Below are 47,243 nucleotides of genomic sequence, written 5' to 3'. Positions count from 1 at the left end.
AGCCAGAGCTCGCGCTGGAAGAAGATGACGAATTAGATGGTGACGATCTCCTTGATGATGCTCCTGGCAATGAGCAAGTGGCTGATGAAGAGGGTGACGTTGAACCGGAGCCCGAACTCGCGCTGGAAGAGGATGACGAATTAGACGGCGACGATCTCCTTGATGATGCTCCTGGCGATGAGCAGACACATGATGAAGAGGATGGCGTTGAGCCGGAGCCAGAACTCGCACTGGAAGAAGATGACGACTTAGACGGCAACGATCTCCTTGATGATGCTCCTGGCGACGAGCAAGCGGCAGATGAAGAGGGAGACGCTGAGCCGGAGCTAGAGCTTGCGCTGGAAGAAGATGATGACCTCGATGGTGATGACTTACTTGCTGATGCACCAGAGCTAGAAATAGAAGAGCAAGCGCAACCGGATGAGAGTGATGAAAATTTAATTGACGCAAGTGCTGACCAAGAGCTACTTGAAGCAGATTTTGCTGATTTTGATGAGCCTGATCTCGAACTTGACTTAGGCGACGATCCGCTACTTGAAGACGAAGATGCATCGGACGTTGAGCCTGTTAGCTCTCAAGAGCCCCAAATGGGGGATGTTGAACATCCTAGCCAGCAGCTAGATGACTATCCCGAGCTTGAACTCGACGAGCCATTTAGTAGCGAAGCTGAGCAGCAACTCAGCGAAGCGATGGCTCAAGAGGGAGATGAAGAGCTCGATCTCTCCAGTGATTTGGATGGTGACCTTGACGATGAGTTAAGCGCACTGATGGATGACTCTCTAGATGACGATATCGATGGTGACGAACAACTCGACGACAGTCAGCTCGATGAGGATTTCCTTGCTGATTTAACGCAGACCGATTTTGATGCTTTGCTCAACGAACTTGCTGAGCCAGATGAAGATGTGATCGGTGAACCGCAAGATAACGACCTTGATCTGCAGAGTTTGCTCGCCGATAGTGACTTTGACGCGGATGATGACGCGGTCGCAGACGCGAACGAAGACGACAGTGGTGCAGCAGAGCCGGACTATCTTGATATTGATGACCTGCTCGAGCAGAGTGATGACTCAGAGCCTGATAACGAACCCTATGATGAAGTCGATATGGATGTGGGCTTGGGTGAGTTTGATGACATGCTCGACGACTCGCAAAAGACCGATGTTGATAGTGAAGACGGCGGTTTTAGCGCTAAATTGGATTTAGCGAGGGCTTATATCGAAATTGATGATGTTGATTCAGCCCTCGAGGCGCTACAAGACGTGCTTGATAATGGCCCGCAGTCGCTCCATAAAGAGGCGCAAGCCTTGCAGGAGCGTCTGAAACGCTAGCGTGCTAAGCTCAGCCGCGAGATGATAAATGCGCAGGCAAAGTGTCTGCGCATTTTTTGTATTAACTGCTTGTCTATGGGCAAGCTTACGTCCTTCGGGAGCCTCATTACCCTCAGCATTAGCTATTTGCCCGCAGAGCGTTTAAAATGCCGAAAATTTTATTGAGCTAAGAGTATCAATGCGCGTCGCTTTAGGAATCGAATACAATGGTGCCCGCTACAGTGGCTGGCAGCGTCAATCTCATGTCAGCAGTATCCAAGCGGAAATTGAAACTGCGTTGTCTCGTATTTGTAATCACCCCGTGGATATTACTTGTGCAGGGCGTACCGACGCCGGCGTTCATGCCACCGGTCAGGTTGTGCACTTTGATACCCATGCTGAGCGTGATATGGGCGCTTTTACCTTAGGTATGAACTCGCAGTTGCCTGATGACATCGCCGTGCGCTATGCAATGCCAACCGCTGATGATTTTCATGCCCGTTTTAGTGCCACCGCACGACGTTATCGTTATGTGATTTATAATCACCCCTATCGGCCAGGGATTTTGCGCTCTGGGGTGACTCATTATCATCACCCGCTGGATGAAACACGCATGCAAGCGGCCTGTGCGTATATGCTCGGTGAGCAAGATTTCACCTCGTTTCGGGCGGTGCATTGCCAGTCCAACACGCCATTTCGTAATATCCACCATTTATTTGTCGAGCGCGTCGGCGATTACATTGTTGTTGATATTAAGGCCAATGCCTTTTTGCACCATATGGTGCGCAACATTACCGGATGCTTGATGGACATTGGGGTTGGTGAGCAAGAGCCGCAATGGATGCAGCATTTATTGGCTATTAAAGACCGCACCCAAGCCAGTGCAACCGCTAAGCCTAATGGTTTATATTTGGTGGACGTAGACTATCCGGAGCAGTGGCAAATTCCCAGCACGCCACTGGGACCGCTTTTTTTACCCGATAACGAGCCTCCAAAGAGCTAATAAAAAGGGGTGAATGGTAGGTGTAAATGGACTACACCGACCAGTTTTTTATATCTAAGCAACTAATTTCATGTTTTAATTGTGCTAATTTATCGGCTAATTTTGGGGTGCTCAATCCGCCCCGGTCCTGACAAGCATTAAGAGAGTTGCCAATGAGCTGGTTAGAAAAAATCTTACCAAAAACCACAAAATCTTCTGGCAAGAAAGAAATTCCAGAAGGGGTGTGGGCTAAGTGTACGTCGTGCGATTCGATTCTGTACAAAGCAGAATTAGAAAAAGCCATGAACGTATGCCCGAAATGTGATCACCACATGCGTATCAGCGCCCGTAAACGTTTAGAGCTATTTCTCGATGACGCTGGGCGCGCCGAGCTCGGTGAGCAGCATGAGCCAAAAGATGTACTGAAGTTTAAAGACTCAAAAAAATATTCAGACCGCATCAGCGCTGCGAACAAAAGTAGTGGCGAGAAAGACGCCTTAGTTGCTATGAAAGGGCAGCTTAAAGGCATTCCTGTTGCGGCGGTATCGTTTGAGTTTGCCTATATGGGTGGCTCAATGGGCTCTGTTGTTGGCGCCCGCTTCGTTGAAGCTGTCAATGTGTGCTTAGAGCATAATATGCCGTTGGTGTGCTTTTCTGCATCAGGCGGTGCTCGCATGCAAGAAGCATTGATGTCGTTGATGCAAATGGCTAAAACCAGTGCTGCATTAGCAAAAATGAGTGAAAAAGGGCTGCCTTTTATTTCCGTACTGACTGACCCAACAATGGGGGGTGTATCGGCTTCTTTAGCTATGCTAGGTGATGTGAATATTGCTGAGCCCAAAGCGCTTATTGGATTTGCCGGCCCACGAGTTATTGAGCAAACAGTACGTGAAACTCTCCCAGAGGGCTTTCAGCGCAGTGAGTTCTTATTAGAGCATGGTGCTATCGACATGATCGTTGATCGCCGCGAAATGCGTGACACTGTGGCGCGTTTACTGGCTAAGCTAATGAACTTGCCTTCTACCGAACAAGAGCATAGAGTAGCGTAAATTTCTCGGTAACCTAGAAACTTACAACCTATGTCAGATTCCATACCGAGCCAATCGTCAAGCCTTGATGATTGGCTTTGTTATTTAGAGCAAATCCATCCTGCTAACATCGAAATGGGCCTTGAGCGCGTGCAGAACGTTGCCGATAAGATGGGCCTTGTTCATACCCCTAGCAAAGTAATTTTAATTGCCGGCACCAATGGTAAAGGCACCACCGCACAATGCTTGGAAAAGCTATTACTGAGCCAAGGATATTCCGTGGGCACCTATGCCTCTCCTCATCTTATTCGCTATAACGAGCGGGTCCGCATCAATGGCGCCGAGCTTGACGATCAATACCATGTTGATGCCTTTAACAGTCTCGAGCAAGGACGAGGCGATGTGCCACTTACCTATTTTGAATATGGCACCTTGGCAGCGCTGGCAATTTTTAAACGCGAAGCGGTGGATTATGTGCTCTTGGAAGTAGGGCTTGGGGGACGTTACGACGCCACCAATATAGTTAATCCAGTCGCGAGCGTGATCACTACCGTCGATCTCGATCATAAAGAGTACCTCGGTGATACCCGTGAACTGGTCGGTTATGATAAGGCGGGGGTTTTTCGTAGCAACGTACCCGCAGTGGTGGGTGACTTAGATATCCCCCACACCGTGGTGGATTATGGCGAGCAAATTAATGCCGATTTGTGCCTGTCTAAGCGCGACTTTATTTTTACTGAAGATGAAGCCACCTTCAACTGGCAGATGGGCAAGCTGTCGCTGACCTTTGCTAAACCCGCTATTCCGGCGCAAAATGCCGCTACCGCATTGAGTGTGTTAGCAAAACTGGATTTATTGCCGGCGGTAACAGACATAGCTGATTGTTTGAAACAACTTCAGGTGAAAGGGCGCTTTCAACAACTGAGTAAGGAGCCCTTGGTCTATACTGATGTGGCCCATAACCGAGAATCAGCTCGTTATTTAGCCACACGTTTACAGAGCCTTCAGGCACAGGGTAAGACAATACATGCCATTATCGGCATGCTGGGTGATAAAGAGCATGCCGACGTGATTACCGCGATGGCACCGGTGGTTACTCATTGGCACGTAGCTGGATTAGATAATCCGCGCGGGTTGAGTGCACAGCAATTAACAGCCAAAATGACACAGTCTGTCAAGGTTGAAGGAACATATGAGCAGGTCAGTGACGCAATGCGCGCTGTTTTACCACAACTTTGTGCGCAAAGCCTTTTGATTATATTCGGATCGTTTTACACTGTAGCACAAGCAATCACCTTTTTTGATAACGAGAGGGCGTAACAGTGAACTCAGGGTTTATAAACCGCTTAGTGGGAACCATTATTGTCGTCGTCGCTGCGGTCGTTTTTATTCCCAATATCCTTGATGGCGATAAAGTGCGCTACAAAGAAGGGTTTAAAGCCATCCCAGAGCGCCCTGAGTTTAAATCTATTGACCTGCAAGAAGCGTTATCGGAAAAAGCCGATAGCGCACCACTGCCTGCTGATGCCAAAAGCGAAGAGCTGGCGGCCGATGACGATAAGTTGCAACAACGTGGTGAAACTCAAAGCGGGGGTGATGAACAAAGTGCGCAGCAGGTTACCGAGAGCAATGATACGGTCACGGTTAACACCCTGGTCAAAGATGAGCCATTGACGCGCCCGCAACAGAGTGCGTTAAAAGAAATGGCTTATGTGGTGCAGTTGGGGGCCTTCTCTCGCCAAGGAAGCGTGGATGCCTTGAGCAAAAAGCTTAAAGACGCCGGTTTTAATGTATTTACCCGCCCGGTGAAGACCCCAAATGGCGAGTTGACGAAAGTGTTAGTGGGGCCTGAATTGGATAAGGCAACCTTGGAAAAGCAACTCCCCCAGTTGCAAAAGCTCACTAACTTAAAAGGGCGTATCACTCAATTCCAAGTGACAAAATGATCTGGTATTTAGTGCCTCGCTCCGTTAGAATGCGCCCCAAATAAACGACTAGTGGTTATTATGATCTGGGTTGATTACGCCATTGCCGGCATTATTGCACTGTCCACCATAATTGGTTTAGTGCGTGGCTTTGTTAAAGAGTCAATGTCGTTAGCCGTATGGGCCGCCGCGTTTTTTGTCTCCAGTTTATTTTACCCCTATTTAGCCTCCTACCTTACCAACATTTCAGAACCCCTTTTAAGAAATGCAGCAGCGATAGCCATATTATTTTTCTCTACGTTGCTTTTAGGCGGATTGCTAAACTATATTTTAGGCGAACTAGTGCAGCGCACTGGGTTGTCGGGCACCGATCGCGTATTTGGAATCGTGTTTGGTGCTTTACGTGGCGTGTTAGTCGTGAGCGCCATACTCTTCTTCCTGGATGCCTTTACCGGAGCCCCAAACACCGACTGGTGGAGCGCATCTCGACTAATCCCTGAATTTGGCTTTGTGATTGAGTGGTTTTTTGACTATCTCGAACACAACTCAAGCTTTTTAAATTCAGCTAACCGTTAATCGGCGAGGAAATTTTAATGTGTGGTATCGTTGGTATAGTCGGAACATCGCCCGTCAATCAGGCGCTGTATGACGGCTTGACTGTTTTGCAACACCGAGGCCAAGACGCGGCCGGTATTATTACCATAGACAATAATACCTTTAGTCTGCGTAAAGCCAATGGTCTAGTTAAGGATGTGTTCCATACTAGACACATGAAGCGTCTGCAGGGAAATATTGGCATTGGCCATGTACGTTACCCTACCGCAGGCACGTCAAGCTCTGCAGAGGCACAGCCCTTTTATGTTAACTCGCCTTTTGGCATCGCCATGGCGCATAACGGCAACCTGACTAATGCCGAGCAGCTAAAAGAACAGTTATTTACCGAAGCGCGTCGTCACGTTAACACGACCTCTGATTCAGAAATTCTCTTGAATATTCTTGCGCATGAATTCAGCAAGTCTGACAAGCTGCACTTGGCACCAGAAGATATTTTCGCTGCGGTTTCTGAGGTTAATTCAAAAGTAGTGGGCGGGTATGCCACCATGGCGATGATTATCGGTCATGGCATCGTCGCTTTTCGTGACCCCCATGGCATTCGTCCGCTGATTTTTGGAAAACGTGAAACCGAAAAAGGCACCGAGTACATGTTCTCTTCAGAGAGCGTGGCACTGGATACTGACGGCTTTGAGGTGATTCGTGATGTGGCACCAGGTGAGGCCATTTACGTAACCGAGGATGGACAACTGTATTCGCAACTGTGTGCAGATAAGTCGGTACAAAACCCTTGTTTGTTTGAGTTCGTTTATTTTGCGCGACCGGATTCCACCATCGACAATATGTCGGTGTACGCTACTCGCGTTAATATGGGCACCAAACTAGGCGAAAAAATTAATCGTGAATGGGCAGACAAAGACATTGATGTGGTGATCCCCATCCCTGAAACATCGTGTGATATCGCCCTAGAAATTGCTTCGGTATTGGATTTACCTTATCGCCAAGGCTTTGTTAAAAACCGCTATATCGGCCGGACCTTCATCATGCCTGGGCAAGAGCTGCGTAAGAAGTCAGTACGCCGCAAACTTAACGCGATAGATCGTGAGTTCAAAGGTAAAAATGTATTGCTGGTTGATGACTCTATTGTCCGTGGCACCACTTCTGCGCAAATCGTAGAGATGGCCCGAGAAGCCGGCGCTAAGAACGTTTATTTTGCTTCAGCAGCACCCGAGGTGCGTTTCCCTAACGTCTATGGTATTGATATGCCCTCAGCGGCAGAGCTAATTGCCCATGGACGTGAAGTAGAAGACATCAATGCGAGCATCGGCGCAGATGGCTTGATTTATCAATCGCTGGACGACTTAGTGGCTGCAGTGGCTCAGGAAAATCCAGAAATTAGTCGTTTTGAGACCTCTGTTTTTGATGGCAATTATGTCACTGGCGACATCAATCAAGACTACCTAAATCGTATTGATGAGTTGCGTAACGATGCCGCCAAATCAGTGCGAGAGCAAGCCATGTCATCAAGCTTGGAATTACACAACCAAGATAGCGACTCGCAAGATGACTAACTGTGGTTAAAAAGCAATAAAAAAGGAGCCAGAGGCTCCTTTTTTATTGCTCTCACACTGCTAACTGAAGACTGGTGAGACAATCCCGTTAGTCCACAAAATTGCGGTAGCGGCAAGTATAATAACAAGTAACACCAGACCACATGTCACTACAGAGCTGGCGTAGATAAAGCCCCGTTCATGGGGAATATGCATCAAGATAGGAACACCTGTGTAGAGTAAATACACCGAGTAGCCAACCGCGACAATGCCCACAGACACGATAAACCATAAAGTAGGGTAGAAGGCTGCAAATGCGGCCATAAACACGGGAGTAGAGGTATACGCCGCAAGCTCTAAGGTCTGCGTAAAGGTTGGCTCGGCGCCAAAGGTTTTTGCCATCCAGTGGGCCAGGTATGCAAGTGCAAAAACCCCGACAATCAGAGCAACATACATAGCTACAGCTATCAGCATGGCGCTATTGTGAGTAAGAAATACGGCATCGCCCGTGCCAACGTGCCAGCCTAAGTGTACGCCGGAGTAGTAGCCCATTGCACTGGGAATACAGGCGATGAGGAGAATATGCGATAAGCAGTAAAGTAAACTTTCGTGGCGATTATCAATCGTTTGCCACTCTTCCACTGGGTGGGCGTATAAGCCCCAAAGATGGTTCAAAATCATAGGTGTGCCCCTTAAATAAACTGGTTGTTATGGCTGTATTATTTTTCACCAGCCTTAATTAAGGTATCGTTCAGAGCAAAGAATTTGTCAAGAAAGCCCCATGGTAAAATCAGTATGGTAAAATGGTGGGCATTAGCGGTTAGTATTACAATTCTATGTTAGCGAAGTACCAACAACTCTTAGAACCGATTAACGCATTTTTACAATGTCAGACACCGGATGCATGGCTACAGCAAGCAAAAAAGCCAGAGAACCTAGCGGTAATTTTGACCGATCACCTTATTTGTGAGTTGAAAGCGGCACAAAGCGCCATGTACTTAATTCGTCGTTATGCGGTGGATGAGCAAAGTGCAGAAGCGCTGTTGGCTTGGCTCAAACCATACGAAGATTTTACCTACCGCCAGGTGGGGGATTGGCGAGAGCTAGCTGACTATAACCGCTTAAACAAATCGATGATGCCCAAGTCAGACACCCCTTATGGCCAAGAGCTGATCGATAAAATGGTGTTACTCATCAAAGAAGAATTGCACCACTTTTATCAAGTGTTAGAGATTATGCAAGCTTGTGGTATTGAATACGATAAAATTACCTCCAGCCGCTACGCTAAAGGCCTGTTGCGACATGTACGCACCTACGAACCGCAGGCGCTGATCGATAAGTTGATTTGTGGCGCGTATATCGAAGCACGTTCATGTGAACGCTTTGCTATGTTGGCCCCTCATGTTGATAAGCAATTGGGAGAATTCTACATCTCCTTATTGCGCTCAGAAGCGCGCCATTATCAAGATTACTTGAGCCTTGGCGAGCAAATAGCAGGTGAAGATATCAGTGCCCGCATCGCTTTTTTTGGTGAAGTAGAGGCGGAACTTATTTCATCTCCAGACCCCGACTTTAAATTTCACTCTGGTGCGCCAGTATCAAGATAGTGCTGTTTAAGTAAACTTAGTACTGCTTGTTGCTGCGGTGGCGGCAAAGGATGCTGTGCCAATATATCCGCCACCCGACCTTGCTTGAGCAGACTTTGCATGCCGCTGCGAAACGCCTTTAGATGGTAATGGCTAAGGGGATGCTGACGGGCGAAGGCTAAATGTAAGGTGTTTTCGCTCAAGGCCGGTGAATCAAACATCAAATGCTCAGAGAGTGCTAATTCACGAATAATATGTTCACCCACTTCTTGCGGACCGAGCACCCAGCTAATTCGTCGGCGTTCGAGTAATTGCAAGGCTTTGCTCAGATTGGGCAACTCAACGTAGTCGATGCCGCCATAGTTTATGAGCAGTTGCTCTTCACCATAGTCGCGACCAACGGCAATCGGGTCTTGTGCGACTAACGCTAAGTCGCCAGTAAAGTCACGATTGCTCTTTGCATGGCGGAAAAATCCACTATGGGCTTTTGCCAGTGCGGCGCTAAAAACAAAGTCTTGCTGCCGTGCCGTGGTTTTATATGCCCCTAACACGGCCGAATATTTCCCTTTCTTTGTCCCTCGCAAAGCCCGAGACCACTGCGTAAAGTGAATACGCACAACTATATTTTGGCTTCTAAAAGCTTCACTGACTAAATGGGCCATCCAGCCATGTTGATACAAAGTGTTGGAAAAATAAGGTGGGAAAGGTTCGGTGGCGAGCTCTAATCGCTCCAATGCATGTGTGTGCTGACTGAGTATAAACACGAGTGCGCTTAAAAGTGCACGCAAGACCATACTTTGCTCCTATCGCAACCTTGGGCAATCGTTCATTAGAGCAAGTATAGTTTGAAACTCAGCGAGCGCGAGTTAGTCAGCGTGTTGCCACTGTGTAAGCGTGTCAGCATGGTCGCCATAATGCAGTCGCATATGCTGTTTATCAACCACTAGAAAAGAGCTTTGCTCGTACCAATCACCGAGGACGATACGAGTTTGCTCTTGATCATATTGATGCACTGCTGGGCGGTGAGTGTGGCCGTGGATCATGATCCTTACTTGATGTTTCGAAAAGGTATCAAGTACTGCTGAGCGCTCCACATCAAGAATTTCGGTGGCCTTTTGTTGTTGGCTTTGTTTGCTTTTTGCACGGGCCTTTTTCGCCACACGACGGCGATACCAAAGTGGCATCGCGAGCATCAATCGCGGCCACCACCAACCTCGGCTTTTGCGCCGAAAGCGCTGATATTCAAGATCTTGTGTGCACATTTCATCGCCATGCAATAGCAACACCTGTGTTCCGTAAAGGTTTATCACCGTTTGCTCTGCAAGCAGTGTCATGCCTGCTTTTTGCGCATAACGTTGACCAAGTAGAAAGTCGCGATTGCCATGGGTAAAGTAAATGGCAATACCTTGGTCTGCGAGTTGTTTAAGCCGAGCGGCAATATCATCACTGAATGCGTCACTGGCATCGTCGCCCACCCAAACCTCGAAGAAATCCCCTAATATGTATAAGGCATCTACTTGCTGATCTATTTCTTTATCAAGGAAGTCGAAAAAAGCATCTGTGATCTCTGGTTGGTTGCTACTGAGGTGGAGGTCGGCAATAAACAAGGTGCGTGACATAGGCGTCCAGATAGTAAAGTGGCGCGCATGGCGCGCCTATAAGTTATTCAACAATGACTTTGTTGATGATTACATCTTCCAGGGGGACGTCTTGGTGGAAGCCGGCGCTGCCAGTTGCAACGTCTTTAATTTTTTCCACTACATCCATGCCTTCAACGACTTCGGCAAACACGCAATAACCCCAGCCTTGTGGAGTTTCACTGCTGAAGTTAAGGAAGTCATTGTCATTCACATTAATGAAGAATTGTGCCGTCGCTGAGTGGGGATCTGGGGTGCGAGCCATGGCCAGCGTGCCTTTTTTGTTGCTCAGGCCATTGTTGGCTTCGTTTTTGATCGGTGACTGCACTTTTTTCTGTTCCATGCCCGGAGCAAAACCGCCGCCTTGAACCATAAAACCGTCGATGACACGGTGGAAAATAGTGCCGTCATAAAATCCAGATTTGGCGTAGTTCAAAAAGTTTTCAACCGTTACAGGGGCTTTGTCAGCAAACAGCGCGATTTTAATCGTGCCAAAGTTGGTATCTAGTACAACCATGATGAGTCTCTGATTTAATAATTAGGGGCTATTTTATAGTAGGGTAGCGGATCAGACAATGCACCAAGCTATGACACTGCCCTAAAGGCTTTATTTTTGTTATTTTCAGAGGTCTTGCGTGTGGCGAGATAGCCGGGGCAGTGGTAAGATAGCGCCATTAATATAACGATAGGATCATATTGCAATGTTGCAGATATACAACACACTTTCACGTCAAAAAGAACGCTTTACTCCACTGAACGAGAATAAAGTAGACATGTATGTGTGTGGCATCACTATCTATGACTATTGCCATGTTGGTCATGCGCGCACCTATGTTTCCTTCGATGTGATGAATCGTTACCTCCGCTATCTCGGTTACGATGTCACTTATGTGCGTAATATCACCGATGTTGATGATAAAATCATTACCCGTGCTAATGATAACAATGAGCCTATTAACGCCTTAACAGAGCGGATGACCGCCGCGATGCACGAAGACTTTCGTGCCTTAAATATTCTTGATGCCGATATAGAGCCTACCGTTACCGGGCACATGGATGACATCATTGCGATGATCGAGCGGCTTATCGACAAAGAGCATGCCTATGTTGCCGATAGTGGCGATGTCTTATTTGATGTATCCACCTTTAAAGAGTACGGCAAGCTGTCGCAGCAAGACTTAGAGATGTTACAAGCGGGCGCGCGCGTTGATGTCGCAGCAGGTAAAGACGACCCCTTAGATTTTGTGTTGTGGAAAAAGGCCAAAGCCGGTGAGCCTAGTTGGTCTTCACCTTGGGGGGAGGGGCGTCCAGGTTGGCATATTGAATGCTCAGCTATGAGCTCAAAACACCTAGGTGAGTATTTTGATATTCACGGCGGTGGCTCTGATTTGCAGTTTCCACACCACGAGAATGAAATCGCTCAGTCATGCTGCGCCAATAATGGTCGCTACGTTAAAACCTGGATCCATACCGGCATGGTTCAGGTCAACAAAGAAAAAATGTCTAAGTCATTAGGCAACTTCTTTACCGTACGCGAAGTACTCAAAGCCTACGACCGCGAAACCGTACGCTATTTCCTTATAAACGGCCACTACCGTAGCCAGTTGAACTACTCGCAAGAGAATCTCGAGCAGGCGCGTTCATCGTTGGAGCGCTTATATACTGCTCTACGTGATGTTCAGCCTGTTGCTGTTGAACTGGACGGTCATCCGTTGGTAGCGCGTTTTGAGCAAGCCATGAATGACGACTTCAATACCCCTGAAGCCTTGCCTGTGCTGTTCGAGTTGGCGAAGGAAGTAAACCGCCTAAAAGGGCAAGATGAGCAAGCCGCAGGTGAGCATGCCTATATCTTAATTAAGCTGGCTGAAGTGTTAGGTATTGCCCAGCAAGACCCTGCTGCCTTTTTACAAGGTGAGCAAGACGATGATGAAACGCAAAAAATTGAAGCGTTGATCGCCAAACGTAATCAGGCTCGTGCTGATAAAGATTGGGCTGAGGCAGACGCCGCTCGTGATGCGCTTACGGCCATGGGAGTGGTACTCGAGGACTCCGCTGGTAAAACAACATGGCGTAAGGCCTAAGCGTTTATGTTAATTAAACGCCGCGCTTAGGCGCGGCGTTTTCGTTTTTACGTCACTCTTTTTCTCTCACCATGGTTGGCTGCACACTCAGTTCTTTGTTTTTTGAACGTTGCCTTTAAGTGGTGATTTTTCCATTGACCTAAATCTTAGTTGAGGTTTTACCCTGTTCGCGCTGAATGTAACTATGGAGCGTTGATGAATATTCTACTGGCAATGATCCCCGCATTTTTATGGGGCACCACTTATGCGGTCACTAAGTACGCCACCCCAGATTGGCCGCCAATTCTTCTCGGTGCTTTACGCGCCTTGCCTGCAGGGATACTGCTTTGGTTGATAAAGCCGTCGCTCCCTAAAGGTCGACAATGGCGGGGGCTAACAGTGCTCGCTTTGGTCAATATTGCTCTGTTTTTTGCTTTTATTTTTGTTATGGCGGTGAACTTGCCAGCAGCCATTGCAGGTGTAGGCATGGTCTCGGTGCCAGTGGTGGCGATGATTTATACTTGGGTTGTTAAAGGTCAGCGCCCAAGTGCCGTGCAATCGCTATGTGCTGTGGCCATTGTTACCATCGCTTGGTTATTGTTTGACCCTAAGCATGTCGAATTGAGCCTCCTAGGGCTTGCCGCTTTAGCCGGGGCGTTGTTGTGTATTGTCATTGGTAGTTCGCTAGTGCAAACCGTGAGTATGCATATTCATTGGTGGACCGTGCTCACCTGGCAGTTAATTATTGGCGGCACTGCGCTGCTGATAGCCGCCGCAGTGCAAGCCAGCATATTTACACCCGATGCGTATATACCGCTTAGTGAGCCTATGACGGCAAAGCAATGGAGCGCTTTGTTTTGGCTTATCGTTCCTAATACAGCACTTGCTTACACCTTGTACGTTTGGCTCTTAGGGCGTATGACGGTGGTGGAATTTACCTTTGGCACCATTGCCAACCCAATAGCAGGCATAGTAACAGCGGTAATTTTGCTCGCTGAACATTACCAAGGTTGGCAATATGCCCTGATGGCGTTGATGATCATGTTCTCGGTACTGCCACAGGGTGTTAACTTAGCAAAACAGCGGCTCAGACCGGTGGTGGCAGCCCAACCAAGGCAAGGGAAATAAGCACAAAAAAGCCAGCATTAAGCTGGCTTTTCTTTCATATTGACACTGGATGTTAGTCGCTGTGATAGTTCTCACAGGCCTCAAGGGTATTTTCTATTAGGCTCGCCACCGTCATTGGGCCAACACCGCCGGGCACGGGCGTGATGTAACTGGCACGTTGACTCGCAGCCTCATAGGCAATATCGCCAACCAAAGAGCCATTATCGAGACGGTTGATGCCAACATCAATCACTAAAGCGCCTTCTTTCACCCATTCACCGGGAATAAACTCAGGTTTGCCTACGGCCACAACAAGTAAATCGGCACGACGAACGTGTTGCTCAAGGTCCTGGGTGAACTTGTGACAAACGGTGGTGGTGCAGCCGGCGAGCAGCAGTTCCAATGACATGGGGCGGCCAACAATATTCGACGCGCCAACGACCACGGCATGCATGCCTTTATAACGGACCCCAGTGGAATCTAGTAAGGTAATGATCCCCTTTGGTGTACATGGGCGCAATGCCGGCATACGTTGTGCTAAACGGCCAATGTTATAAGGGTGAAAACCATCGACATCTTTATGAGGGGTGATGCGCTCTAGTACTTTCTCTGCGTTCAGACCTTCAGGTAGAGGAAGTTGTACTAAAATACCATCAACTTCTTTGTCGGCATTGAGCTCGTCAACCAGCGCCAATAATTGCGCTTCGGTGGTATCACCTGGGAGATCGTAAGATTTGGAAACAAAGCCGACTTCGTCGCATGCTTTGCGCTTAGAACCTACATAAACTTGGCTAGCTGGATCTTGTCCAACTAGTACCACCGCTAAACCAGGAGCACGAAGACCTTGCTCTTTCCTAGCAGCAACACGTGTAGCCACTTGCGAACGCACTTGCTTCGCAATTGCTTTACCATCAATGATGTTTGCCGTCATGGGTAACCTATACCTTGGGGTTAGTGTGCTTTTTGCTTAAATGCATGAGCAACACATGTGAACGAAATACTCTTATTATCAGTGAGGGCATTTTGGGGTCTCCCGTCACCAACTGGCGGATATTTTCGCAGAAAACCGTCTTGCCGCCAAGGTAAAGGGGAATGCTTAGCATGCTTTTATGGTCTAAGGTGATAAAAAATCAACCAAAATTGCTAAAACAACAGCACTATGTCCTAAAAATGAGCAAACGCGCAGTTCAAGGCAAAAAAATGTTTGACCTTGTCAGGGCAAATCACTATTATGCACCCCGTTGTCAGCGAGGGGTCAGTAAAGAGTCCTCAAAGATGCATCAAGTATCGGCGATTAGCGCAGTTTGGTAGCGCACTTGGTTTGGGTCCAAGGGGTCGCAGGTTCAAATCCTGCATCGCCGACCACTTTCTTAGAAAGTGTCACTTGGTTCGCACGAAGAAGTATTCGTTGCACCGCGCCCGTAGCTCAGTCGGATAGAGCAACGGCCTTCTAAGCCGTCGGTCGAAGGTTCGAATCCTTCCGGGTGCGCCATTATAGTGGCGGCTGTAGCTCAGTTGGTAGAGCCCTGGATTGTGATTCCGGTTGTCGTGGGTTCAAGTCCCATCAGTCGCCCCATTTTTCTACAATATGTTTATCGGCGATTAGCGCAGTTTGGTAGCGCACTTGGTTTGGGTCCAAGGGGTCGCAGGTTCAAATCCTGCATCGCCGACCATTTTCATATTTAGAACACATCTCAGTATCGGCGATTAGCGCAGTTTGGTAGCGCACTTGGTTTGGGTCCAAGGGGTCGCAGGTTCAAATCCTGCATCGCCGACCACTTCTAATAAATTCAGAAATACACATCTTGGTTTGGGTATGAACACATGCAGTCGCAGGTTCAAACTCTCTAACATACACGTACCATCTTTCTCTTATCAGTCATCAACGCTTTGCGCTTGATATGAAAAGCATTGCTGTGTTTATCGCTGCGCTCTTACTCGCCTACATCTGTTAATCCAAGATTCTTAGCCGACCTTATTTTTAAAGAATGCTTTCTGTACAGACTCATAGAGTGGCATGTTGAACACAGCCCAATAGCGATACTTTAACGCCAAGCGTTAATTACTTTTTTGACGCCAGTCCAACGTAGGTGTTGCTTAGAATTCATTGTTAGCAAACCCCCGCAATTTATTGCTGTAAAAGTAATCAGCAATGCGCCATACGCCCAATTTATTGGTGCTCGCTCTCGACTCTTATAAATATTAGGTTATAATGCCGCGTCTATTGTTTAACGTAAGTGCCCATAGGGCAGTGCAAGCATAGGGATCGCTGGCTATCGCCGAGGTGCATAATGTGCACTTAATGTGGTGTAGCAACTAATTGATCGCCATGTATGTAAGGAAGGCGCAAAGTCGCCACATTTGAAGATTGAGGTAAATCATGCAAGTTTCTGTTGAGACGACTCAAGGCCTTGAGCGCCGTCTGACTATCACTGTTCCTTCAGAGAACGTTGAGACCGAAGTAAAAAAACGCCTACAACAACTGTCTAAAACTCAACGTATCGACGGTTTCCGTCCGGGCAAAGTACCAGTTTCTATCATTAAAAAGCGTTACGGCACTGCTGTACTTCAAGAAGTTGCTGGCGAATTAATGCAGCGCAACTACATTGAAGCGATCGTTTCTGAGAAAATTAACCCAGCGGGTGCACCTTCATTTGCACCAAAAACGCTTGAGACAGGTAAAGACCTAGAATTCGAAGCGACTTTCGAAGTTTACCCTGAAGTTGAACTTCAAGGCTTAGACAAAATCGCAGTAGAAAAGCCAGCTGTTGAAGTAAAAGACGAAGATCTAGAAAACATGCTTGAGACACTTCGTAAGCAGCACGCTTCTTGGAAAGAGTCTGATGACAAAGCCGGTGAAAATGACCGTGTAACAATCGACTTCGTTGGTACTATTGATGGCGAAGAGTTCGAAGGTGGTAAAGCTGAAGACTTCCCACTAGAGCTAGGCCAGGGTCGTATGATCCCGGGTTTTGAAGACAACATCGTTGGCAAGAAAGCCGGTGAAGAAGTGGTTGCTGACGTAACTTTCCCTGAAGAGTACCACGCTGAGAACCTTAAAGGTAAAGCAGCGCAGTTCGCTATTACTGTGAAGAAAGTTGAAGTTCAAGAGCTTCCAGAGCTAAACGACGAGTTTGCTAAGCTGTTCGGTATTACCGAAGGCGGTGTTGACGCACTTAAAGAAGAAGTGAAGAAAAACATGAGCCGTGAGCTTGACCAAGCGGTTAAAGCTAAGGTTAAAGAGCAGGCGATTGAAGGCCTACTTGAGCAAAACGAAGTGGACGTTCCAAAAGCACTTGTTGAGCAAGAAATCGACGCGCTTCGCAAGCAAGCTGCACAGCGTTTTGGTGGCGATGCCAACAACATGCCTGAGCTTCCTGCTGAATTATTCCAAGAGCAAGCAATTAAGCGTGTTAAAACCGGCCTACTGCTTGGTGAAGTAATCAAAGCGAACGAAATCGAAGCCGATGACGCAAAAGTAGAAGAGCTTATCAACACGATGGCGTCTGCATACGAAGACCCAAGTGAAGTAGTTGAATACTACAAATCAAATGATCAGCTTATGCAGCAAATGCGTAACGTAGCGATGGAAGAGCAAGCAATTGATGCTTTACTAGCCAACGCGAAAGTAACTGATGTTGAAACTGCGTTTGACGACATCATGAACCCGCAGGCAGCTCAATAAGTCGTTGACTTAAGCTAAAAGCAACGTTTAAATGGCTCGTATGCTTTGTTTACAAAGCACCGAGCCATTTTAGTTTGTGTCGGTCACTAAGGAATCAAGTAATAATGAATAATGGTATGACAGATCCCCTAAACGCGTTAGTGCCAATGGTAGTTGAGCAAACTGCTAAAGGTGAGCGCTCTTTCGATATTTACTCGCGCCTTCTAAAAGAGCGAATCATTTTCTTAACTGGCCCAGTAGAAGACCAAATGGCCAACTTGATTGTGGCTCAGCTATTGTTCCTTGAATCAGAAAACCCAGACAAAGACATTCACCTTTATATTAATTCACCAGGTGGCTCTGTAAGCGCTGGTATGTCTATTTACGACACCATGAACTTTATCAAGCCAGATGTAAGCACCTTGTGCGTCGGTCAAGCCGCAAGCATGGGCGCGTTTTTATTATCTGGTGGTGCCAAAGGTAAGCGTCACTGTCTGCCTAACTCACGTGTGATGATTCACCAACCATTAGGTGGGTTCCAAGGCCAGGCGTCTGATATTGAGATTCACGCCAAAGAAATTTTATATATCAAAGACAAACTAAACCGCTTGCTAGCTGAGCACACCGGCCAGCCGCTCGATGTTATCGCTCGTGATACTGACCGTGATAACTTCATGACTGCTGATGCTGCTGTTGAGTACGGGCTGATCGATTCGGTCTTTGATCGCCGTAACGATAAATAAGCGCGAGCGCATTTGCCAAACAGCTGCGCATTGATAAGTAAAGTTTGGTATATTTGTTAAGAAGTACATTTGCTACTATGAATAAAAATAGTAGCGCAAAGAATGAGGTAGCTGAATGTCCGATAAACCAACAGACGGCGAAAAGACTAGCAAGCTGCTGTACTGCTCGTTTTGTGGTAAATCGCAGCACGAAGTACGCAAGCTAATTGCAGGTCCATCTGTTTATATTTGTGATGAATGTGTCGAGCTGTGTAACGACATCATCAGGGAAGAAATTAAAGATATCGCGCCAAAAACCAACGCGTCCGATAAGCTGCCCGTTCCAAAAGAGATCCGCAGCCACCTAGATGACTATGTGATCGGCCAAGAGCACGCGAAAAAGGTATTGTCAGTAGCGGTATATAACCACTACAAACGTCTTCGCAATGCGGGTACCACCGAAGGTATTGAACTCGGTAAAAGTAATATTTTGCTGATTGGCCCAACGGGCAGTGGTAAAACCTTACTCGCAGAAACGATGGCACGCCTATTGGATGTACCATTCACCATGGCGGATGCCACGACGTTAACCGAAGCGGGTTACGTCGGTGAAGATGTCGAGAATATCATTCAGAAACTACTGCAAAAGTGTGATTACGACGTCGAGAAGGCTCAGCGCGGCATCGTTTACATCGATGAAATTGATAAAATTTCTCGTAAATCAGATAACCCATCCATCACTCGTGATGTGTCAGGGGAAGGGGTGCAACAGGCGCTGCTTAAGCTGATTGAAGGTACTGTTGCCTCGGTGCCACCACAAGGTGGTCGTAAGCATCCTCAGCAAGAGTTCTTACAGGTAGACACCTCGAAGATATTGTTTATCTGTGGCGGTGCTTTCGCCGGATTAGACAAGGTTATTGAGCAACGCAGTGCTAAGAATACCGGTATTGGTTTTGGCGCACACGTTAAGTCTGCCGATGGTGAGCGTAGCATCAGTGAAACGTTTAAAGACGTGGAACCAGAAGATCTAGTTAAATACGGTCTTATTCCAGAGTTCATTGGTCGTTTGCCTGTGGTTGCAACACTCACTGAGTTGGACGAAGATGCACTGATTCAGATTTTAAACGAACCTAAAAACGCATTAACTAAGCAATTCTCTTCATTATTCCAAATGGAAGATGTCGAGCTTGAATTCCGAGAGGATGCTCTACGTGCGATTGCTCACAAAGCGATGGAACGTAAAACCGGTGCTCGTGGCTTACGCTCGATTGTTGAAGGCGTATTGCTGGAAACCATGTATGAGCTGCCTTCGATGGAAGGAGTATGCAAGGTGGTAATAGACGAGACAGTGATTAAGGGTGAGTCAGACCCTATCTTGATTTACGAAAACAGCAGCCAAGACAAGGCCGCGTCAGAGTAAAAAACAAGCAGTTTAATTAAAAAAGGAGCACTAAGCTCCTTTTTTTATAAATTTGTTTGAACTTTCCCCCCTTGATCCCCATATACTTGGGTAATCTTTAAATTTTAAGAAGTCCGAAGAGAGTTAGCATGACGCTTGAAAGAACGGATCGCGTAGACATTCCAGTATTGGCGCTAAGGGATGTGGTGGTGTATCCCCACATGGTGATCCCTTTGTTCGTCGGTCGGGAAAAGTCGATTCGCTGCCTTGAAGCAGCGATGGATACAGACAAACAAATTTTCTTAGTGGCACAAAAAGACGCTTCTGTCGATGACCCACAAACGGATGAAATATATACCGTAGGGACAGTCGCGAGTGTGCTGCAGCTACTCAAGCTACCCGATGGCACCGTCAAGGTGCTGGTTGAGGGCACGCAACGCGCCGCTATTACCCATTATACGCAAGAAGAAGAGTACTTCGCAGCCGAAGTTGAGTATATTCCTTCGACTGATATTGATGAGCGAGAGCAGGATATTTTCATCCGCAGTGCGATAAGCCAATTTGAAGGTTACGTTAAGCTCAACAAAAAAATTCCACCAGAGGTACTCACCTCGGTGTCGGGTATTGATGAGCCCGCACGCTTAGCCGATACCATGGCTGCGCATATGCCTATCAAGGTGCCCGAAAAGCAGAAAGTGCTGGAAATCAGTGACGTCACCGAGCGCCTTGAATACCTTATGGCGATGATGGAGGGCGAAATAGACCTCCTGCAAGTAGAGAAAAAAATTCGTGCCCGCGTTAAAAAGCAAATGGAAAAGTCACAGCGCGAGTACTATCTCAACGAGCAAATGAAAGCCATTCAAAAAGAGTTAGGTGAATTGGATGATGTGCCTGACGAGTTTGAAGGTTTACAAAAGAAGATAACAGAGTCGGGGATGCCAGCCGAAGCCGAAGAAAAGGCGATGGCGGAGCTGAAAAAACTGAAAATGATGTCGCCGATGTCGGCCGAAGCAACGGTGGTGCGCTCTTATATAGATACCATGGTTAATGTGCCGTGGAAGAAAAAATCAAAAGTGAAAAAAGACCTGGCAGGGGCACAAAAGATTCTTGATGCCGACCACTATGGTCTCGAAAAAGTAAAAGACCGCATCATTGAATATTTGGCGGTGCAGCACCGTACCAATAAGCTTAAAGGCCCCATTTTATGTCTTGTAGGCCCGCCAGGCGTGGGCAAAACGTCACTAGGGCAAAGTATTGCTCGAGCAACGGGTCGCAAATACGTGCGTATGGCATTGGGCGGCGTACGTGATGAAGCCGAAATTCGCGGTCACCGCCGTACTTACATCGGCTCTATGCCAGGTAAGTTAATCCAGAATATGACCAAAGTAGGGGTTCGTAACCCGCTGTTTTTATTGGATGAAATCGACAAGATGTCATCGGATATGCGTGGCGATCCTGCATCTGCTTTACTGGAGGTACTGGACCCAGAGCAAAACAGCACCTTTGCTGATCACTATCTAGAAGTTGACTATGACCTATCCGATGTGATGTTTGTTGCCACTTCTAACAGCTTCAACATACCAGGCCCATTGTTGGACCGTATGGAAGTGATCCGTTTATCCGGCTACACCGAAGACGAGAAACTCAATATCTCCAAGCAGCACTTAATCCCTAAGCAAATTAAGCGCAATGGCTTGAAAGAAAAAGAAGTGACCATCGAAGACAGCGCCATTATTGGCATTATCCGTTATTACACCCGTGAAGCCGGGGTTCGTAACTTGGAACGCGAGATCTCCAAGTTATGTCGTAAAGCGGTGAAAAATATTTTGCTCGATAAAGGTCTTAAACACATTACCATCAATGATGAAAACCTAGAAGAATACCTAGGTGTGCAACGTTACGATTACGGTAAAGTGGAAGGTGATGACCGCATCGGTCAGGTCACTGGTCTGGCGTGGACTGAAGTGGGCGGAGACCTGCTAACTATTGAATCGTCTGCGGTACCAGGTAAAGGTAAATTAAGCTACACCGGCTCTTTGGGCGACGTCATGAAAGAGTCGATTCAGGCTGCGATGACCGTGGTACGCGATCGCACTGAAAAACTGCGTATTAACGACGATTTCCACGAAAAGCGTGATATTCATGTGCACGTGCCTGAAGGCGCTACACCAAAAGACGGTCCCAGCGCGGGTATCGCAATGGTGACTGCTTTAGTATCAAGCTTAACGGGTAACCCTGTGCGCTCGGATGTGGCGATGACCGGTGAAATAACCTTACGCGGTGAAGTGTTGCCTATCGGTGGTCTTAAAGAAAAACTGTTAGCGGCACACCGTGGCGGTATTAAAACAGTGGTCATTCCCAAGAAGAATGAGCGGGACCTAAAAGAGATACCGGAAAACGTCCGTGAAGGCCTCGAAATTCACCCAGTTCAGTGGATTGACGAGGTGTTAGATCACGCATTGGCGCAGCCTGTGGAGCGTTTTTCAACAGATCGTGCAAAAAGTGAGTAAAAATCACAAAAAATTGCCGCAAAGGGCTTTTCAAATCACACCTGTGTGATAAGTTAAGCACTAGATTTTGAGCCTAGGCCTTGTCCGGCCTAGGTTTCAAGCAGATCTAGGTGTTAGAAAAACGACCTTTGTTTTTCTAAATTACATAGCAAAGTGATGAGGCCGTTTTGTGTAAAACTGCACAAGGTTAGTCGCTCTGGATAATAACAATGTAAGGGGATGATATTGTGAATAAGTCTCAATTAATCGATCAAATCGCAGCTGATGCTGACATTTCTAAAGCGGCTGCAGGTCGTGCGTTGGATTCATTCATTGAGTCAGTATCAACTGCACTTAAAGACGGCGATTCCGTTGCCCTAGTTGGTTTCGGTACTTTTTCTGTACGTGAGCGCGCAGCGCGCACTGGCCGTAACCCGCAAACTGGTGAAGAAATTCAAATTGCTGCTGCAAACATTCCTTCGTTTAAAGCAGGTAAAGCGCTTAAAGACGCAGTTAACTAATTTGCGAAACTTGAGCTGCAATTAGCGCAACTGTGCTAGATTGCTTCAAGTGAAAAAGCGTATCTGTTAAGATACGCTTTTTTTATACCCACCGCCTCGAAATTGAGGGACAATAGAGTCTGAGTTCGTTGTTTAGCGGTTAAATGAAATAGAGATAAAATAAATGCTAGAAAAAATCAGAGAAGGCTCGCAAGGCTTAGCGGCCAAAATTATTCTAGGGCTGGTGATTTTATCTTTTGCTTTAGCAGGGATCGGTGGCTATTTAGGCCAATCAACCGAACAATCCGTGGCTGAGGTAAATGGAGTTAAGATCACTCAGCGCGAATTTGCTCGTGCCTATGAAAACGAGCGTGCCCGCTTAGAGCAGCAGTTCGGCGAATACTTCGCACAACTTGCTAACGATCCAAGCTATATGGCGCAAGTGCGTCAATCCGTCACTGACCGCTTAGTACAGCAAGAACTACAAACACAGTTAGCGGCAGAAATGGGGCTTCGCGTTAGCGATGAACAAGTTAAACAAACGATTCTAGAACTCCCTGCTTTCCAGTTTGGTGGTCAGTTCAGTAATGACCGTTATCTGCAAGTGATCCGCCAAATGGGTTATCAAGCAGATGGCTTCCGTGAGTACCTGCGTGAAGAAATGACGCGCTCACAACTTGTTTCGGCACTTGCTGGCACAGATTTCACGCTAAGTAATGAGTTAAGCCAAGCCGTGGGTTTGCAACAGCAACAGCGTGCTATTGATTATGTCGTGCTCGATAACAACGCCTACAAAGCCCAAGTAGAAGTGAGCGACGAAGAGGTTCAAGAATACTACGACCTAAATCAAGCGCAGTTCCTTTCGCCAGAGCAGGTGAAAGTGTCTTATGTTGAGCTAAGTGCCGATGATTTAGAGTTGGCGGAGCCAATCACAGACGAGCAAATCAACGACTACTATCAGCAAAACAAAGCCTACTATTCAGAGCCTGAAAAGCGCCGTGTTGCTCATATTTTGGTTGAATATGGCGATGATCAGGACAGTGCTGAACAAAAAGCCAATGACCTACTCACACAGCTTAACAACGGCGCTGATTTCGCCGAGCTGGCTAGTGAAGAGTCAGACGATATCGTCAGCGCGGAAATGGGCGGTGACCTAGATTGGATTGAGCGTGATATGCTGGATCCTGATTTTGAAAAAGCAGCGTTTGCTTTGCAAAACGTGGGCGAACTTTCACAAGTCGTTGAGTCTGAGTTCGGTTATCACATTATTAAGCTCACCGACCTGCAGCCAGGTGAAACCAAGCCTCTTGCTGAGGTAAAAGAAGACATTCGCACTGAGCTGGCTAAAGTTGAAAAAGCTGACCTATTTTATGAACAGCAAACAGAGTTGGCAGAGCTTTCATTTGAGGTGGCTGATACGTTAGAAGACGCTGCTGCTGCGGTCGGAGCGCAAGTGCAAACCACACCTTGGTTAGCCCGTGGACAGCTAAGTGCTCCGTTGAATGAGGCTAACGTGCAAGCAGCCATCTTCTCACCAGAGCTACTGGAAGATAGAGTTAACTCAGAAGTGTTGGATTTAGGTAATGAGCATGTGATTGTGGTACGTATCGCTGATCATAAACCTGCGGCAACTAAGCCTTTGGCTGAGGTGAGCGAGCAAATTAAACAAACGCTGATAGCTGAAAAGGCCACCGCCAAAGCGAAAGAGCAGGGTGAAGAGCTGTTTGCACAATTACAAAGCGGCACCAGCCTTAACGCCATTGCTCAGCAAGCAGGTGTTGAAATGCAAAGCGAGGACGCCCTTAATCGTCGTAGCTTCAGTGTGGCACCCGCTCTGGTAGAGCAGGTATTTAAGCTGGCACACCCACAAGATGAGCCTGTCGTGGATATGGTTGAGCTTAACAATGGCAACATAGCCCTAGTTGCGTTGAAGTCAGTTAACACTCCGAGTGAAACTGAAGTGAATGCGCAAGTGAAGCAAAACCTCACCATGCAAATGGCAAACAAAAACTATCAAAGCTTTATTGAAGCGCTTGAGGCTCAGGCCGAAGTGGTTCGCATGCGCCAGCAGGGGCAATCAGAATAAAGTAACATGAATGCAGAAGGCGCCTATTCGGCGCCTTTTTTGTTTCTGCGCAGCGCCTAATAACAATACTGACGTCAGAACATGAATTACACTTCGCAATGTAGTACAGTGAAACCTACCCCCAATAAGGAGTGTGAGGAAGTATGAAAGGTGTATATCGATTTTTAATTGCTATGGCGCTTATTGTTGCAGCGATAGCGTCATACAGCGCAGGGAATAGCACTGGGCTTTTCGCTTTTGTGGTGCTTGGCTTTATGTTTGAAGCGGCTTTTTGGCTGCGCCTTTTCCCGCTGAGTAAAAAGCGCAAATCACACGCCTGATTGCCATTAACAAGTTAGTAAACGCTGGCAGGTTTTGGATTGAGGATTACCGAAAATTTCACCGGTTTTCCCATACTCCACCACTTCCCCGTGATCCAGTACTAACACCTGATCACTCATGTGCTTTACCAGGCTCAAATGATGGGTGATCAACACGTAACTTAGCCCTGTCTCTCGTTGTAACTCTAACAGCAAATTCACCGTCTGTGCGCGCACTGAGGGGTCAAGGGAGGAAAGCGCCTCATCCAATACTAAGACTTTCGGATCCAGGATCAGTGCGCGTGCCAGTGCAACGCGCTGTAATTGCCCGCCAGAGAACATATGCGGATAGTATAAACGGTGCTCAACAAGCAGCCCCACCTTCGCTAATGTTTGCTTTATTTTTTCCAGCCTTTGTTCGCTGCTAAGCTCGGTATTTAAGCGTAAACAGTCATCTAAAATCTCGCCGATAGTGAGCGCAGGATTAAGTGACGTGGTTGGGTCTTGGAAAATCAACCGAATGTGCCGACAGTCGCCATGGCGACTAGTCCCGTCATGCACTAAATCACTTTCTAGAATGATCTGGCCGCTACTGGCCTCATCGGCACCGGCCAACACCTTTGCGAGTGTACTTTTTCCTGCACCCGTCTCGCCAATAACTGCCAGTGTTTCGCCGCGACCAATACAAAATGAGATATCTTTGAGTAAACTGACTTTCTTATGGCTCAGTAAACCCGCCCTCACAGCCAGTTGCTTGCCCAAACCTTGTACTTTCAATAAGGGTTGCATCAGCTTTGCTCCTGTTTATGTAAAGGGAAGTGACAGGCATAACTATGACCTTGCTCTTTGTCTAACTTAGGAGTGACAACACAAGCTTTCTGTGCGTTCGGGCAGCGTGGCCCAAGCCGACACCCTATAGGCAGGTGCTGCAAGGTGGGAATGGTGCCCTTAAGGGCGAACAGCGGCTCTTTATGGCCAAGTGCAACATCATAGTCGGGCAAGCTCTGTAACAGCGCTTTAGTGTAAGGGTGGCGCGGTTGAGCAAACACTTTTTTGGTCGGTCCGGCCTCCACCATTTGCCCGCAATACAGCACGTGCATACCATGTGTCCAGTCAGTCAATTCTTCGAGTTCATGAGAGATCATCAGAATCGACATATTTTTAAGCTGATTTAAACTTTTCAGTAGTCGAAATACTTGTGCTCGTGTGGTGCTCTCCAATGCTGTGGTCGGTTCGTCGGCAATAAGTAGCTTAGGGGAGCGGGCGATGGCCATCGCGATCATCACCTTTTGACACACGCCTTCTGACAACTCATGTGGGTAACTGGTCAAGACTTTGGAGTGTTCTTTGATGCCCACCTTGTGCAACAGTGCCCTGACACGCTGGCGCTTGGCTCTGCGTCGTTGCCATAAATTACCGGTATAGTTGCGCGCCGGAATACTTTCTTCAATTTGGTCACTGATCTTCGCTGTGGGATCGAGGCAACGACTCGGCTCCTGATAAATCATCGCTAAGTCTTGGCTTACCAACTTACGTCGCTTTTCATCCGAGAGCCGCATTAAGTCAACGCCGCGCCAGTGCATGCGGTCGGCTGTGACCCGCCAGCGTTTATTTAACGCACCCACTAAGGCCTTGGCAATGAGGCTTTTGCCAGACCCCGACTCGCCAATAAGGGCATGTACTTCGCCTTCTTTTAGGCTGAAGTTTACTTTATCTACCACGCGAATCACCGAATCTGAGGTCGTCAATTCTATGGTCAGATTTCGAATATCGAGCAATTGCATCAGTCCGCCCGCCGCTCTTTGAGTACATTACGCAAACCGTCACCAACAAGATTGGTGGACAGTACCGCTAAAAACAAAAGGATCCCCGGCAAGGCGACGGTCCATGGTGCGAGGTAAATTAGGCCTAGATTTTCCGCCAATATAGCTCCCCACTCAGCTGTAGGAGGTTGCGCGCCAAGCTTCAAAAAGCCTAAGGCTGCAATGTCCAAAATGGCTAATGATAGCGCCATAGTAAAAATAACCACAATACGTTCGTAAATATTGGGGAAGATGCCCCGCACTAAGATTTGCCAGCGGCTTGCTCCATCAAGACGAAATGCGCTGATGTAATCTTTATTAAGCTCTTCGACCACTAAGTTACGCACCGAATGGATAAACTGTGGCAACAGCGCAAAGATAATCGCCCACACGGTGTTCATCAAACCCGGTCCGAGTATGGCAATGATGATAATCGCCAGTAGCAACGAAGGGATAGATAAGGTGATGTCTAACAGGTGGTTCAGAAAGCTCGCGCGCAGGCCATGGCTCATACCGGCGAAGGTGCCGACCAATACGCCCACCAAGGTGGTCATTAGCGCTGCAATAATTGATAAGCCGAAGGTATAGGTCGCTCCATTCATAAGGCGTGAAAGCACATCACGGCCCAAATCGTCGGTACCTAAAATAAAGCGTACATCGCCATCCTCATGCCATGAGGGAGGAATCAACAGCGCATCCGCATGTTGCTCGTTGATGCCGTAAGGCGCCAGTAACGGCGCGGTAGTAGCCAGTACCGTCAGCGCAATAAAAAGCCATAAACCAACCAAAGACACATGGTTAGATTTAAACTTGCGCCATAACCGCGACAGCGGCGACACGTTAGACTGTTCGGTAAATAATTTAAACTTTGCCATGCGCTTGATTCCGTGAAATCGGGTCGAGCAGGGTGTAGAGCAACTCGGTGATAATGGTGGCGAAAATAATGAATACCGAAATTGCCAATAAGCCACCTTGAATTGCTGGGAAGTCACGTTGGTAAATGCTGTCTATTAACCAGCGACCAATGCCAGGCCATGAAAAAATAACTTCAGTGATCATGGCTAACGTGATCAACGCACTAAATTGCAGGCCGATTTGTTTTATCACCGGCAACAACGCATTGCGAAGCGCATGGTGAAAAATAAGTTGGCGGCGACTCAACCCCTTCGCCCGGGCCGTTTTAATATAGTTTTGGTCAAGCACGTTGAGCATTGAGTCGCGGGTAAAGCGGATTAAAACCGTGGTTGGGTAGGTCGCCAGCACCAGTGTTGGCAATGCCAGATGATGCAGCGCATCGGCAAAGGCAAGGCCGCCATAGGGAAAGCCCGCAACCATAATATCTAGCAAAATAAAATTACTGTATGCGGGGATTTCGTAAAGCAAACTGATACGCCCAGACATAGGGAATAGCCCCAGTTGTAAGCAAAATACCATAATAAGCAGCAGTGCTAACCAAAAAATAGGCACAGAGTAACCGACTAATGTAAAGCCACTAATGAGCTTATCACCCCAACGTCCGTGTGATAGAGCAGCGATGACTCCCGCTGGAACTCCCGCCAACACGGACACAAACAGCGCATAAATAGCGAGTTCAAAGGTCGCAGGAGCTAAATCTAACACATGGCCAAAAACACCATCGCCGGAAGCAAAAGACAATCCCCAGTCGCCCTGCATAATGCGTCCTAAAAACGCAAAGTACTGCGTTACATAGCCATCATCCATATGGTATTGCTGCTGTAATTGCGCTGTTTGCGAAAAGCCTGCAGTTTCAATACCACTAAAATTCGTTAGCGGGTCACCGGGGAACAGGTAGCCCAATGAGAAGGTAAACACACTCAGCGTAAAAAGCATAAAAACCAGCAACGAAACCCGACGTAAGGCGAACTCTAACATCATGGTTTTTTACTCGCATGGGCTAGGGATATGCCGCCAAAGGGGCTGAGATTGATCCCTTTTACTTGGCTGTCACGAGCTTGCGAGCGCTTACCATGAGCCAGAGGGAAAAGGGGCAGTTGTTTCGCTATCATCTGTTGTGCCTGGTGGTAAAACTGTTGTCGCTGCGCTTGCTCTGTGGTGTCTAACGCTTGCGTCAGGAGCATATCAAATTCGGGATTGCACCAATTGGCTGGGTTCTTACCGCTGTAAGTGGCGGCGCAACTCAGTAGTGGACTAAAGAAATTGTCTGGGTCGGGGGTGTCTGCGGCCCATCCCAACAACACACTATCATGACGGTGCTCGCCTACGCGCTGTAAAAAGGTATTCCACTCATACTCGACAATACGCACGTTAACACCAATTGCACGCAGGTCACTTTGCATCAGCTCTGCCATTTTGCGCGCATTGGGGTTATAAATACGGCTTACCGGCATGGCCCAAATGGTCATATCAAAGCCATTTTCATAGCCAGCGGCACTGAGCATCTCTCGAGCTTTTCCTGGGTCGTATTGGGGCAAATTAGATTGCTGCTGATAAGCCCAACTAATGGGCGGTAACATTGAAGCCGCTTTCACGCCTTGGCCGTAATAGACCGCCTGCATAATTTTGTCGACATTAATGGCATGGGCTAATGCCCGGCGTACTTGCGGGTTATTAAAAGGCACACGTTCAGTATTAAAGGCCCAATAGCCGACATTAAGGTTATCTTGTTGTTCCAACTCAATATCGTCGCGTTGGCGCAGAACGCTTGATTGGGTCGCACTTGGGTGTGGGGTGACATCGCATTCTTTGGTTAAAAGCTTGGCAATACGTGTTGTGCCATTAGGAGTAATATCAAATACCAACTGATCGAGGTTTACTTGGTGTTCCCAGTACTCGGGGTGTGAATAGTAGCGGATCAGTCGGTCGCGTTGGTATTCACGATAAACAAACGGGCCGGTGCCCACAGGTAGCTGGTCAAACAAATCCATCTGCTCGTTGGCCATCAGAGTCATTGCATACTCTTGCGAGGTGATCACCGCGAAGTCTGTAGCCAGATTCGCTAAAAAGCTACTTTCGGGGTTAAACAATTCAAATGTAACTTGGTATGGTGAGTCTTTGCGAATGTTGCGTATAAGCTGATCAAGACCAACACTCTGAAAATATGGATAGCTGGCTTCACCAACGAAGTGATAGGGGTTGTATACGTCGAATAAGCGACTAAAGGTAAATACCACATCATCGGCGTTAAAATTACGGCTGGGAGTAAAATAGCGGGTGGTATGGAATTTAACATCTTCGCGCAGGTTAAACGTCACTTCCGTGCCATCATCGCTAATTTCCCAACTGGTCGCCAACTCGGGGATAAATTCACCGGTGATGGGATCAATACGTAGTAAGCGGTTGTACAACTGTTTAGCGATCAGGTCGATAGTTGAACCGGTGGTCGTTACTTGCGGATTGAAAGAGACAGGGTTGGCCTCAGCACAATAAACCATGCCTTCCATCGGTGCATACTGCGTGTCTTCGTCTTGGCACCCCATTAAGAGCACCATGGCAATGCCTAACAACCGTGTGTACACAGGCTAAGCCTCTTGTTTTTGCTGCGAATCAAGTAAGTTGTATTTTTTCAAATATCCTCTTAGCTGATGATACGTTAAACCAAGCAATTGTGCAGTTTTCTTTTGATTAAATTGGCTAAATTCCAGCGCTTGGCGCAACAGTTCTGTTTCGTAGTCGCTGGAGAGTTGTTTTAAATCGCACGGGAAGTCCATTCGTTGGTTGTTTTTCGCCGGCTCTGCGTGTGCCACTTGAGGCTGCTCTGAGTCACTGAGTAGTGGCTGCTCATTGACGGCCATCGCAGGTTTGCGAGTGCTCAATGTCTTAGGCCGATAGGGGCTGGCAAAGGGGTCTAAATTAATCGTATGCACCGCGAGGCTTTCATTGCCATGACGATACAAGCTGCGCTCTATCACATTTTTCAGCTCACGGACATTCCCCGGCCAGTCATAGTCCAGCAGAGCCGCCTTAGCTCGGGTAGTGAAACCACTGAATAACTCCCACCCCAGGTTACGTGCCATGTTAATAGCGAAATGCTCGGCTAGCAGCAAAATATCTTCTTGGCGCTCACGCAGCGGAGGAAGCGTAATTACGTCAAAGGCGAGACGGTCCAGCAAGTCGTGTCGAAACTCGCCGGCATCGGCAAGGCTGGGTAAGTCTTCATTGGTGGCGCAAATAAGTCGTGTATCAACTTTTATTGGCGCCCGGCCCCCAACGCGTTCAAACTCGCCATATTCAATTACCCGAAGCAGTTTTTCTTGGACCGCTGCGGGGGTATTTGCGAGTTCGTCTAAAAATAATGTGCCGCCGTTGGCGCGCTCAAAACGTCCTTCATGACGTTTACTGGCGCCTGTAAAAGCGCCACTTTCATGACCGAATAGCTCACTTTCAAGCAAGTTCTCATTGAGTGCAGCGCAGTTAAGACTGACATAGGTTTGATCCCAACGCCCAGATAGATAGTGTAACCGTGCAGCGATAAGCTCTTTACCGGTACCGCGCTCACCAATGACTAACACCGGCTTATCAAGGGGGGCCAACTGGGAGACCTGATCGAGCACCTCTAAAAAGCTATCGGATTGGCCCAGTAAATCGTCTTTTTTGCGGAACTGGCTCATTTACACTAACTCTTAGTTATTTTTGCTAAAGCTTAGTGTATTTCATTATTTAAAGATAAGAAAGTGATTTGGTGAATATAAAGTAACTTAATGAATAAATTAAGTTTTTTATGTGGTTTTAAAGTTGGCAAGCAACTTGATAATACGTAGAGTAGTCAACAAAGACTTCAACATCCGAGGTAAAAATTATGGGAATTTTTTCACGTTTTGCAGATATCGTAAACTCGAATATCAATGCTATTTTAGATAAAGCAGAAGACCCAGAAAAAATGGTGCGTTTAATCATCCAAGAGATGGAAGACACACTTGTGGAGGTGCGCTCGACATCGGCGAAAACACTCGCAGAGAAAAAAGAGCTCAGCCGCCGGTTAGAAACATTGCACAAGCAAACTGAGCAGTGGCAAGAGAAGGCTGAGCTAGCCTTATCGAAAGACCGCGACGATTTAGCACGCGCTGCACTACTAGAAAAGAGCAAGTGTACCGAAGCGAAAGAGTCACTTGAGCGTGAGCTTGAACATGTAGACGAGCACATCAACAAGTTGCAACAAGAGATCAGCACCTTGCAAGAGAAGCTCAGCGACGCTAAAGCGCGCCAGAAAGCGATTGTTCTTCGTCAGCGTTCAGTGCAATCACGTTTAGATGTGAAAAAGACACTTGATGGTGACAAGGTGCAAGATGCACTGGATAAGTTCGAGCGTTACGAGACAAAAATTGATGGCCTCGAGGCTCAGGTAGAGTCTTATGAGTTAGGTCAGAAGTCGCTGTCTGATGAAATCGAGCAGCTAGAAAAGGACGAGAAAATTGACGATGAACTCTCAGCCTTGAAAGCAAAAATGGGCAAAACCAATAAAGCAGAATAATAATGTATAAGGTGAAGGGTCGTACGCGACCCTAGCCACACGATGGCGCACCATAACAACAAGGCAGGAGAGGATTATGTTTGATTTTGATATGTTATTACCACCGATTGTCATATTTTTGATTTTTGTGGCGCCGTTGTGGCTGATATTACATTACCGCAGTAAAAAACAGGTAAGCCAAGGGTTAAGTGAACACGAGCACCGTCAACTGGTTGAACTGGCTAATAAAGCTGAGAAAATGGCAGAGCGCATCAACACCTTAGAGACCTTGCTCGACCAGGAGTCCCCGCAGTGGAGGAGTAAGGTATGAGTGGCAAACGCGAATTATATCGCAACCCTGAGCGCGGCAAGCTAGGCGGCGTATGTGCAGGGGTCAGCGATTACTTTAATTTTGAGTTGTGGTTAGTACGCATTATTTTCATCTCCGCCGTGTTGTTGGCCGGGGGGCCCTTATTTATCGTCGCCTACATTGCTGCTTGGCTTATATTAGAGAAAAAGCCAGCCGCAGAGCAAACAGCGCCCAGTAGTAAGAGCGCCCATGTCGGTGAGGTGAAAGCCAAAGTGTGGCAAAAGGGTGAGCCCCCGCGTAAGGCTCTTAAAGAATTGAAGGAGTATTTAGGTGAGTTAGACAACCGTATTCAGCATATGGAGACTCATGTAACTTCGCCGACCTTCACGGTAGACAGAGAAATTAATAAGCTATAAAGCCCTCAGGCGCATTGCAACCAGCTAGTCGTTATTAGCTGGTTGCCTGTGTTTGTATGCAAGGGCATTTCAACAAGGAGTTAATTTGTCGTACTCACGCCTTGATAAGCTCAAAGACAGAGCCAAAAAAACTTTAAAGCGTACCTTAGATAGCCATATCACCCTGGCGGTTACAGGATTGTCAGGCAGTGGAAAAACAGCCTTTATCACAGCTTTAGTGCACCAGCTATCAGAGCAAGCGAGCGAACAAAACATGCCTTTTTTTCGTGTTGTTCGCGAGGGGCGCCACATAGCCACACAACCGGTGCCACAAAAAGCGCTAAATATCCCGACTTTTGCGTATCGTCAAGCGATGGCTGCGTTGAATCAGCAACCGCCGGCCTGGCCAGAGTCAACGCAACGTATTAATACTTTGCGCCTCGCCATGCGCTACCGTCCCAAGCAGGGGTTACGAGCACAATTTGGTGATAGCGCCACACTAACCATTGATCTTATTGATTACCCAGGTGAGTGGCTAATGGATTTACCCATGTTGAACATGGATTATCCCACTTGGTGTGAACGTCAGTTAACGATGCTCAACAAGGCCGCGAGAGCAGAGCATGCACAGGACTTTATGACTGCACTGCATGAGTTTGACGCCAGTGCAGAGGTCGATGAAATACGCTTAAAGGAGCTCAGTGAGTTATACAAGCAAGCCTTAGTTAATATCAAGGCTCATGCCCACGCTGCTAACTTGCAACCGGGGCGGATGTTGATCCCCGGGGAGTTAGAGGGAGCGCCGCTTTTGTCTTTTTTTCCTTGCCATGCGCCAAAGCAGGGTGAGCAACATACTCAATATCAGCAGCTTGAGGCACGCTTTGAAGCCTATAAAGCACAAGTCGTTAAGCCCTTTTATAAAGACTATTTTTGCCATTTTGACCGTCAAGTGGTGCTTGTGGACTTATTGCGAGCGCTAAAGCTGGGTCCGGACATATTCGATGAGCAAGCTGAGGCAATTACAGAGTTACTGTCTTTTTTTGATTACGGCAAGAGCAATGTGCTTCGCCGACTGTTCAGTCCTAACATTGATAAGCTGCTGTTTATCGCCAATAAGGCAGACCAAGTCGGGGCTAATTACCATCAAGATTTGGCGCTGCTGTTGCACGATATTGTCAAAGAAAAAGCCAATAGCTTGACCTTTTCTGGGGTTGAAGTTGACACCATGGCGATGGCCGCTGTGTGTGCAACACAAGGCAAGCAGGTGGTGGAAAAAGGACAAAGTTTGCATTGCGTCTATGGTAAACCGCTGCATGAGTCGCAGTGGCTCACCTATTTGCCACCGCAGCCACCGCGACACCGTCTGACTGCACAGCAATGGCCACAGCAGGGATTTGACTATATCGATTTTGCCCCTTGGCCGCACAGCGACGGACGCTTGCGACATATGCGTATGGATCATGCGCTGGAATTTTTATTGGGGGATAAGCTGACATGAGTGAGCCAGTTAATTTAGCCGGAGCGCGGCGTTTTGAGGACCAGTCGCAGCAGCAATCTGCATCTCAGTTGGAGCCCGCTAAAGTGGTTGCTCGTAATGACGTGCCGCAAGAGGAGGATGATTTCGACTTGGCGCAGGGAAGCGAGCTGGAATCAACACTGGATGAGGAATTGGGGCGCCAGCGTGGTAAACGCTCGCTATTGAAAAGGTTGTTTGCTTGGCTGTTGTTAACCCTCATTATCGTTGAAACCGTGCTCAGTATTGTTGCGAGCTTTCAAGCCTCTGTATGGCTTGGCGCGTTATATAGCAGTGTTATTGGGCTGGCGGTGTTGCTCATTGGCCGGTTGCTATGGCGTGAGCTGGTCAATTTGAAGCGCCTCAAAGTTAATCACCATCATCAACAACAAGCTCAACGGTTGTTGGCGAGTGAACAAATCGGCCAAGCACTGCCTTGGCTGGAGAGCGTTAACCGTATTCAAAACCATGCCGACTTTGCACAATTTAAAGGGCAAATTGCCGAGCATCTAAGTGACCGCGAAGTGATGGAGTTGTACCGCGACACCTTACTGGTGCGCCAAGATGAACAGGCTAAGCAGATTATTAATCGCTACGCCGTTGAATCGGCGGTGCTAGTCAGTGTCAGCCCATTAGCGGTAGTGGATATGCTTGCGGTGTTATGGCGCGGACTGAAACTGGTCGATACCCTTGCTGATAATTATGGCTTGGCACTGGGCTACATGAGTCGTGTTCGGCTTTATCGCAGTTTGGTTAAGCAAATGCTCTTTGTCGGTTCTACCGAGTTGCTTGCCGATCTAGCCGCCACGGCGTTTGGCACCAAGTTATTGAGTGTATTATCGACTCGTGCTGCCCAAGGCCTCAGCGCCGGAGTGTTGACTGCACGCATTGGCTATAAGGCGATGGAGCTGTGTCGACCATTACCGAAGCTGGAAGCCAAGCCATCTTTATTGCGAGCGACAGCAAAACGCTTAGCAGCCCGATTGACGCGCTTAGATAAGCGTGAAAACGAGCCCACGACAGAGAACGTCAACAAAGATTGACGAAAACACCGAGATGGTACAGCAAGCTAGCCATCCAAGCGGCTAGCTTGCTTGTTTTATAGCCAGAACTGCCACTATGTTAGAAAGAAAAACGGTGGCATTATGAAAAATATTCAACCTTCAGACAAAACGCAATGTATCCATCCCCAGGGTGAGCGTCGCGATCCTCATCGCGCTTTAGCGGCCCCTTTATACCAAACCTCAACCTTTGTGTTTGACGACGCAGCGCAAGGTGCAGCCCGCTTTGCTGGTGAAGAGGCCGGGTATATTTATTCGCGTCTCGGCAACCCCACAGTGCGCGAGCTAGAGCAGAAGCTGGCAGCGCTTGAACAGACCGAAGATGCGGCGGCCTGCGCCACTGGTATGGGTGCGGTTTCAGCAGCAGTCATGAGCTTTCTTAGCGCAGGCGATCACCTGATAGCATCAACAACAGTCTATGGCTGCACTTATGCACTGTTTAGCCACTTACTTGCTCGCTTTGGCGTCGAAGTCACTTTTGTTGATTGCAACGATATACAGGCTGTTAAGCAAGCTCTGCGTCCGAATACTAAAATGTTATTTGTAGAGACACCTGCCAATCCAAACATTGATGTTTACGACTTACAGCAGTTGTGCGATGTGGCAAAAAGTCACCAGTTGATCAGCGTTGTTGATAACACCTTCTTGACGCCTATTTTGCAAAAACCCGCGCACTTTGGTGCAGATTTGATTGTGCACAGCGCGACGAAGTATCTCAATGGTCATGGTGATGTCGTCGCAGGTCTGGTGTGTGGCAGTAATGAGCATATTCAGTGTATTAAATCGACGGTACTCAAAGATATTGGTGCCACCATGAGCCCATTTGACGCCTGGTTAATATTACGAGGCATGAAAACCTTAGCGGTGCGTATGCAGGCCCATTGTCAAAGTGCTCATCAGGTGGCGGAATTTCTACATCAGCATCAAAGCGTTGAGCGCGTTTATTTCCCGGGGCTCAAGAACGATCCAGGACATCGGCTTATGGGCTCGCAGATGCAAGATGCCGGCGGCGTGATTGCTTTTGAACTTAAAGCGTCTTTAGCACAAACAGAGCAGTTTATTAATAGCTTGCAGTTGTGCACATTGGCGGTCAGTTTAGGGGATACAGAAACCCTTATTCAGCATCCGGCTTCAATGACTCACTCCACTTATGAACCGGAACAGCGTCGAGCCGCAGGAATTAGCGATGGCTTGGTCCGCATTTCCATAGGTTTAGAAGATGTTAATGAGATTATTGCAGATCTAAGCCAAGGGTTAGCAAAGCTTTAATAAATTTAGTAATAAATACTTTACACCCTTTTGCTTTGTAGCTCACTAAAAGCAAGGGTGTAATTTTTAAGGTGTATAAGTGTATTTTTAGGTTTACGTTTTCAGCGGTTTGCGCAGAACGTATAACAGCACCAAGTATTACAAACAGATGTACTTTTCCTTAGTATCTGGTTAACACACACAGAGTCATTTGCGTCGTGCGTTTGCAGTGCAAACAAAAGCAAATGGGACAAGGTAAGGTAGTTATGGCTAAATCAAGTAAATACGTTTCTCGAACGCCGGATGAGAATGGCGTTATTCATTGGAGCGATGAAGAAAACCAAACCTGGGCCGAGTTGGTCGAGCGCCAGTTGTCATGCATTGAAGGGCGCGCTTGCGATGAGTATATCGAAGGCCTGAAAAAAATTAACTTGCCCACCGATCGTATTCCGCAGCTTAGCGAGCTGAATGAAGTACTCGAGCGCGAAACGGGTTGGCAGGTAGCGCCGGTCCCTGCGTTGATTGATTTTGACGAGTTTTTTCGTTTATTAGCGAACAAACAATTTCCTGTCGCCACGTTTATCCGCACTCGCGAGGAATTCGATTACTTACAAGAGCCGGATATTTTCCACGAGATCTTTGGCCATTGCGCTATGCTCACAAACCCGGATTTCGCTGAATTTACCCACAAGTATGGTCAGCTAGGCTATGCAGCAGACAAAAAAGACCGTGTCTACTTAGCGCGTTTATACTGGTTTACCGTTGAGTTTGGTTTGATGCAAACTAAAGACGGTCTTCGTATTTATGGCGGTGGTATTTTATCAAGCCCAGGCGAGACCAATTACGTGTACTCCGATGAGCCCGAAATCAACCCAATAAATGTGTTGGATGTGCTGCGTACCCCTTACCGCATTGATATCATGCAGCCCGTGTACTACACCATTAACTCTATCCATGATTTATTTGAAATCTCGCAAATGGATTTAATGTCGATGGTAGCCAAGGCCAAAGAGCTTGGTTTGTTTGAACCTAAGTTTCCCCCTAAAGAGAAAAAAGCAAGTTAAGGAATTAGCAATGTCTGAATTAAGCGCACAAAAATGTGAAGCGTGTCGTGCCGATGCGCCCAAAGTATCAGATGAAGAGTTGGCCGAGTTAATTAAAGATATCCCAGATTGGGTGCCTGAAGTTCGTGACGGTATCATGCAATTAGAGCGCGTTTTTAAGTTTAAAAACTTTAAACAAGCGTTAGCCTTTACCAATGCGGTAGGCGATATGGCAGAAGACGAAGGGCATCACCCAGGTCTTTTAACCGAGTGGGGTAAAGTGACAGTGACTTGGTGGTCTCACTCAATTAAAGGCTTGCATAAGAACGACTTTATCTGCGCGGCTAAAACCGACAAAGTGTTCGCATCGCTTTAAGCAATTGAGCTTTGCTTAAAAGGTCACCACACAAGGTGGCCTTTTTTATTGGCGGCTTCATTGTTGAGCACAACTTGCTATAATGCAGCGCTTGTCAGAACAAAAAATGAAATAACTATGAGTGCTGCTGATCTTCAATACATCAAGCAATCTATTGCCACAGTGCCGGATTATCCTAAGCCAGGCATCCAATTTCGCGATGTGACCACCTTGTTGGCCGATCCTAAGGCCCTTAAACTGACCATTGATAGCATGGTGAGCAAGTATAAAGACCAAGGCTTTACCAAAATCATTGGCACAGAGTCTCGCGGCTTTATCTTTGGCGCCCCTTTGGCTTATGTACTGGGCATTCCTTTTATTCCTGTGCGTAAGCCGGGCAAACTGCCGCGTGAGGTCATTGCACAAAGCTACAAGTTAGAATATGGTGAAGATATTCTTGAATTGCACAAAGATGCCATCGAACCCGGCGATAAAGTACTGCTCGTTGACGACTTACTCGCTACGGGCGGCACCATAGAAGCGACCGCCAAGCTGGTGGCCAAATTAGGCGGCCACGCCAGCGACGCAGCATTTGTGGTTTCTCTGCCCGCTCTAGGTGGTGAACAGCGAGTGCGTGAGCAAGGTATCGATGTGTTCAAATTAGTTGAATTTGAAGGCGATTAAACATGAGCTATCAGGTTCTTGCCCGTAAGTGGCGACCGCAAACCTTTCATCAACTCGTGGGTCAAGACCATGTCAAACAAGCATTGGTTAATGCCTTAAACGAGCAGCGTTTGCACCACGCTTACTTGTTCACCGGCACTCGCGGTGTGGGCAAGACCACTATAGCCCGTATTTTTGCCAAAAGCCTGAACTGTGAGCAGGGTATCTCGGCACAGCCATGTGGTCAGTGTAGTACTTGTCTAGATATTGAAGCCGGTAAATACATTGACCTTATTGAGATCGATGCGGCATCGCGGACCAAGGTTGAAGACACCCGAGAGATTCTAGATAACGTGCAATATGCCCCGACTCGCGGGCAGTTCAAGGTTTACCTCATTGATGAAGTGCACATGCTTTCCAAGCACAGCTTTAATGCGCTGTTAAAAACATTGGAAGAGCCACCTGAGCACGTTAAGTTTCTGCTAGCGACGACCGATCCGCAAAAATTGCCTGTAACCATTTTATCTCGTTGCTTACAGTTCAATTTAAGTGCGCTGTCGGTGCAACAGATCAGTACTCAGTTAGCGCATGTGCTCAGCCAAGAGCAACTCGATTTTGAACAGCCTGCCTTAGCGGTGTTGGCTAAGGCTGCCGATGGCAGTATGCGAGATGCACTGAGTTTAACCGATCAGGCCATTGCGCAAACCAATGGACAGTTGCACGAGGGGCCGATTAAAGACATGCTCGGGCTGATGGATGTGCGCTATGCCCAGCAATTGCTTAGTGCGGTATTGCTCGGTGATGGCGATGAGCTGATCCAGCAAATTCGCAATTTAGCACAACACAACCCGAATTATATTGCCGTACTTGATGACCTGTTGAATCTTACACACAGTGTGCAATTAACTCAGCTAGTGCCCAGTGCAGCGCTACTAAACGACCGTGACAGTGATTATATTACTGAGGTAGCAAATACTGCTGATACGCAACATATCCACTTGATTTATCAATTGTTGTTAGCGGGTAAGCGGGACCTACAATGGGCTAGCTCTGCGCAAGTGGGTTTTGAGATGTTAATGCTACGCCTGCTCGCTTTTGAACCACAGTATGGCACTGCGACCACATCGACGGCTCAACAGACGCCGTCTCGTGGTGATAATGAAGAAAAAACTGCGAACCTGCGGGCAATGCTAGCGCGTAACAAGGCTGGGCTAGAAAATACTGCTCAGCCTCAGCCTCAGCCTCAGCCTCAGCCTCAGCCTCAGCCTCAGGAGCCACGCGTGGCGGCGCAGCAAAGTACTTCTGCCTCTGAACCGCAACGCGCAGAACCCGCCATGGGCACCGAACCTGCGCCAGCGCAATCCGTTGCAAATGGTGGCGATAATCAGGGGACAAACGCAGCAAATTCCCAATATGAAGCTGACTCTCAAGATGATCAGCATCATGAAGCGATGGCCGCGCAGCAGTTTGAACAAGTGATGCAGCAGGCGCATGAACAAGGTTATCAACCCCACGCAGAGAATGCACAAACAGCAATGACCATTGAGCAGGGCGCAGAAGTAGCCGCCAATGCAGGTGCTGAGCAAGGCCCCGCACCCGCTTCACCAGCGCAGCAGTTAGACCAACTGCAAGATGAGGCGCAGTCTGCCATTGCGCGTATCTTAAAAAACCGCAAATTGGGAACGGCGAGCAGGCCCGTGCAAGAGGATGATAGTGCAAAAAAGGCCGAGGCCCGAACTAAACGGGCCACCGCCGTAAGCACTGCGAGCCAAGAAACGGCTAATGCCGTTCCACCCGAAAAAACCAAAGCGCAGCGGCAACAATCGCCAGCACAGCGGTTAATGGATAAACACCAGCCTGATCCGCAAAAATTGGCTCCTGAGCTAGTGGAGCAACTAGAAGCGCCGGCTACACCGCGCAAAGAGTCGCAGCAAGAGCAAGTCGCTATCGCCGCACCTGAAGGTTTTGAAAGCAGTGTAAGTGATGTCAAATTTGCGCACCAACAGGATGACTGGGCACATATTATTGAGTCTATGGGTCTCGGTGGGCGTATTAGGCAGTTTGCTTTGCATAGTCGCTATCAAAAACAGGGCACAGAGCTGACGTTGCATGTAGAGCAAAGCCAGCGTCATCTAGACAGCAGTGCGTTACGTGAGCGCTTACAACAAGGGTTAGCTGAGCACTTTAAAGAACCATTGAACGTGCAGATTGAATTTGTCGATGAATTGCAACAAACGCCGTTTTTAATTCAGCAAAACATTGATGGCCAGCGCTACCAACAGGCGGTTGCTGCAGTGAAAGCAGATGAACACGTGCAGCAGCTGATGACGCAATTTTCAGCAATCTTGGACGAAAACTCGGTTCAAGCATTGTAATTTATGGCTGTTGGCCTTATCTTTGCCAGCAGAGCGATTTTTAACGAGAGAGAGCACTATGTTTAAAGGCGGAATGGGCAATATGATGAAGCAGGCGCAGCAAATGCAAGAGCGCATGCAAAAGGCCCAAGAAGAAATTGCCAATTTAGAAGTGACCGGTGAAGCCGGTGCGGGCTTAGTCAAAGTGACCATGTTAGGTAGCCACAATGTACGCCGCGTGGAAATCGATGAAAGCCTAATGGAAGATGACAAAGACATGATTGAAGACTTGCTTGCAGCCGCGTGCAATGACGCTGTACGTCGCGTAGCGGACGAAAGTCAAAAACGTATGTCTGAGGTAACCGGTGGGATGAACTTACCCCCAGGCATGAAAATGCCGTTCTAAATCTGCATCTAGATTTATGTGTTTGGCCCCGCTTTATAGCGGGGTTTTTTATTTCTTTAAGATAGCAAACACAGAGGCTCTTGAGGACTGCTACACTCAACAACAAAGGAAGAGGGAGCCGCTGTCATGAATGATATATTGGTGGTCGAAGATCAGGAGTTTGATTTTCGTATTATTAAAGCCATATTGGAAGAAAAGCACCACTCACTGACTCACGCTACATCTGCTGAACGCGCGTTGGTTGAGATTCATCGCCATTTACCGGCACTTATTCTGATGGACATAGAAATGCCCGGCATGAATGGGTTAGAGCTCTGCCAGCAGCTTAAGCAGGATGAGTACAGCGCCCATGTGCCTATCATTTTTATTAGCTCATACTCTGATCGCCAACATATTGATGATGCCTTTGCCGCCGGTGGCGTTGACTACATTGTTAAGCCCTTTAATAAAACCGAAGTACAACAACGGGTCAGCACTTACCTTATGCTGATAGAGGCAACGCATCGACAACAACAAATAAGCACGCTCAAAGATATTCTGTTGATGACCTCAGGGCTGGCACATGAACTCAATACGCCGCTCGGAAATTGTCTAACAGCGAGCGGGTCGCTAGAGATGCAGAGTCAAACACTGCATCAAGCACTGAATAAAAAATCCCTAACCGCCAAAGCGTTAGATTCTGGCTTGCAGAAAATCGACCATGCCAACACCTTGCTGATGCGCAATTTGCTGAAAACCAGTGAAATGGTGGGTGAGTTTCAAACTATGTTTAATGACTACAGCACCCCAGACGGTGAAGCGGTGAATATTCATGATATGGCGTTAATGTTATTCGAGCCCTTCACTTACCAAAGTTACCCCTTCCGGCTTTCGTTTGATGTGCAAGGGCAGCTACATATGGATCACGGCAGCAATACCATACAGCGGGTTCTGTTGGAGTTAATGGCTAATAGCTGCAAACATGCTCAGTTAGAGCCGGGTGACAATTTAGAGGTCGTGCTCAAGCTTGAGCAAAGGGGGCAATATGCGCAACTTATCTATGAAGATAACGCAGCGGAATTATCAGCCGAGCAAGCGGCGCAAATATTGTCACCCTTTTATACCACAGCACGAGCTAATGGGGCATTAGGGCTTGGGGGAACCCGTATTGCCCAAGGCATTACCCTGTTGCTTAATGGCTCTATTGAAGTACAGGCGCTGCGTCCGCGTGGTGTGCGTTTTAGTATACAAGTGCCGCTACAGAGTCAATCTGGTTCACCTAATCGGTTGCAAGCGGGAGCGCGCTACTAAAAGCCCTTGAGCCTAAGTGCTGAAGCGCTTTATACTGGGGTTTTAGCGCCAAGGTCAATGTCTGCCTTGTGCTCTTGCCAACGCTTGTGGCTAGGCCACCGGCGTAATCATGACCTCTGTGGTACTTGGGATCCGTTATGCAATTATCTCCAAAATTAACGCAACTTGTTGACGCTTTACGCTGCCTACCAGGCATTGGCCCGAAATCAGCGCAGCGCATCGCTTTTCATTTATTAGAGCGAGACCGAGAAGGGGGGGCGCAATTAGGGCAGGCCTTAAATCAAGCGATGCAAGATATTGGTCACTGCCAAAGCTGTCGTACCTTTACAGAGCAAGATATCTGCGAGTTATGTAGCAATGTAAAGCGCCAAGATTCGGGCTTGTTGTGTATTGTGGAATCACCCAGTGACGTCTTGGCGGTTGAACAAACAGGGCACTATCAAGGCTTGTACTTCGTATTAATGGGTCATCTTTCGCCACTCGATGGTATTGGCCCGAATGAAATTGGCCTAGACGTATTAGAGCAAAAGCTTGCCCAAGGCAGCATCAATGAAGTGATATTAGCGACCAACCCGACAGTTGAAGGCGAAACTACGGCTCATTACATTGCCCAGTTGTGTAAACAGTACAATGTCGGTGCGTCGCGTATCGCCCATGGTGTACCCGTTGGAGGTGAGCTTGACTTAGTCGATGGTATGACATTATCCCATGCCTTCAACGGTCGTAAACAAGTGCAATATGAAAGCTGACTTTTAGAGAAGTCTGTTTAATTACAAAAAAGCGCCGTTAGGCGTTTTTTTTATGCGTACGCTCTTGAATCCGAGATGCAATACCCCATATACAGAGCATATCTGCTTCCCAGACATGCTGGGATTGTTTGCTAACGGAGAGAGAAATGACAGCAACATCAGAAAAAGAAACGCTCGGCTTTCAAACCGAAGTAAAGCAACTGCTTAACTTAATGATCCACTCTTTGTATTCCAACAAAGAGATTTTCCTACGTGAGTTGGTTTCTAATGCGTCAGATGCGGCAGACAAGCTGCGTTTCTTGGCGTTAGAAAATGACAGTTTGTATGAAGGCGATGCCGACTTAAAAGTGCGTATTAGCGCAGACAAAGATAAAAAAACGGTCACCATCAGCGATAACGGCATAGGCATGAACCGTGATGAAGTGGTGAGTGCATTGGGCACGATTGCCAAATCGGGTACCGCTGAGTTTTTCCAAAACCTTACTGGAGATAAAGCTAAAGACTCGCAACTCATTGGTCAATTCGGTGTAGGTTTTTACTCGGCCTTTATCGTTGCCGACGAAGTGACTGTACGCACGCGCAAGGCCGGCGAAAGCCAGGCTGTTGAATGGCAGTCAAAAGGCGAGGGTGAGTACACACTCGCGAATATCGACAAGCCGAGTCGAGGCACTGAGATTATCTTACATCTGCGCGATGATGAAACAGAGTTCCTTGATGAATTCCGCCTACGCGGTATCGTGACTAAATACTCAGACCATATTTCGATCCCAGTGGAAATGTATCGCGAGCCAGTGCCTGAATCTGAAGGCCCTGACGGTGAGAAAATTGAAGCTAAGCCCGGTGAGTGGGAAGCTATTAACAAAGCTGAAGCTTTATGGACACGTGATAAATCTGAAATCAGCGATGAAGAATATCAAGAATTCTACAAGCATGTAGGCCACGATTGGGAAGAGCCACTGACATGGGCGCACAATAAAGTAGAAGGTAAGACTGAATACACTAGCCTGCTTTATATTCCTAAGCGTGCACCGTTTGATTTGTATAATCGCGACCGCCAAAACGGCTTAAAACTGTATGTGCAACGCGTCTTTATCATGGATGACGCAGAGCAATTTATGCCTGGCTACTTACGCTTTGTAAAAGGTTTGCTTGATTCCAATGATTTACCATTGAACGTGTCTCGTGAAATTTTACAAGACAACAAAGTGACCCAGGCGATCCGCAAAGGCTGTACCTCGCGGGTATTAAAAATGCTTGACCGCATGGGCAAAAACAAGCCTGAGCAGTACCAGACTTTCTGGAATGAGTTTGGTGGGGTGATTAAAGAAGGCCCAGCTGAGGATATGGCTAACAAAGAAGCCATTGCCAAGCTGCTGCGCTTTGCATCAACACACAGCGATGAAGCAACTCAAAATGTATCACTAGAGCAATACATTGAGCGCATGGATGAAGGTCAAGATAAGATTTACTACGTTGTGGCTGATAGCTTTGAAGCGGCGAAAAACTCACCGCATTTGGAGATTTTCCGTAAAAAAGGCATCGAAGTATTACTGCTGAGCGATCGTGTTGACGAGTGGATGATGAGCCACCTTACTGAGTTCCAGGAAAAGCAGTTCCAGTCGATTACTCGTGGCGATCTTGACTTAGGTGACTTGGACGACGAAGAAAGTAAAAAAGCGCAAGAAGAGTCGGAGAAGGAAGTAGCAGGACTTTTAGAGCGCATCAAAGAGGTGCTTAGCGATAAAGTTAAAGAAGTGCGCTTTACCCATCGCTTAACTGACTCGCCAGCCTGTGTTGTTGCCGATGAGAACGACATGAGCTCGCAAATGATCAAGTTGATGGAATCAGTTGGGCAGCAAGCGCCGGAAACCAAGCCGGTGTTCGAGCTTAACCCTGAGCACCAACTTGTGAAACATTTAAATGATGAGCAAGACGAAGATAAGTTCAAGCAGTGGTCAGAAGTATTGCTTGACCAAGCACTATTGGCTGAGCGCGGCAGCTTAAAAGACCCAGCTGGCTTTGTTAGTCGACTGAATAAGCTCATGCTTGATTTAAACAAGTAAACAGTTCCCAACCGAAAGGCCCGAGCAATAGCTCGGGTTTTTTTATTGATAAATTTATAAAAAACGGGAGGTTAGGGGTTTTCAAGCGAGTTAAAAAAACATAGAATAACGTCGTGTTTGGGGGCTATAGCTCAGCTGGGAGAGCGCTTGCATGGCATGCAAGAGGTCGGCGGTTCGATCCCGCCTAGCTCCACCAATCACTTCTTTTACCTACCAGTACATTGATCCCCTTTATTTTTAGTCGCGAATATCTGATCTTACAGTTTAGATGAGCAGGTTGAGACTTCATCTGACTGGCAGCTATGAGCGAAGAATAGACGTTCTCTAGCTAGCCTTGGCAGTGCCATCCTAATGCCAGCAAGAATGTTGCTCCAGCCAATACGTTTCTTTCAAAGCTTGCCATCTACAAAGACTTCATAGCAATCAGTTTGGTTTGCTTTAAACAACTCCAACTTATGCGTTATAGCTTCACCACTACAGAAATCTGTAATTTCAATCACCCTACGTAGCTCGGGAATATGCTGAACTGCAGTATCACTTTGTTCGCATTGTGCCGAGGCGACGTTTACTTTATTGTATGATTTACAGTGATTTTTTAAGTCTTATTAGTGTGTCTATATACTCAGTCTCCTACCTTACAAGGAAGTGTATCGTGCAAGCTCTCGCTAATAAGTTGTTATGTTTCAAAAGGACACGTGAACTTATGCTCACTATAGAAACATTGGTAGAAGCAATGGCCCTACACAGGGCTATTACACAAGCAAAATTTGCAGAATTAGACCCCATTGATAGTGCTATCCCGTTCAGTGAACCGCTATCAAATATTGCGAGAAGAAATCTCGATTCGATAATCGCATATCACCATGACCACAATGAAAATATGGAAGCGGGCTTGTGGACAAAATCACGCCAATTGAAATCTGAATGGAAGGGTTTTCAATATATTAAACAGCGAATTGAGGCTACTAGTTCTTGGGCTAACTACAATGAAGATGAAAAAATTAAACTAATTGAAATTCTATACTCCCCGTTTGTTCCATCGGAATCTCAAATAAAAGAATTTCTTCGCATTGGCAATGAAACATAACAAACAAATTAAGTCGTGCGCCGAGGCGCACTGGGACACAAACACGCGGGCGGCTTCGCCATTTTCGCCCACGCGTTTGCGCCCCTTATTTGGGCGTTAGTTTTCAAAAGTTGAGCTATGTGGAATCAAACTGATAATGGAGAAACCATTGGAACAATAGGTTCTGAAAGTGGTGAAATAATTAAGGACGAGGAGCATTCCAAAGGTGCTCGCCTAACTTTGGAAAAAGGTGGTGATATTGCACCATACTCAATAACAAGTGGAGTGTACGGGTGCTTCTTTCATACAACTTATTTATCAACCCTAGAAGAGGGAGTAAATGAGTTGTATGCAATGAAAGCTGAAATATCAGAGTTCTTTGATACTGAAACAACAAGTGATGAAGAACATGATTGGATTATGGCGTTTGTTGGTAGGCATTGAAAACTAACAAGTGCCTAAACCAAGGGACGCAAAACAGCAGGCTTGCGCTCCTTCTTCGCTAATTTTAGCCTGCTATTTCGCGCCGATTAGGCAAGCGTCAGGCAAGCGTTAGGCAACGGTCATGCTTGATCTCACGAGCACTAATTTTAGACTCAGG

At 47.4% G+C, this 47,243-nt stretch carries 44 protein-coding genes and 6 tRNA genes; 39 read left to right on the top strand and 11 right to left on the bottom strand.

Features of this window, described 5'->3' with window-relative positions; genetic code table 11:
• From W04_RS17435 to purF, 7 genes are all read left to right on the top strand, one after another.
• Window positions 1-1,331: FimV/HubP family polar landmark protein (locus W04_RS17435; RefSeq protein WP_305777624.1), on the top strand; the 1,331-nt coding region annotated here is incomplete at its 5' end.
• A gap of 178 nt (window positions 1,332-1,509) precedes the next feature.
• A complete protein-coding gene (gene truA / locus W04_RS17430) occupies window positions 1,510-2,313 on the top strand; it encodes a tRNA pseudouridine(38-40) synthase TruA (protein ID WP_053911752.1) in 804 nt (267 codons plus the stop codon).
• A gap of 152 nt (window positions 2,314-2,465) precedes the next feature.
• The gene (gene accD, locus W04_RS17425) at window positions 2,466-3,341 is read left to right on the top strand and encodes an acetyl-CoA carboxylase, carboxyltransferase subunit beta (RefSeq protein WP_022945652.1); all 876 of its coding nucleotides are present in this window, start codon (window positions 2,466-2,468) and stop codon (window positions 3,339-3,341) included.
• Window positions 3,342-3,371: 30 nt separating this feature from the next.
• Window positions 3,372-4,640 carry a bifunctional tetrahydrofolate synthase/dihydrofolate synthase gene (folC, locus tag W04_RS17420; RefSeq protein WP_053911751.1) on the top strand — a complete coding sequence of 423 codons (1,269 nt, stop codon included), beginning with the start codon at window positions 3,372-3,374 and terminating at the stop codon, window positions 4,638-4,640.
• A gap of 2 nt (window positions 4,641-4,642) precedes the next feature.
• Window positions 4,643-5,266: an SPOR domain-containing protein gene (locus W04_RS17415; protein WP_053911750.1), complete on the top strand. Its 624-nt coding sequence runs from the start codon at window positions 4,643-4,645 to the stop codon at window positions 5,264-5,266.
• 60 nt (window positions 5,267-5,326) lie between these two features.
• On the top strand, window positions 5,327-5,821 hold the full coding sequence (locus tag W04_RS17410) for a CvpA family protein (protein ID WP_022945649.1): 495 nt from the start codon (window positions 5,327-5,329) through the stop codon (window positions 5,819-5,821).
• 17 nt (window positions 5,822-5,838) lie between these two features.
• Window positions 5,839-7,368: an amidophosphoribosyltransferase gene (purF, locus tag W04_RS17405; protein ID WP_022945648.1), complete on the top strand. Its 1,530-nt coding sequence runs from the start codon at window positions 5,839-5,841 to the stop codon at window positions 7,366-7,368.
• A 60-nt stretch (window positions 7,369-7,428) separates the two neighbouring features.
• Here purF and W04_RS17400 read toward each other — a convergent pair whose 3' ends face one another.
• Window positions 7,429-8,028, bottom strand: coding sequence for a Yip1 family protein (locus W04_RS17400; RefSeq protein ID WP_053911749.1), 600 nt, complete (start codon window positions 8,026-8,028; stop codon window positions 7,429-7,431).
• Between the two features lie 155 nt (window positions 8,029-8,183).
• Here W04_RS17400 and miaE point away from each other — a divergent pair, with 155 nt between their 5' ends.
• A complete protein-coding gene (gene miaE, locus W04_RS17395; protein ID WP_053911748.1) occupies window positions 8,184-8,954 on the top strand; it encodes a tRNA isopentenyl-2-thiomethyl-A-37 hydroxylase MiaE in 771 nt (256 codons plus the stop codon).
• Here miaE and W04_RS17390 read toward each other — a convergent pair.
• The 3 genes from W04_RS17390 to ppiB form a co-directional block, all read right to left on the bottom strand.
• Entirely contained in the window at window positions 8,927-9,727 is an 801-nt protein-coding gene (locus W04_RS17390) for an ABC transporter substrate-binding protein (RefSeq protein WP_053911747.1), read from the bottom strand. The genes miaE and W04_RS17390 overlap by 28 nt on opposite strands.
• A 72-nt stretch (window positions 9,728-9,799) precedes the next feature.
• Entirely contained in the window at window positions 9,800-10,552 is a 753-nt protein-coding gene (locus W04_RS17385; RefSeq protein ID WP_053911746.1) for a UDP-2,3-diacylglucosamine diphosphatase, read from the bottom strand.
• Window positions 10,553-10,595: 43 nt separating this feature from the next.
• Window positions 10,596-11,087, bottom strand: a complete 492-nt coding sequence (gene ppiB / locus W04_RS17380) for a peptidylprolyl isomerase B (protein WP_045978120.1) — start codon at window positions 11,085-11,087, stop codon at window positions 10,596-10,598.
• 184 nt (window positions 11,088-11,271) lie between these two features.
• Here ppiB and cysS point away from each other — a divergent pair, with 184 nt between their 5' ends.
• Entirely contained in the window at window positions 11,272-12,651 is a 1,380-nt protein-coding gene (cysS, locus tag W04_RS17375; protein ID WP_053911745.1) for a cysteine--tRNA ligase, read from the top strand.
• Window positions 12,652-12,846: 195 nt separating this feature from the next.
• Entirely contained in the window at window positions 12,847-13,758 is a 912-nt protein-coding gene (locus W04_RS17370; protein WP_053911744.1) for a DMT family transporter, read from the top strand.
• 52 nt (window positions 13,759-13,810) lie between these two features.
• Here the strand turns inward: W04_RS17370 and folD are convergent, their stop codons facing one another.
• Entirely contained in the window at window positions 13,811-14,668 is an 858-nt protein-coding gene (gene folD / locus W04_RS17365) for a bifunctional methylenetetrahydrofolate dehydrogenase/methenyltetrahydrofolate cyclohydrolase FolD (RefSeq protein ID WP_053911743.1), read from the bottom strand.
• Window positions 14,669-15,025: 357 nt separating this feature from the next.
• Here folD and W04_RS17360 point away from each other — a divergent pair.
• From W04_RS17360 to W04_RS18995, 12 genes are all read left to right on the top strand, one after another.
• Window positions 15,026-15,102: transfer RNA gene (locus W04_RS17360), tRNA-Pro, on the top strand.
• Window positions 15,103-15,152: 50 nt separating this feature from the next.
• Window positions 15,153-15,229: transfer RNA gene (locus tag W04_RS17355), tRNA-Arg, on the top strand.
• Window positions 15,230-15,237: 8 nt separating this feature from the next.
• A tRNA-His gene (locus W04_RS17350) sits at window positions 15,238-15,313 on the top strand.
• 20 nt (window positions 15,314-15,333) lie between these two features.
• Window positions 15,334-15,410, top strand: a tRNA-Pro gene (locus W04_RS17345).
• Between the two features lie 28 nt (window positions 15,411-15,438).
• Window positions 15,439-15,515 (top strand) — tRNA-Pro (locus W04_RS17340).
• A 602-nt stretch (window positions 15,516-16,117) separates the two neighbouring features.
• Window positions 16,118-17,422 (top strand): trigger factor, encoded by a 1,305-nt coding sequence (gene tig / locus W04_RS17335; protein WP_053911742.1) that lies wholly within the window; start codon window positions 16,118-16,120, stop codon window positions 17,420-17,422.
• Between the two features lie 104 nt (window positions 17,423-17,526).
• Window positions 17,527-18,144, top strand: a complete 618-nt coding sequence (gene clpP / locus W04_RS17330) for an ATP-dependent Clp endopeptidase proteolytic subunit ClpP (RefSeq protein WP_022944380.1) — start codon at window positions 17,527-17,529, stop codon at window positions 18,142-18,144.
• A 115-nt stretch (window positions 18,145-18,259) separates the two neighbouring features.
• Window positions 18,260-19,543 carry an ATP-dependent protease ATP-binding subunit ClpX gene (clpX, locus tag W04_RS17325; protein ID WP_022944381.1) on the top strand — a complete coding sequence of 428 codons (1,284 nt, stop codon included), beginning with the start codon at window positions 18,260-18,262 and terminating at the stop codon, window positions 19,541-19,543.
• Between the two features lie 128 nt (window positions 19,544-19,671).
• Entirely contained in the window at window positions 19,672-22,032 is a 2,361-nt protein-coding gene (lon, locus tag W04_RS17320) for an endopeptidase La (protein ID WP_053911741.1), read from the top strand.
• Window positions 22,033-22,259: 227 nt separating this feature from the next.
• Entirely contained in the window at window positions 22,260-22,532 is a 273-nt protein-coding gene (gene hupB, locus W04_RS17315) for a nucleoid-associated protein HU-beta (protein WP_022944383.1), read from the top strand.
• Between the two features lie 163 nt (window positions 22,533-22,695).
• A complete protein-coding gene (ppiD, locus tag W04_RS17310) occupies window positions 22,696-24,597 on the top strand; it encodes a peptidylprolyl isomerase (RefSeq protein ID WP_053911740.1) in 1,902 nt (633 codons plus the stop codon).
• A 143-nt stretch (window positions 24,598-24,740) separates the two neighbouring features.
• Window positions 24,741-24,917 carry a hypothetical protein gene (locus W04_RS18995; RefSeq protein WP_197275980.1) on the top strand — a complete coding sequence of 59 codons (177 nt, stop codon included), beginning with the start codon at window positions 24,741-24,743 and terminating at the stop codon, window positions 24,915-24,917.
• Window positions 24,918-24,923: 6 nt separating this feature from the next.
• Here W04_RS18995 and W04_RS17305 read toward each other — a convergent pair whose 3' ends face one another.
• From W04_RS17305 to pspF, 6 genes are read right to left on the bottom strand one after another with little or no spacing between them, the layout of a single operon-like run.
• Window positions 24,924-25,685: an ATP-binding cassette domain-containing protein gene (locus W04_RS17305; protein ID WP_022944386.1), complete on the bottom strand. Its 762-nt coding sequence runs from the start codon at window positions 25,683-25,685 to the stop codon at window positions 24,924-24,926.
• Window positions 25,685-26,680, bottom strand: a complete 996-nt coding sequence (locus W04_RS17300; RefSeq protein ID WP_022944387.1) for an oligopeptide/dipeptide ABC transporter ATP-binding protein — start codon at window positions 26,678-26,680, stop codon at window positions 25,685-25,687. The genes W04_RS17305 and W04_RS17300 overlap by 1 nt, the downstream gene beginning before the upstream one ends.
• Window positions 26,680-27,573: an ABC transporter permease subunit gene (locus tag W04_RS17295; RefSeq protein WP_053911739.1), complete on the bottom strand. Its 894-nt coding sequence runs from the start codon at window positions 27,571-27,573 to the stop codon at window positions 26,680-26,682. The genes W04_RS17300 and W04_RS17295 overlap by 1 nt, the downstream gene beginning before the upstream one ends.
• On the bottom strand, window positions 27,560-28,594 hold the full coding sequence (locus W04_RS17290) for an ABC transporter permease subunit (protein WP_022944389.1): 1,035 nt from the start codon (window positions 28,592-28,594) through the stop codon (window positions 27,560-27,562). The genes W04_RS17295 and W04_RS17290 overlap by 14 nt, the downstream gene beginning before the upstream one ends.
• Window positions 28,591-30,195, bottom strand: coding sequence for an ABC transporter substrate-binding protein (locus W04_RS17285; RefSeq protein ID WP_053911738.1), 1,605 nt, complete (start codon window positions 30,193-30,195; stop codon window positions 28,591-28,593). The genes W04_RS17290 and W04_RS17285 overlap by 4 nt, the downstream gene beginning before the upstream one ends.
• 3 nt (window positions 30,196-30,198) lie before the next feature.
• Entirely contained in the window at window positions 30,199-31,287 is a 1,089-nt protein-coding gene (gene pspF, locus W04_RS17280; protein WP_053911737.1) for a phage shock protein operon transcriptional activator, read from the bottom strand.
• Window positions 31,288-31,475: 188 nt separating this feature from the next.
• Here pspF and pspA point away from each other — a divergent pair, with 188 nt between their 5' ends.
• From pspA to W04_RS17195, 17 genes are all read left to right on the top strand, one after another.
• Complete coding sequence (gene pspA, locus W04_RS17275) at window positions 31,476-32,147, top strand: phage shock protein PspA (RefSeq protein ID WP_053911736.1); 672 nt, start codon at window positions 31,476-31,478, stop codon at window positions 32,145-32,147.
• A gap of 76 nt (window positions 32,148-32,223) precedes the next feature.
• A complete protein-coding gene (pspB, locus tag W04_RS17270; protein WP_022944393.1) occupies window positions 32,224-32,457 on the top strand; it encodes an envelope stress response membrane protein PspB in 234 nt (77 codons plus the stop codon).
• Window positions 32,454-32,852 carry an envelope stress response membrane protein PspC gene (gene pspC / locus W04_RS17265; protein ID WP_022944394.1) on the top strand — a complete coding sequence of 133 codons (399 nt, stop codon included), beginning with the start codon at window positions 32,454-32,456 and terminating at the stop codon, window positions 32,850-32,852. The genes pspB and pspC overlap by 4 nt, the downstream gene beginning before the upstream one ends.
• An 85-nt stretch (window positions 32,853-32,937) precedes the next feature.
• Window positions 32,938-34,329: a YcjX family protein gene (locus W04_RS17260; RefSeq protein ID WP_053911735.1), complete on the top strand. Its 1,392-nt coding sequence runs from the start codon at window positions 32,938-32,940 to the stop codon at window positions 34,327-34,329.
• A complete protein-coding gene (locus W04_RS17255; protein ID WP_053911734.1) occupies window positions 34,326-35,387 on the top strand; it encodes a TIGR01620 family protein in 1,062 nt (353 codons plus the stop codon). The genes W04_RS17260 and W04_RS17255 overlap by 4 nt, the downstream gene beginning before the upstream one ends.
• A 102-nt stretch (window positions 35,388-35,489) precedes the next feature.
• Window positions 35,490-36,674, top strand: coding sequence for a methionine gamma-lyase (gene megL / locus W04_RS17250; RefSeq protein ID WP_053911733.1), 1,185 nt, complete (start codon window positions 35,490-35,492; stop codon window positions 36,672-36,674).
• A gap of 245 nt (window positions 36,675-36,919) precedes the next feature.
• Window positions 36,920-37,717 carry a phenylalanine 4-monooxygenase gene (phhA, locus tag W04_RS17245; protein WP_053911753.1) on the top strand — a complete coding sequence of 266 codons (798 nt, stop codon included), beginning with the start codon at window positions 36,920-36,922 and terminating at the stop codon, window positions 37,715-37,717.
• A 10-nt stretch (window positions 37,718-37,727) separates the two neighbouring features.
• Entirely contained in the window at window positions 37,728-38,072 is a 345-nt protein-coding gene (locus W04_RS17240) for a 4a-hydroxytetrahydrobiopterin dehydratase (RefSeq protein ID WP_053911732.1), read from the top strand.
• 117 nt (window positions 38,073-38,189) lie between these two features.
• Window positions 38,190-38,735: an adenine phosphoribosyltransferase gene (gene apt, locus W04_RS17235; protein WP_053911731.1), complete on the top strand. Its 546-nt coding sequence runs from the start codon at window positions 38,190-38,192 to the stop codon at window positions 38,733-38,735.
• Between the two features lie 2 nt (window positions 38,736-38,737).
• Window positions 38,738-41,089 (top strand): DNA polymerase III subunit gamma/tau, encoded by a 2,352-nt coding sequence (dnaX, locus tag W04_RS17230; RefSeq protein ID WP_053911730.1) that lies wholly within the window; start codon window positions 38,738-38,740, stop codon window positions 41,087-41,089.
• A gap of 58 nt (window positions 41,090-41,147) precedes the next feature.
• Complete coding sequence (locus W04_RS17225; RefSeq protein WP_022944023.1) at window positions 41,148-41,474, top strand: YbaB/EbfC family nucleoid-associated protein; 327 nt, start codon at window positions 41,148-41,150, stop codon at window positions 41,472-41,474.
• Window positions 41,475-41,600: 126 nt separating this feature from the next.
• Window positions 41,601-42,764, top strand: coding sequence for a hybrid sensor histidine kinase/response regulator (locus tag W04_RS17220; protein WP_053911729.1), 1,164 nt, complete (start codon window positions 41,601-41,603; stop codon window positions 42,762-42,764).
• A 137-nt stretch (window positions 42,765-42,901) separates the two neighbouring features.
• Complete coding sequence (gene recR, locus W04_RS17215; protein ID WP_053911728.1) at window positions 42,902-43,513, top strand: recombination mediator RecR; 612 nt, start codon at window positions 42,902-42,904, stop codon at window positions 43,511-43,513.
• A gap of 146 nt (window positions 43,514-43,659) precedes the next feature.
• The gene (gene htpG / locus W04_RS17210) at window positions 43,660-45,576 is read left to right on the top strand and encodes a molecular chaperone HtpG (RefSeq protein WP_053911727.1); all 1,917 of its coding nucleotides are present in this window, start codon (window positions 43,660-43,662) and stop codon (window positions 45,574-45,576) included.
• A gap of 120 nt (window positions 45,577-45,696) precedes the next feature.
• Window positions 45,697-45,772, top strand: a tRNA-Ala gene (locus W04_RS17205).
• A gap of 456 nt (window positions 45,773-46,228) precedes the next feature.
• Window positions 46,229-46,663 (top strand): hypothetical protein, encoded by a 435-nt coding sequence (locus W04_RS17200; RefSeq protein ID WP_053911726.1) that lies wholly within the window; start codon window positions 46,229-46,231, stop codon window positions 46,661-46,663.
• Between the two features lie 117 nt (window positions 46,664-46,780).
• Window positions 46,781-47,086, top strand: coding sequence for a hypothetical protein (locus W04_RS17195; RefSeq protein ID WP_053911725.1), 306 nt, complete (start codon window positions 46,781-46,783; stop codon window positions 47,084-47,086).
• The last annotated feature ends 157 nt before the right edge of the window (window positions 47,087-47,243 follow it).

The sequence above is a fragment of the Pseudoalteromonas sp. SW0106-04 genome (genome assembly GCF_001293805.1).
GTDB lineage: Bacteria > Pseudomonadota > Gammaproteobacteria > Enterobacterales > Alteromonadaceae > Pseudoalteromonas > Pseudoalteromonas ruthenica.
This window is presented reverse-complemented; position numbering and strand designations above follow the sequence as displayed.

Coding starts and splice junctions, on each gene's coding strand:
- W04_RS17240 (WP_053911732.1), top strand. CDS start 37,728: ATGTCTGAATTAAGCGCACAAAAATGTGAAGCGTGTCGTGCCGATGCG.
- pspA (WP_053911736.1), top strand. CDS start 31,476: ATGGGAATTTTTTCACGTTTTGCAGATATCGTAAACTCGAATATCAAT.
- W04_RS17400 (WP_053911749.1), bottom strand. CDS start 8,028: ATGATTTTGAACCATCTTTGGGGCTTATACGCCCACCCAGTGGAAGAG.
- W04_RS17225 (WP_022944023.1), top strand. CDS start 41,148: ATGTTTAAAGGCGGAATGGGCAATATGATGAAGCAGGCGCAGCAAATG.
- ppiD (WP_053911740.1), top strand. CDS start 22,696: ATGCTAGAAAAAATCAGAGAAGGCTCGCAAGGCTTAGCGGCCAAAATT.
- htpG (WP_053911727.1), top strand. CDS start 43,660: ATGACAGCAACATCAGAAAAAGAAACGCTCGGCTTTCAAACCGAAGTA.
- cysS (WP_053911745.1), top strand. CDS start 11,272: ATGTTGCAGATATACAACACACTTTCACGTCAAAAAGAACGCTTTACT.
- folC (WP_053911751.1), top strand. CDS start 3,372: ATGTCAGATTCCATACCGAGCCAATCGTCAAGCCTTGATGATTGGCTT.
- purF (WP_022945648.1), top strand. CDS start 5,839: ATGTGTGGTATCGTTGGTATAGTCGGAACATCGCCCGTCAATCAGGCG.
- pspB (WP_022944393.1), top strand. CDS start 32,224: ATGTTTGATTTTGATATGTTATTACCACCGATTGTCATATTTTTGATT.
- pspF (WP_053911737.1), bottom strand. CDS start 31,287: ATGAGCCAGTTCCGCAAAAAAGACGATTTACTGGGCCAATCCGATAGC.
- W04_RS18995 (WP_197275980.1), top strand. CDS start 24,741: ATGAAAGGTGTATATCGATTTTTAATTGCTATGGCGCTTATTGTTGCA.
- W04_RS17385 (WP_053911746.1), bottom strand. CDS start 10,552: ATGTCACGCACCTTGTTTATTGCCGACCTCCACCTCAGTAGCAACCAA.
- truA (WP_053911752.1), top strand. CDS start 1,510: ATGCGCGTCGCTTTAGGAATCGAATACAATGGTGCCCGCTACAGTGGC.
- apt (WP_053911731.1), top strand. CDS start 38,190: ATGAGTGCTGCTGATCTTCAATACATCAAGCAATCTATTGCCACAGTG.
- W04_RS17305 (WP_022944386.1), bottom strand. CDS start 25,685: ATGCAACCCTTATTGAAAGTACAAGGTTTGGGCAAGCAACTGGCTGTG.
- pspC (WP_022944394.1), top strand. CDS start 32,454: ATGAGTGGCAAACGCGAATTATATCGCAACCCTGAGCGCGGCAAGCTA.
- lon (WP_053911741.1), top strand. CDS start 19,672: ATGACGCTTGAAAGAACGGATCGCGTAGACATTCCAGTATTGGCGCTA.
- miaE (WP_053911748.1), top strand. CDS start 8,184: ATGTTAGCGAAGTACCAACAACTCTTAGAACCGATTAACGCATTTTTA.
- ppiB (WP_045978120.1), bottom strand. CDS start 11,087: ATGGTTGTACTAGATACCAACTTTGGCACGATTAAAATCGCGCTGTTT.
- W04_RS17300 (WP_022944387.1), bottom strand. CDS start 26,680: ATGCAATTGCTCGATATTCGAAATCTGACCATAGAATTGACGACCTCA.
- W04_RS17390 (WP_053911747.1), bottom strand. CDS start 9,727: ATGGTCTTGCGTGCACTTTTAAGCGCACTCGTGTTTATACTCAGTCAG.
- accD (WP_022945652.1), top strand. CDS start 2,466: ATGAGCTGGTTAGAAAAAATCTTACCAAAAACCACAAAATCTTCTGGC.
- W04_RS17370 (WP_053911744.1), top strand. CDS start 12,847: ATGAATATTCTACTGGCAATGATCCCCGCATTTTTATGGGGCACCACT.
- clpP (WP_022944380.1), top strand. CDS start 17,527: ATGAATAATGGTATGACAGATCCCCTAAACGCGTTAGTGCCAATGGTA.
- dnaX (WP_053911730.1), top strand. CDS start 38,738: ATGAGCTATCAGGTTCTTGCCCGTAAGTGGCGACCGCAAACCTTTCAT.
- recR (WP_053911728.1), top strand. CDS start 42,902: ATGCAATTATCTCCAAAATTAACGCAACTTGTTGACGCTTTACGCTGC.
- W04_RS17410 (WP_022945649.1), top strand. CDS start 5,327: ATGATCTGGGTTGATTACGCCATTGCCGGCATTATTGCACTGTCCACC.
- tig (WP_053911742.1), top strand. CDS start 16,118: ATGCAAGTTTCTGTTGAGACGACTCAAGGCCTTGAGCGCCGTCTGACT.
- W04_RS17195 (WP_053911725.1), top strand. CDS start 46,781: ATGTGGAATCAAACTGATAATGGAGAAACCATTGGAACAATAGGTTCT.
- W04_RS17290 (WP_022944389.1), bottom strand. CDS start 28,594: ATGATGTTAGAGTTCGCCTTACGTCGGGTTTCGTTGCTGGTTTTTATG.
- folD (WP_053911743.1), bottom strand. CDS start 14,668: ATGACGGCAAACATCATTGATGGTAAAGCAATTGCGAAGCAAGTGCGT.
- phhA (WP_053911753.1), top strand. CDS start 36,920: ATGGCTAAATCAAGTAAATACGTTTCTCGAACGCCGGATGAGAATGGC.
- megL (WP_053911733.1), top strand. CDS start 35,490: ATGAAAAATATTCAACCTTCAGACAAAACGCAATGTATCCATCCCCAG.
- W04_RS17220 (WP_053911729.1), top strand. CDS start 41,601: ATGAATGATATATTGGTGGTCGAAGATCAGGAGTTTGATTTTCGTATT.
- W04_RS17295 (WP_053911739.1), bottom strand. CDS start 27,573: ATGGCAAAGTTTAAATTATTTACCGAACAGTCTAACGTGTCGCCGCTG.
- clpX (WP_022944381.1), top strand. CDS start 18,260: ATGTCCGATAAACCAACAGACGGCGAAAAGACTAGCAAGCTGCTGTAC.
- W04_RS17255 (WP_053911734.1), top strand. CDS start 34,326: ATGAGTGAGCCAGTTAATTTAGCCGGAGCGCGGCGTTTTGAGGACCAG.